The sequence below is a fragment of the Enterobacter sp. B79-1 genome (assembly GCF_057444735.1).
Map to the genome: position 1 here is coordinate 169762 of NZ_JBYAZJ010000005.1, position 57671 is coordinate 227432.

The 57671-nt window shown below is 55.7% G+C and carries 43 protein-coding genes and 3 tRNA genes (2 of these 46 only partly in view); 16 read left to right on the forward strand and 30 right to left on the reverse strand.

Annotated elements, in window-relative coordinates; genetic code table 11:
* A protein-coding gene (locus AC2T6E_RS15620) for an aminopeptidase (RefSeq protein WP_108416375.1) crosses the window boundary here: on the forward strand, nucleotides 1-104 show its end. 940 nt of this gene lie to the left of the window's left edge; 104 of the gene's 1044 nt are visible here — the last part of the coding sequence; the start codon falls outside the window, past its left edge; the stop codon is at nucleotides 102-104.
* Nucleotides 105-201: 97 nt separating this feature from the next.
* Here AC2T6E_RS15620 and cysH read toward each other — a convergent pair whose 3' ends face one another.
* From cysH to cysJ, 3 genes are all read right to left on the reverse strand, one after another.
* A complete protein-coding gene (cysH, locus tag AC2T6E_RS15625) occupies nucleotides 202-936 on the reverse strand; it encodes a phosphoadenosine phosphosulfate reductase (protein ID WP_010434558.1) in 735 nt (244 codons plus the stop codon).
* 99 nt (nucleotides 937-1035) lie between these two features.
* Nucleotides 1036-2748 (reverse strand): assimilatory sulfite reductase (NADPH) hemoprotein subunit, encoded by a 1713-nt coding sequence (gene cysI, locus AC2T6E_RS15630; RefSeq protein WP_486692430.1) that lies wholly within the window; start codon nucleotides 2746-2748, stop codon nucleotides 1036-1038.
* Nucleotides 2748-4553: an NADPH-dependent assimilatory sulfite reductase flavoprotein subunit gene (gene cysJ / locus AC2T6E_RS15635; protein ID WP_458667969.1), complete on the reverse strand. Its 1806-nt coding sequence runs from the start codon at nucleotides 4551-4553 to the stop codon at nucleotides 2748-2750. Before cysJ ends, cysI begins: the two co-directional genes overlap by 1 nt.
* Nucleotides 4554-4859: 306 nt before the next feature.
* Between cysJ and queD the strand changes: the two genes are divergently transcribed.
* Nucleotides 4860-5222 (forward strand): 6-carboxytetrahydropterin synthase QueD, encoded by a 363-nt coding sequence (gene queD, locus AC2T6E_RS15640; RefSeq protein WP_010434567.1) that lies wholly within the window; start codon nucleotides 4860-4862, stop codon nucleotides 5220-5222.
* 86 nt (nucleotides 5223-5308) lie between these two features.
* Here queD and queE read toward each other — a convergent pair whose 3' ends face one another.
* Genes queE through AC2T6E_RS15655 form a run of 3 tightly spaced genes read right to left on the reverse strand, consistent with a single transcriptional unit; the run spans nucleotide 5309 to nucleotide 8301 of the window.
* Nucleotides 5309-5980, reverse strand: coding sequence for a 7-carboxy-7-deazaguanine synthase QueE (gene queE, locus AC2T6E_RS15645; protein ID WP_023333236.1), 672 nt, complete (start codon nucleotides 5978-5980; stop codon nucleotides 5309-5311).
* Between the two features lie 54 nt (nucleotides 5981-6034).
* Complete coding sequence (locus AC2T6E_RS15650) at nucleotides 6035-6742, reverse strand: N-acetylmannosamine-6-phosphate 2-epimerase (RefSeq protein WP_458667970.1); 708 nt, start codon at nucleotides 6740-6742, stop codon at nucleotides 6035-6037.
* The gene (locus AC2T6E_RS15655) at nucleotides 6742-8301 is read right to left on the reverse strand and encodes a PTS transporter subunit EIIC (protein WP_486692434.1); all 1560 of its coding nucleotides are present in this window, start codon (nucleotides 8299-8301) and stop codon (nucleotides 6742-6744) included. The genes AC2T6E_RS15650 and AC2T6E_RS15655 overlap by 1 nt, the downstream gene beginning before the upstream one ends.
* Nucleotides 8302-8466: 165 nt before the next feature.
* Between AC2T6E_RS15655 and AC2T6E_RS15660 the strand changes: the two genes are divergently transcribed.
* Nucleotides 8467-9291: a MurR/RpiR family transcriptional regulator gene (locus AC2T6E_RS15660; protein WP_032640776.1), complete on the forward strand. Its 825-nt coding sequence runs from the start codon at nucleotides 8467-8469 to the stop codon at nucleotides 9289-9291.
* Between the two features lie 348 nt (nucleotides 9292-9639).
* Nucleotides 9640-10749: an SDR family oxidoreductase gene (locus AC2T6E_RS15665; RefSeq protein ID WP_316467906.1), complete on the forward strand. Its 1110-nt coding sequence runs from the start codon at nucleotides 9640-9642 to the stop codon at nucleotides 10747-10749.
* 53 nt (nucleotides 10750-10802) lie between these two features.
* Here AC2T6E_RS15665 and eno read toward each other — a convergent pair whose 3' ends face one another.
* The 5 genes from eno to rlmD form a co-directional block, all read right to left on the reverse strand.
* On the reverse strand, nucleotides 10803-12101 hold the full coding sequence (gene eno, locus AC2T6E_RS15670) for a phosphopyruvate hydratase (protein WP_010434599.1): 1299 nt from the start codon (nucleotides 12099-12101) through the stop codon (nucleotides 10803-10805).
* 82 nt (nucleotides 12102-12183) lie between these two features.
* The gene (pyrG, locus tag AC2T6E_RS15675; RefSeq protein ID WP_010434601.1) at nucleotides 12184-13821 is read right to left on the reverse strand and encodes a glutamine hydrolyzing CTP synthase; all 1638 of its coding nucleotides are present in this window, start codon (nucleotides 13819-13821) and stop codon (nucleotides 12184-12186) included.
* A gap of 223 nt (nucleotides 13822-14044) precedes the next feature.
* A complete protein-coding gene (mazG, locus tag AC2T6E_RS15680) occupies nucleotides 14045-14836 on the reverse strand; it encodes a nucleoside triphosphate pyrophosphohydrolase (protein WP_212474250.1) in 792 nt (263 codons plus the stop codon).
* Between the two features lie 69 nt (nucleotides 14837-14905).
* Nucleotides 14906-17137, reverse strand: coding sequence for a GTP diphosphokinase (gene relA, locus AC2T6E_RS15685; RefSeq protein ID WP_109082232.1), 2232 nt, complete (start codon nucleotides 17135-17137; stop codon nucleotides 14906-14908).
* 51 nt (nucleotides 17138-17188) lie between these two features.
* Complete coding sequence (gene rlmD, locus AC2T6E_RS15690; protein WP_458667973.1) at nucleotides 17189-18487, reverse strand: 23S rRNA (uracil(1939)-C(5))-methyltransferase RlmD; 1299 nt, start codon at nucleotides 18485-18487, stop codon at nucleotides 17189-17191.
* A 59-nt stretch (nucleotides 18488-18546) separates the two neighbouring features.
* Here rlmD and barA point away from each other — a divergent pair, with 59 nt between their 5' ends.
* On the forward strand, nucleotides 18547-21306 hold the full coding sequence (gene barA / locus AC2T6E_RS15695; RefSeq protein WP_120159372.1) for a two-component sensor histidine kinase BarA: 2760 nt from the start codon (nucleotides 18547-18549) through the stop codon (nucleotides 21304-21306).
* A gap of 94 nt (nucleotides 21307-21400) precedes the next feature.
* Here barA and AC2T6E_RS15700 read toward each other — a convergent pair whose 3' ends face one another.
* The 8 genes from AC2T6E_RS15700 to syd form a co-directional block, all read right to left on the reverse strand.
* Nucleotides 21401-22540 carry a glycerate kinase gene (locus AC2T6E_RS15700; RefSeq protein ID WP_214594566.1) on the reverse strand — a complete coding sequence of 380 codons (1140 nt, stop codon included), beginning with the start codon at nucleotides 22538-22540 and terminating at the stop codon, nucleotides 21401-21403.
* 77 nt (nucleotides 22541-22617) lie between these two features.
* On the reverse strand, nucleotides 22618-23955 hold the full coding sequence (gene gudD / locus AC2T6E_RS15705) for a glucarate dehydratase (RefSeq protein WP_182401351.1): 1338 nt from the start codon (nucleotides 23953-23955) through the stop codon (nucleotides 22618-22620).
* Nucleotides 23956-23970: 15 nt separating this feature from the next.
* Nucleotides 23971-25311, reverse strand: coding sequence for an enolase C-terminal domain-like protein (locus tag AC2T6E_RS15710; RefSeq protein WP_182401778.1), 1341 nt, complete (start codon nucleotides 25309-25311; stop codon nucleotides 23971-23973).
* On the reverse strand, nucleotides 25311-26666 hold the full coding sequence (gene gudP, locus AC2T6E_RS15715; RefSeq protein ID WP_089601178.1) for a galactarate/glucarate/glycerate transporter GudP: 1356 nt from the start codon (nucleotides 26664-26666) through the stop codon (nucleotides 25311-25313). Before gudP ends, AC2T6E_RS15710 begins: the two co-directional genes overlap by 1 nt.
* A 327-nt stretch (nucleotides 26667-26993) precedes the next feature.
* A complete protein-coding gene (locus AC2T6E_RS15720; RefSeq protein WP_042713494.1) occupies nucleotides 26994-27443 on the reverse strand; it encodes a flavodoxin in 450 nt (149 codons plus the stop codon).
* 15 nt (nucleotides 27444-27458) lie between these two features.
* Complete coding sequence (gene truC, locus AC2T6E_RS15725) at nucleotides 27459-28244, reverse strand: tRNA pseudouridine(65) synthase TruC (RefSeq protein WP_120159376.1); 786 nt, start codon at nucleotides 28242-28244, stop codon at nucleotides 27459-27461.
* Nucleotides 28241-28570, reverse strand: a complete 330-nt coding sequence (locus tag AC2T6E_RS15730; RefSeq protein ID WP_148400645.1) for a YqcC family protein — start codon at nucleotides 28568-28570, stop codon at nucleotides 28241-28243. The genes truC and AC2T6E_RS15730 overlap by 4 nt, the downstream gene beginning before the upstream one ends.
* Nucleotides 28571-29201: 631 nt before the next feature.
* Nucleotides 29202-29747: a SecY-interacting protein gene (gene syd / locus AC2T6E_RS15735; RefSeq protein ID WP_100166312.1), complete on the reverse strand. Its 546-nt coding sequence runs from the start codon at nucleotides 29745-29747 to the stop codon at nucleotides 29202-29204.
* 69 nt (nucleotides 29748-29816) lie between these two features.
* Here syd and queF point away from each other — a divergent pair, with 69 nt between their 5' ends.
* The 5 genes from queF (at nucleotide 29817) to xni (ending at nucleotide 36242) form a co-directional block, all read left to right on the forward strand.
* The gene (gene queF / locus AC2T6E_RS15740; protein ID WP_108416361.1) at nucleotides 29817-30659 is read left to right on the forward strand and encodes an NADPH-dependent 7-cyano-7-deazaguanine reductase QueF; all 843 of its coding nucleotides are present in this window, start codon (nucleotides 29817-29819) and stop codon (nucleotides 30657-30659) included.
* A gap of 116 nt (nucleotides 30660-30775) precedes the next feature.
* Nucleotides 30776-32140 carry a nucleotide 5'-monophosphate nucleosidase PpnN gene (gene ppnN / locus AC2T6E_RS15745; RefSeq protein WP_100166313.1) on the forward strand — a complete coding sequence of 455 codons (1365 nt, stop codon included), beginning with the start codon at nucleotides 30776-30778 and terminating at the stop codon, nucleotides 32138-32140.
* 513 nt (nucleotides 32141-32653) lie between these two features.
* A complete protein-coding gene (locus AC2T6E_RS15750; protein WP_010435092.1) occupies nucleotides 32654-33943 on the forward strand; it encodes an HAAAP family serine/threonine permease in 1290 nt (429 codons plus the stop codon).
* A 63-nt stretch (nucleotides 33944-34006) separates the two neighbouring features.
* On the forward strand, nucleotides 34007-35374 hold the full coding sequence (locus AC2T6E_RS15755) for an L-serine ammonia-lyase (RefSeq protein ID WP_211449987.1): 1368 nt from the start codon (nucleotides 34007-34009) through the stop codon (nucleotides 35372-35374).
* Nucleotides 35375-35486: 112 nt separating this feature from the next.
* A complete protein-coding gene (xni, locus tag AC2T6E_RS15760) occupies nucleotides 35487-36242 on the forward strand; it encodes a flap endonuclease Xni (RefSeq protein ID WP_427353256.1) in 756 nt (251 codons plus the stop codon).
* A 62-nt stretch (nucleotides 36243-36304) separates the two neighbouring features.
* On the opposite strand, the gene rlmM is transcribed toward xni, so the two are convergent.
* The 4 genes from rlmM to AC2T6E_RS15780 all read right to left on the reverse strand — a co-directional run bounded on the left by rlmM (nucleotide 36305) and on the right by AC2T6E_RS15780 (nucleotide 39326).
* Nucleotides 36305-37405: a 23S rRNA (cytidine(2498)-2'-O)-methyltransferase RlmM gene (gene rlmM, locus AC2T6E_RS15765; RefSeq protein ID WP_010435097.1), complete on the reverse strand. Its 1101-nt coding sequence runs from the start codon at nucleotides 37403-37405 to the stop codon at nucleotides 36305-36307.
* Nucleotides 37398-37793 carry a DUF423 domain-containing protein gene (locus tag AC2T6E_RS15770; RefSeq protein WP_010435099.1) on the reverse strand — a complete coding sequence of 132 codons (396 nt, stop codon included), beginning with the start codon at nucleotides 37791-37793 and terminating at the stop codon, nucleotides 37398-37400. Before AC2T6E_RS15770 ends, rlmM begins: the two co-directional genes overlap by 8 nt.
* Before the next feature lie 39 nt (nucleotides 37794-37832).
* On the reverse strand, nucleotides 37833-38750 hold the full coding sequence (gene gcvA, locus AC2T6E_RS15775) for a glycine cleavage system transcriptional regulator GcvA (RefSeq protein ID WP_010435102.1): 918 nt from the start codon (nucleotides 38748-38750) through the stop codon (nucleotides 37833-37835).
* A 348-nt stretch (nucleotides 38751-39098) separates the two neighbouring features.
* On the reverse strand, nucleotides 39099-39326 hold the full coding sequence (locus tag AC2T6E_RS15780) for a YgdI/YgdR family lipoprotein (protein ID WP_010435104.1): 228 nt from the start codon (nucleotides 39324-39326) through the stop codon (nucleotides 39099-39101).
* Between the two features lie 192 nt (nucleotides 39327-39518).
* Between AC2T6E_RS15780 and csdA the strand changes: the two genes are divergently transcribed.
* Both csdA and csdE read left to right on the forward strand, forming a co-directional pair.
* A complete protein-coding gene (gene csdA / locus AC2T6E_RS15785) occupies nucleotides 39519-40724 on the forward strand; it encodes a cysteine desulfurase CsdA (protein WP_262186665.1) in 1206 nt (401 codons plus the stop codon).
* Nucleotides 40724-41170 carry a cysteine desulfurase sulfur acceptor subunit CsdE gene (csdE, locus tag AC2T6E_RS15790; protein WP_100166317.1) on the forward strand — a complete coding sequence of 149 codons (447 nt, stop codon included), beginning with the start codon at nucleotides 40724-40726 and terminating at the stop codon, nucleotides 41168-41170. Before csdA ends, csdE begins: the two co-directional genes overlap by 1 nt.
* Here the strand turns inward: csdE and tcdA are convergent.
* Nucleotides 41161-41967 (reverse strand): tRNA cyclic N6-threonylcarbamoyladenosine(37) synthase TcdA, encoded by an 807-nt coding sequence (gene tcdA, locus AC2T6E_RS15795; RefSeq protein WP_006811804.1) that lies wholly within the window; start codon nucleotides 41965-41967, stop codon nucleotides 41161-41163. The two genes, csdE and tcdA, sit on opposite strands and share 10 nt — an antisense overlap.
* A 75-nt stretch (nucleotides 41968-42042) precedes the next feature.
* Nucleotides 42043-43140, reverse strand: a complete 1098-nt coding sequence (gene mltA / locus AC2T6E_RS15800) for a murein transglycosylase A (RefSeq protein WP_108416355.1) — start codon at nucleotides 43138-43140, stop codon at nucleotides 42043-42045.
* A gap of 208 nt (nucleotides 43141-43348) precedes the next feature.
* Here mltA and AC2T6E_RS15805 point away from each other — a divergent pair.
* The 3 genes from AC2T6E_RS15805 (at nucleotide 43349) to AC2T6E_RS15815 (ending at nucleotide 43667) form a co-directional block, all read left to right on the forward strand.
* A tRNA-Met gene (locus AC2T6E_RS15805) sits at nucleotides 43349-43425 on the forward strand.
* A gap of 44 nt (nucleotides 43426-43469) precedes the next feature.
* Nucleotides 43470-43546, forward strand: a tRNA-Met gene (locus tag AC2T6E_RS15810).
* A gap of 44 nt (nucleotides 43547-43590) precedes the next feature.
* A tRNA-Met gene (locus AC2T6E_RS15815) sits at nucleotides 43591-43667 on the forward strand.
* Nucleotides 43668-43755: 88 nt separating this feature from the next.
* On the opposite strand, the gene amiC is transcribed toward AC2T6E_RS15815, so the two are convergent.
* The gene (gene amiC, locus AC2T6E_RS15820; RefSeq protein WP_089601161.1) at nucleotides 43756-45009 is read right to left on the reverse strand and encodes an N-acetylmuramoyl-L-alanine amidase AmiC; all 1254 of its coding nucleotides are present in this window, start codon (nucleotides 45007-45009) and stop codon (nucleotides 43756-43758) included.
* Nucleotides 45010-45236: 227 nt separating this feature from the next.
* Between amiC and argA the strand changes: the two genes are divergently transcribed.
* Nucleotides 45237-46568 (forward strand): amino-acid N-acetyltransferase, encoded by a 1332-nt coding sequence (gene argA / locus AC2T6E_RS15825; protein ID WP_010435120.1) that lies wholly within the window; start codon nucleotides 45237-45239, stop codon nucleotides 46566-46568.
* Nucleotides 46569-46603: 35 nt separating this feature from the next.
* On the opposite strand, the gene recD is transcribed toward argA, so the two are convergent.
* The 4 genes from recD to recC form a co-directional block, all read right to left on the reverse strand.
* Entirely contained in the window at nucleotides 46604-48424 is a 1821-nt protein-coding gene (gene recD / locus AC2T6E_RS15830; RefSeq protein WP_454539400.1) for an exodeoxyribonuclease V subunit alpha, read from the reverse strand.
* Nucleotides 48421-51963 (reverse strand): exodeoxyribonuclease V subunit beta, encoded by a 3543-nt coding sequence (recB, locus tag AC2T6E_RS15835; protein WP_454539401.1) that lies wholly within the window; start codon nucleotides 51961-51963, stop codon nucleotides 48421-48423. The genes recD and recB overlap by 4 nt, the downstream gene beginning before the upstream one ends.
* On the reverse strand, nucleotides 51960-54827 hold the full coding sequence (gene ptrA, locus AC2T6E_RS15840) for a pitrilysin (protein ID WP_454539402.1): 2868 nt from the start codon (nucleotides 54825-54827) through the stop codon (nucleotides 51960-51962). The genes recB and ptrA overlap by 4 nt, the downstream gene beginning before the upstream one ends.
* Nucleotides 54828-54967: 140 nt before the next feature.
* On the reverse strand, nucleotides 54968-57671 hold the 3' portion of the coding sequence (gene recC / locus AC2T6E_RS15845; protein ID WP_454539403.1) for an exodeoxyribonuclease V subunit gamma. The gene runs 671 nt beyond the window's last position; 2704 of the gene's 3375 nt are visible here — the last part of the coding sequence; its start codon lies off the right edge, out of view; the stop codon is at nucleotides 54968-54970.

A 57671-nucleotide genomic window follows, 5' to 3' on the forward strand; every position in this document is an offset into this window, starting at 1 on the left:
ACATTGACAGCGCGCTGCCTCAGCGAATTGAGCGTCGCAGCCGTGATGTGGTGAAGGTGATGCTGCCGCTGGTGAAGGAGCTGGCGAAAGCGGGGAAAGCCTGAGGTCCTTAAGCCCGGTGGCGGCTACGCCTTACCGGGCCTACGTATCGATCGAGCCTTTGTAGGCCCGGTAAGCGCAGCGCCACCGGGCGAAATGACATTATCCTTCGTGCAGCCCGCACTCGCGCTTCAGCCCAAAGAATCGCGTCTCTTCTTCCGCCATTCCCGGTTCCCATTTGCGCGTGGTGTGGGTGTCGCCCACCGACAAATAGCCCTGGTCCCACAGCGGATGGTATTTCAGCCCGTGTTTTTGCAGGTACTGGTATACGGTGCGGTTATCCCAGTCGATGATCGGCAGCACTTTGAACACGCCGCGTTGAACCGCCAGCACCGGTAGCGTAGCGCGGCTTCCCGACTGCTCGCGGCGCAGACCCGCAAACCAGGTCTGAGCCTTCAGCTCTTTCAGCGCGCGGTTCATCGGCTCGACTTTGTTGATCTCATTGTATTTCTCAATGCCCTCAACGCCCTGCTCCCACAGCTTGCCGTAGCGCGCCTCCTGCCAGGCCGCACTTTCCGTCGCGCGGTAGACTTTCAGGTTCAGCTTGAGCTTGTCCGTGAGCTCATCGATAAACTGGTAGGTTTCCGGGAACAGGTAGCCGGTATCGGTGAGGATCACCGGAATGTCCGGGCTGATCTGATTCACCAGATGCAGGCTGACCGCCGCCTGAATACCAAAGCTCGACGACAGCACATAGTCTCCCGGCAGGTTTTCCAGCGCCCACGCCACGCGCCCTTCGGCGTCCAGCTTTTCCAGTTGAGCATTGGTTTCTGCCAGCGCCAGAATGCGTTCGACTTTTGGCAGGTCATTAAGGGCGTTTAGATCGAGTACGGACATAAGAACCTCGTTTGCCTGTTTCGCCGGGCGGCACTGCGTTTGCCCGGCCTACAAAACCCGTAGGCCCGGTAAGCGAAGCGCCACCGGGCAAAGGATGGGTTACTCCCAGAAATCCCGTGCGGGATCGAGCACCGGGCGAATGATGCCCGCACGCACCGTAAAGTCGCCGAAGCCTTCACCCGCTTCGCGCTCTTTCGCCCAGCGCCCGACAAGCTCGTCAATGGAATCGAGAATTTCCGGTTCCGTAATATTTTCACGGTACATACGCGGAATGCGCGTCCCCATACGGTTGCCGCCAAGGTGCACGTTGTAACGACCCGGCGCTTTGCCCACCAGACCCAGCTCAGCCAGCATCGCGCGACCGCAGCCGTTCGGGCAGCCGGTGACGCGCATCACAATATGCTCGTCCGGAATACCGTGTTTTTCCAGAATCGCTTCTACCTTGTCAGTAAATGATGGCAGGAAACGTTCCGCTTCGGCCATCGCCAGCGGGCAGGTCGGGAACGACACGCAGGCCATCGAGTTTTCACGCTGCGGTTTAACCGCATTCATCAACCCATGATCGCGCGCCAGCTTCTCGATTTTAGCCTTCTGGCTCTCCGGCACGCCGGCAATGATGAGATTCTGGTTGGCGGTAATGCGGAACTCGCCTTTATGGATCTTAGCAATTTCCAGCAGACCGGTTTTCAGCGGGCGTCCCGGATAATCCAGAATACGACCGTTTTCAATAAACAGCGTCAGGTGCCATTTATTGTCGATACCTTTCACCCAGCCACTGCGATCGCCGCGACCGGTGAATTCGTAAGGGCGGATCGGCTCAAACTTGATGCCTGCGCGACGCTCCACTTCCTCTTTGAACGTCTCTACGCCCACGCGCTCCAGGGTGTATTTGGTTTTCGCGTTTTTACGGTCGGTACGGTTGCCCCAGTCGCGCTGGGTGGTGACCACAGCTTCCGCCACGGCCAGCGTGTGCTCCAGCGGCAGGAAGCCGAACTCGCTCGCGGTGCGGGCGTAGGTTTTCTTGTTACCGTGCTCAATGGACAGGCCGCCGCCCACCAGCAGGTTAAAGCCAATCAGCTTGCCGTTTTCGGCAATCGCCACGAAGTTCATGTCGTTGGCGTGCAGGTCGATGTCGTTCTGCGGCGGGATCACGACAGTAGTTTTAAACTTACGCGGCAGATAGGTCTGGCCAAGGATCGGCTCTTCGTCCGTGGTCGCGACTTTTTCCTGATCGAGCCAAATCTCTGCGTAGGCGCGCGTGCGCGGCAGCAGGTGCTCAGAGATCTTCTTCGCCCACTCATACGCTTCGGCGTGCAGCTCGGACTCATACGGGTTCGAGGTGCAAAGCACGTTACGGTTCATGTCGTTGGCGGTTGCCAGCGCGTCCAGCCCGACCGAGTGCAGCATCTGGTGCACCGGCTTCACGTTCTTCTTCAGAATGCCGTGGAACTGGAAGGTCTGACGATTGGTCAGGCGGATGCTGCCGTAAATCGTGTTTTCACCCGCGAACTTGTCGATGGCCTGCCACTGTTTGGTGGTGATCACACCGCCCGGCAAACGGCAGCGCAGCAGCATCGCGTGACGCGGCTCCAGCTTCTGTTCTGCACGCTCGGCGCGGATGTCGCGGTCGTCCTGCTGATACATACCGTGGAAGCGGATCAGCAGGAAGTTGTCGCCTTTGAAACCGCCGGTCAGACCGTCATTCAAATCTTCGGCAATGGTACCGCGCAGGTAGTTGCTCTCTACCTTCATGCGCTCGGCATCAGTCAGTTTGCCTTCGACCACCAGTGGGCCGGGATGTTTTTCGCTCATTAGTAGACATCTCGCTGATAACGGCGCTCTACGCGCAGCTCACTTAAAAATTCATCCGCCGTTTCGGCATCCATACCGCCGAATTCGGCAATCACTTCCAGCAGTGCCTGCTCAACGTCCTTCGCCATGCGATTGGCGTCGCCGCAGACATAAATGTGGGCACCGTCATTGATCCAGCGCCACAGCTCTGCGCCCTGTTCGCGCAGTTTGTCTTGTACGTATACTTTTTCTTTCTGGTCGCGGGACCAGGCCAGATCGATGCGGGTCAGTACGCCTTCTTTAACATAGCGCTGCCATTCGACCTGGTAGAGGAAATCTTCGGTAAAGTGCGGGTTGCCGAAGAACAGCCAGTTTTTACCCGGTGCTTCATCCGCCGCGCGCTGCTGCATAAAGGCGCGGAACGGCGCAATGCCGGTGCCAGGGCCAATCATGATAACCGGCGTTTCCGGGTTCGCAGGCAGGCGGAAGTTGTCGTTGTGCTCGATAAAGACGCGTACTTCGCCCTCTTCTTCCACGCGGTCCGCCAGGAAACTTGATGCCCCACCCGCGCGGGCGCGGCCTTCGATGTCGTAGCGCACCACGCCGACGGTAACATGCACTTCACTCTCCACTTCGGCCTGTGAAGAGGCGATGGAGTACAGGCGCGGCGTCAGCGGACGCAGCAGGCCGATCAGCGCATCGGCATCCAGCTGAGCCGGAGAGAAACGCACCATATCGACGATTGGCGTCGTCGCGGCGTAATGCTGCAGTTTCGCCTTATCGCCCACCAGCGGCAGCAAGGATTCGCTGCGCGTTAAGGTGGCATAATTTTCGACGATATTCGGGGTGTTCACCGTCAGCTCGAAATGCCACTGCAGCGCCTCTGAAAGCGGCTGGGTTTTGCCATCAACGGTGACAGGCTCGTCACCCTTCAGCCACAGCAGCTCAACCAGCTCTTTCACCAGCGCCGGATCGTTCTGATACCAGATACCCAGCGCATCGCCCGGCTGATAGCGCAGGCCAGAGTCACCGAGATCGATCTCAATATGGCGCACGTCTTTTTCCGAGTCGCGGCCGGTAATTTTCTGATTCACCGCCAGGCTCGCCGTCAGCGGTGCCTCTTTGGTGTACGGGCTGGTGTGAATGTCGTTGACGGCACCCGTCGCGGTGAAGGCGGCCTGCGCGGACGTCTCTTTCGGCACGCGCGCTTTCAGCACCTCAACGATGCGCGCACGCCATTCGGCGGCGGCGGTCTGGTACTCAACATCCGCGTCAACGCGGTCCAGCAGGCGCTCAGCACCCAGCTCCGCCAGCTTGCTGTCGAAGTCTTTACCGGACTGGCAGAAGAATTCATAGGAGGTATCGCCCAGGCCAAAGACGGCAAACGCCGTGCCGTCCAGCTTCGGCGCTTTTTTCGAGAACAGAAACTTGTGCAGCGCCACCGCTTCTTCAGCGGGTTCACCTTCACCCTGCGTTGAGGCCACAACCACCAGCAGTTTTTCTGACGCGATTTGTTTAAATTTATAATCCCCGGCGTTGACCAGGTTCACGTTCAGTTTAGCGGCGAGCAGGTCATCACGCAGCGCTTCGGCCACGCGGCGGGCGTTACCCGTTTGCGAGGCGGAAATGAGCGTAATGGCAGGAATTTCAACGGCCGTTGCCGGTGCACCCACCACAGCGCCAGGCTGCTGATTGAGCATTCCCCAGAAATAACCGGAGACCCAGGCAAGCTGAGTGGGAGAAAAATCAGAGGTGGCAGCCTGAAGGCGCGCCAGTTGCTCCGGGTTCAGGGGAAGCAAATTTGAAGGTGGGGCCTGTGTTGTCATGCGTCGTTATGTTCCAGTAGCCAAGCGGACTTTAAGCGAATAAATCCAAACTGAAGATAAGGTTAACGGCGAGGATAATAACAATTAAAGAAGGGATGGAAATAATAAATAACCAAATGGACTAACCTGTTTTACTTATCGTTCTTAACAGTAAAAGCGATTAATTAACTTATTGAAATATAATACGAAAATTAACAAAAAAAGGGCATGTCGCGGCTCAGTACCTATTGAGCCGTTTTAGTTAATGCTAAAAATTGTGCTTTCCGGTACTATGCGGCGGTTTTTTCCGCATTACTGAGAGCGATCATGTCCACCACACTGTTTAAAGATTTCACCTTCGAAGCCGCCCACCACCTTCCGCATGTCCCTGAAGGGCATAAATGTGGCCGTTTGCACGGGCACTCGTTTATGGTGCGTCTTGAGATCACCGGTGAAGTCGATCCGCATACCGGTTGGATCATGGATTTTGCCGAGCTGAAGGCCGCGTTTAAGCCGACCTACGATCGTCTGGATCACTACTATCTGAATGATATTCCTGGCCTTGAAAACCCGACCAGCGAAGTGCTGGCAAAATGGATTTGGGATCAGATGAAGCCGCTGGTGCCGCTGCTGAGCGCGGTGATGATCAAAGAGACCTGCACGGCAGGCTGCGTGTATCGCGGGGAGTGATGCTTGCCGGGTGGCGCTAACGCTTACCCGGCCAGTAAAAGCCTCGAACCGTAGGCCCGGTTAGCGCTAGCGCCACCGGGCTTTTTTTATGCAATATTCAGGTATTTGTGCGTCTGCATCGACAGGCGCCAGTTACGCGCAATACAGGTTTCAATGCACAGGCGCGTCGCGTCGTCTTTCTGGCTGATCGGCTGTAGCGCAATGACGCGCTGCTTTTCATCCGTCAGCGTGGCCAGCAGTTCATCCAGCGCTTCGATATCACGTACGCGCCCTACCGGGTGCTTAATCTCATCCGCGCGTTCCAGCGCCTGAGACAGCACGTCATATCCGCCGCGCATATTCACTTTTGGCGATACCGTCACCCAAGTGGTGTGTGAGCAGCGCACTTCATGGGTGCCGCTGGTTTCAATCTGGCAGCTGTAGCCGTTCTTTTCGAGCAGCTCGGTCAGCGGCGTCAGATCGTGGATGCAGGGTTCACCGCCGGTGATCACCACGTGGCGCGCCGTCCAGCCCTGACGACCAATAATGGCCAGCAGATCTTCAGAACTGCCCGCGCCCCACTTATCGCTCTCTTTGGTTTTCGCCAGAATGCTAAACAGCGACACTTCCCGATCTGCGAGCTTATCCCACGTATGTTTGGTATCACACCAGGCACAGCCAACCGGGCATCCCTGTAAACGAATGAAAATAGCGGGAACGCCGGTAAAGTAACCCTCGCCTTGCAGGGTCTGGAACATCTCGTTAATCGGGTACTGCATAGTCATCTCAGTAAAGGGGATAAACGATAAGTATCGCAGATCCACGCCGGATGGTCATGCTCCATCGGTGCTTTGCGCGCCAATCGCCGCCATAAAACGCTCGGTAATTTGCTGTGGACGGGTGATCGCGCCGCCGACAACGACCGTATGCGCACCCAGCGCCAGGCATCTGGCCGCGCGTTCAGGCGTATCCACGTTGCCTTCGGCAACCACGGGAACCGTCACGGCAGCCAGCACGGCCTTCAGGAACGCGCAGTCATTCTCCGGAAGCGAATGGCCCGCCGTTTCCGCCGTATAGCCGTAAAGCGTCGTGCCGACACAGTCAAAGCCAAGCGCCTGCGCCGTCACGGCTTCATCCACGGTGGAGATATCCGCCATCAGCAGGACCGAGGGATAGCGCGATCGGATGCGCGTGACCAGCGTTTCCAGAGACTCCCCACCAGGACGCTCCCGCGCCGTCGCATCAAGCGCAATGATTTCCGGCGAGACGGCCATGAGCTCATCTACCTCTTTCATCGTGGCGGTGATAAACACCTCGCTTTCCGGGTAATCCCGTTTGATGATGCCGATGACCGGCAAAGAGACCTGCTGCTTAATGGCCTCGATATCCACCACGCTGTTGGCACGAATGGCGGTAGCCCCGCCCTGTGCCGCCGCCAGCGCCATTCGCGACATAATAAACGGGCTATGCAGCGGTTCGTTTTCCAGCGCCTGACAGGAGACGACCAGTTTTCCCTTCAGGTTATCCAGTACAGTTTTCATTACGATAAGATCTCTTCCACTTCGTTTTTGATAATCGTGACGTGCGGGCCATAAATGACCTGAACACCGTTACCGCGCACGATAACGCCGCGCGCGCCGGTGGCTTTCAGCGCCGCGTCATTCACTTTGCTGCCGTCCTTCACCGTGACGCGAAGACGCGTGGCGCAGCAGTCCACCTCTTCCAGATTCTCTTTTCCGCCTAATCCGGCGATCACCGCAACGGCGCGCTCGCTCTGTGAGAAGGCCACTTCATTGGCCACCGCCTCCTTTTCCCGACCCGGCGTGGCAAAATCAAAGCGGTTAATCAGGTAGCGGAAGGTGAAGTAGTAAAGGAAGAACCACGGCACGCCGACCAGCGGAACGAACATCCAGTTAGTTTTGGCCTCGCCCTGCAAAATGCCGAACAGCACGAAGTCGATAAACCCGCCGGAGAAGGTTTGCCCGATGGTGATATGCAGCATGTGTGCGAGCATGAACGCCAGCCCGTCAAACAGCGCATGAATGACGTAAAGCACCGGCGCAATAAACAGGAACGAGAACTCGATGGGCTCTGTAATCCCGGTCAGGAACGAGGTTAACGCCGCAGAGAGCAGCAGCCCGGCAACGCGCTTTTTGTTCTCCGGTTTTGCCGTGTGGTACATCGCCAGACACGCGCCGAGCAGGCCAAACATCATCGTAATAAAGCGCCCGGACATGAAGCGCGACGTGCCCTCATAGAAATGCTGCGTGTTCGGGTCGGCCAACTGGGCGAAGAAGATCCGCTGTGTGCCCTCAACGAGGTGACCGTTAACAATCTCACTGCCGCCGAGCGCGGTGGCCCAGAACGGCAGGTAGAAGATGTGGTGCAAACCAAACGGGCCCAGCATGCGTAAGATGAAGCCGTACAGCAGGGTGCCCAGATAACCGGTGGCATCCACCAGCCCGCCGAGACCAAAAATCAGCTTCTGGAAATGCGGCCAGATCACGGTCATGAGCGCGCCGACGAGTATCGCCGCCAGCGAGCTGATAATGGGGACAAAGCGCGAGCCGCCAAAGAACCCGAGGAACTGCGGAAGCGCAATTTTATTAAACCGATGATGGAGCGTGCAGGTCACCAGCCCAATCACCACGCCGCCAAACACCCCGGTTTCCAGCGTCTGAATCCCCAGCGTCATGCCCTGCCCGACAGCGCCCGGGTTCTCGTGCGCCAGTTTGCCGGTGAGGATCAGCAGCGCGTTGATGGTGGCATTCATCACCAGAAACGCGAGCAGCGCCGCCAGCCCGGCCGTGCCCTTATCGCTTTTCGCCAACCCGACGGCCACCCCAACCGCAAACAGCACCGAGAGGTTCGCAAACACAATTGAACCGGCGCTGCTCATGATGGTGAAAATGGCCTGCAGCCAGCCCACATCTAAAAACGGATAAGCCGTCAGCGTATTGGGATTCGATAACGCGCCGCCTATCCCCAGCAGCAGACCCGCCGCGGGCAACACGGCAATGGGCAACATAAAGGATTTACCAAAGCGCTGCGCTTTTTCAAACCATCCCCCCGAAGAAGCGCCACTGAACATTTGCATCATTTTTTCATCTCCCCACTAAGTGATGAAAATTTTTACCATACAACTATTATTAAGTGAAAATTATCATCAAAAACCAGGAAGCCGATCATACTTTTTCAAAATGACTGGCATCTTTCCCCTCCTTTCCGCCACACTAGTCGCAGCGAAACACATTAAGGACGTGGCATGTCGGACCATGAAAATCTGCTGCTGAAGCTCCGCCAGGAGGCTTCCGGGTACAGCCCAACGCAACAAAAACTCGGCGAGTTTGTCCTCAGCGATCCTGGCCGGGTGCTCTACCTGACGATCACTGAACTGGCGCGCGAGAGCCATACCAGCGAGGCCAGCGTCACGCGTCTTTGCCGGACGCTGGGCTGCAAGGGCTATAACGAATTTAAAATGGCGCTTGCGCTGGATATTCAGCAGGGCCAGCCCGCACGTCAGGCGGGGGATGAGATTGATAACGTCGTGAATGAGTCGGTGCAGGCTTTGCAGGATACCGCCCGACTCCTCGACCGCGCGCTGCTTGAAAAAGCGGCGCTGGCGTTGCACCAGGCGCAATCCGTACAGATTTACGGCGTCGCGGCCAGCGCGATCCTCGGGGAGTACCTGCATTACAAGCTGCTGCGGCTGGGCAAACCCGCACAGCTGTTTAGCGATATGCACCGCGCGGCCATGAATGCGACAACGCTTTCGAAAGAGACGCTGGTTGTGGCCATCTCCAGCTCGGGTTCAACGCGGGATTTACTCCACGTGGTGAAGCTTGCCCGCAAGCGCGGCGTTAAGGTGCTGGCACTCAGCAATACGCCCCGCAGCCCGCTGGCGTCCCTGAGCGATATGCAGCTGGTGGCCGCCAAACCAGAGGGTCCCCTTAGCGCAGGCGCGCTCAATGCTAAGGTTGGGGTCATGCTGCTGGTCGAGCTGCTGACCACGTCCATGATTGCGCTGGACGGCCGTTACGGTGACGTTAGCCAGCAAACGGCCAGCGCCACGCTTCCCCTTTTGCTCTGAAAAACATTCGCAGGCTAAATAAATCGGCCTGCGAATAATTTTAGTTAAGTGGTGTTTAAATCATTTATTTGGTAAATACTTGGTGTAACAAATTATTATATTTATTACATTTTGAATTAAGTTCATCATTTGACGGCGCCTCTACAAAAATCATAAAATTCAATGAGTTGAAATTTATATTTTTATATAATGAATCTTTACCCTTCTACTAATGTCGAATATCTCCACCCGATTTCCTTTCCTTAAAATAAGCTTAAGACGCCACTGATTTCGGCGTTTTATTATTTAAATGCCGTTTACTTTTGCGCGCCTACAATCCGCCTCATCAATCATAATGAGACGGTATTAATGAAGATGCTATTGATTACAGGCGTGACCGGATTTCTGGGCGGTGCAGTTCTTGAAAAAATCCTGACCAACGATCAATCCGTAGAACTGCTTTTGCTTGCGCGCGCCGGCGATCCGCAGAGCGGGCTGGAGCGCGTGCAGGAAAACATGCGCAAGTTCAACGTGCCTGAGGACAAACTGGCCTCCCTGAGCGTGGATAATATCCTGACTGGCGACCTCAGCCAGCCAGAGGCCTTTCTGAACGATCCCCGTCTGGATCGCGTCACGCATGTCGTTAACTGTGCGGCTGTCGCCTCATTTGGTAATAACCCACTGATCTGGAAGGTCAACGTTGAAGGTACGCTCGCGCTGGCGCGCCGTATGAAGCAGGTCGCAGGACTACAGCGTTTCCTCCACGTCGGCACCGCAATGTCATGCACGCCGGAGCAGGATTCACTGGTCGCCGAAAGCGCTGAATTCAGAGAGAATGCTGAACACCTGGTGGAATACACGTTTTCGAAGTCAACCATCGAACAGCTGATGCGCCAGGAGTGTCCGAACCTGCCGCTGCTCATCGCCCGTCCGTCCATCGTTGTCGGCCATACCCGTCACGGCTGCACGCCGTCGAGCAGCATTTTCTGGGTCTTTAGCATGGGCCTGATGCTGCAGAAGTTTATGTGCTCAATGGAAGACCGGATCGACGTTGTTCCAGTGGATTATTGTGCCGATGCGCTGTTAATGCTGCTCAACAGCAACGCTCGTCCGGGGGAAGTGGTACACATTTCTGCGGGAGAAGAGAACAGCGTTCGCTTTGCGGATATCGATCGGGCAATGGCGCTGGCGCTGGAGAAAGCCCCCGTCGGTGATAAATATGCGCAGGTCAGCTACGAAACGCTGGTCAGAATGCGCCGCGAGTTGAAACATATTTTTGGCCCGTGCAACGAACGTCTGATGCTGAAAGCCATGCGTTTATACGGTGCGTTTGCCACGCTTAACGTGCGCTTCAGCAACGATAAGCTGCTGAGCATGGGGATGCCGAAGCCACCCCGGTTTACGGATTACATCGCCCGCTGCGTGCAAACCACCCAGGGGTTGACCATTCCGGAGCAAATGGCGGTTGATTTTAAATAGCCAAAAAAAATGCCAGTCATTCGACTGGCATTTTCATTTTAGGGCTTAAGCAATTATGCCTGGCCTTTGATCTCTTTCAGACCGTTGTATGGTGCTTTTTCGCCCAGCGCTTCTTCGATACGAATCAGCTGGTTGTATTTAGCAACACGGTCAGAACGGCTCATAGAACCGGTTTTGATCTGGCCTGCAGCGGTACCCACAGCCAGGTCAGCAATGGTAGCGTCTTCGGTTTCGCCAGAACGGTGAGAGATAACAGCGGTGTAGCCAGCGTCTTTCGCCATTTTGATCGCAGCCAGAGTTTCGGTCAGAGAACCGATCTGGTTGAATTTGATCAGGATGGAGTTAACGATGCCTTTCTCGATGCCTTCTTTCAGGATCTTGGTGTTGGTTACGAACAGATCGTCACCAACCAGCTGGATTTTGTCGCCCAGTACTTTGGTCTGGTATGCGAAGCCAGCCCAGTCAGACTCGTCCAGACCGTCTTCGATAGACACGATTGGGTACTGTTTGGTCAGGTCTTCCAGGAAGTGAGTGAACTCTTCGGAGGTGAATGCTTTGTTGCCTTCGCCAGCCAGAACGTATTTACCGTCTTTGTAGAATTCAGATGCTGCACAGTCCATCGCCAGGGTGATGTCTTTGCCCAGCTCGTAGCCTGCTGCTTTAACTGCTTCAGCGATTACCGCCAGAGCTTCTGCGTTAGAACCCAGGTTTGGCGCATAGCCACCTTCGTCACCAACAGCAGTGTTCATACCTTTAGCTTTCAGAACTTTAGCCAGGTTGTGGAACACTTCAGAACCCATACGTACTGCTTCTTTCAGGGATTTCGCGCCAACTGGCTGAATCATGAATTCCTGAATATCAACGTTGTTGTCTGCGTGCTCACCACCGTTGATGATGTTCATCATTGGTACAGGCATGGAGTATTTGCCTGGGGTGCCGTTCAGTTCAGCGATGTGCTCGAACAGTGGCTGGCCTTTCGCTGCTGCTGCTGCTTTGGCGTTCGCCAGGGAAACAGCCAGGATTGCGTTCGCACCGAAGTTAGATTTGTTTTCAGTACCGTCCAGATCGATCATGATCTTGTCGATGCCAGCCTGGTCTTTGGCGTCTTTGCCAAGGATTGCCTGAGCAATAGGACCGTTTACAGCGCCAACCGCTTTCAGTACGCCTTTGCCCAGGAAGCGGGATTTGTCGCCATCGCGCAGTTCAAGCGCTTCGCGGGAACCAGTAGAAGCACCTGATGGAGCAGCAGCCATACCAACGAAACCACCTTCCAGGTGAACTTCGGCTTCAACGGTCGGGTTACCACGGGAGTCGATGATTTCACGACCGATGACTTTAACGATTTTGGACATTAGATTTTCCTCAGTACAAGTTAAACTAAAACTCCAGACAAACAACGCGTACCAGAGGTACGCGTTGCCGTTCTAACTTTTTTTACTTCGCCTGACGCTTCTGGTAGTCGCTGGCGGCCTTCACAAAGCCTGCAAACAGCGGATGCCCGTCGCGCGGCGTAGAAGTAAATTCCGGGTGGAATTGGCAGGCAACGAACCATGGATGGTTAGGCACCTCGATGATCTCGACTAACTGATCATCCCCGGAACGGCCCGCAACACGCAGACCCGCAGCTTCAATCGGTTTCAACAACATGTTGTTGACTTCATAGCGGTGACGATGGCGCTCGGTGATGGTTGGCTCGCCATAAAGCTTGCGAACCACGCTATCGTCGGACAGCTGGCAGGCCTGTGCGCCAAGACGCATAGTGCCACCCAGATCGCTCTTCTCGGTACGGACTTCGACGTTACCTTCTTCGTCGCGCCATTCAGTGATAAGCGCCACTACAGGGTACTTACAGTCTGGCACAAATTCCGTAGAGTTCGCGTTTTCCATTCCCGCTACGTTGCGCGCAAATTCGATCAGCGCAACCTGCATACCCAGGCAGATGCCGAGGTATGGAATATTGTTTTCACGCGCATAGCGTGCGGTGGCGATCTTGCCTTCTACACCACGGTAGCCGAAGCCGCCAGGGATGAGAATCGCATCCAGATCTTTCAGAATTTCGACGCCACGCGTTTCAACATCCTGCGAATCAATCAGCTTGATGTTCACGGAGACGCGGTTCTTCAGACCACCGTGCTTCAGCGCTTCGATGACTGACTTATAGGCGTCCGGCAGTTCAATGTACTTGCCGACCATACCGATAGTCACTTCACCAGCCGGATTGGCTTCTTCGTAAATAACCTGTTCCCATTCAGACAGGTTAGCTTCCGGACAGTTCAAGCTGAATCGTTTACAAATATAATCGTCCAGGCCCTGTGATTTCAACAGGCCCGGGATTTTATAAATGGAATCGACGTCTTTCATTGAAATAACAGCTTTTTCAGGCACGTTACAGAACAATGCAATTTTCGCACGTTCGTTCGCTGGAACCGCGCGATCGGAGCGGCAAACCAGGATGTCTGGCTGAATACCGATGGAGAGCAGTTCTTTTACTGAGTGCTGAGTCGGCTTGGTTTTCACTTCACCTGCGGCGGCCATGTACGGCACCAGGGTCAGGTGCATGAACAGCGCGTGCTCACGACCAATATCGACAGCCAGCTGACGAATCGCTTCAAGGAATGGCAGGGATTCGATATCACCTACGGTTCCGCCGATTTCGACCAGCACCACGTCGTGGCCTTCGCCGCCCGCAACGATGCGTTCTTTGATTGCGTTAGTGATGTGTGGGATAACCTGAACGGTTGCACCCAGATAGTCACCGCGGCGCTCTTTACGCAGAACGTCTGAGTAGATGCGGCCAGTCGTGAAGTTGTTACGACGGGTCATTTTGGTACGGATGAAACGCTCGTAGTGGCCAAGATCCAGATCGGTTTCAGCGCCGTCTTCAGTAACGAACACTTCCCCGTGTTGGATTGGGCTCATGGTGCCCGGATCGACGTTGATGTACGGATCCAGTTTCATCATGGTCACATTGAGGCCACGGGCTTCAAGAATGGCTGCGAGGGAGGCTGCGGCAATGCCTTTACCCAGAGAGGATACGACCCCGCCGGTCACAAAAATATAGTTCGTTGTCATGCTGAACCTGAGAAGTTAGGGTGAAACGATGGAATAACCAGGACGGGAAAGTAGTATACCCGAACACGGCGAGCGCCACAAACTTTCATTCTCCGTCTCCATTCCAGGCCATGACAAACATAAGGAGTGAGAAAATAGCCCCTTTTGGGTAAATGTTTTTGACGCAAATCAAGCGCTTGTCATTTAAAAAATCACACAAATTGCGCTTGATCGCAAAATCTCGTTAGAGATCATGTTCCTGGCGTTTTACTTCCTGCCAGACTTCTTCCATGGCTTCGAGGTCGATTCCGGTCATTTCCAGGCCGCGTGAGGCCACAATCCGCTCAACTTCGCGAAAGCGTCGCTCGAACTTAATGTTGGCTTTTTGCAGGGCCGTTTCCGCTTTTACACCCAAATGGCGCGAAAGATTGACGGTCGCGAAAAGCAGGTCGCCCATCTCCTCTTCCAGCTTTGCTTCATCCACAACCGCCTGCTGCGCTTCATGCATCACTTCGTCGATCTCTTCATGCACTTTATCCAGCACCGGCCCCAGGGAGTCCCAGTCAAAACCCACGGCGGAGCAGCGTTTCTGGATTTTATGCGCGCGCATCAGCGCGGGCAGACTTAGCGGAATATCATCCAGCGCCGAGAGCTGGGATTTTTCGGCCCGTTCGGCGCTTTTTATCTGCTCCCAGCGAGCCAGCACTTCCGCGCTGTTGCCTGCGGTGGCATCGCCAAAAATATGCGGATGGCGGCGCTCCAGCTTGTCGCTGATGGCAGCGCAGATGTCGTCAAAGTTAAAGCGACCTTCTTCTTGCGCCATCTGCGCATAGAACACCACCTGGAACAGCAGATCGCCCAGCTCGCCGCGCAGGTCGTCAAAATCCTCGCGTGAAATGGCGTCCAGCACTTCATAGGTTTCTTCGAGGGTGTACGGGGCGATGGTGGCGAAAGTCTGCTCCTTGTCCCACGGGCAACCGTTCTCCGGGTCACGCAGGCGTTTCATGATGCCGAGCAGGCGGTCGATTTGAGTCATGGTTTTGTCCTGAGAAAAAAATGCCGGGTGGCGGCTTACGCCTTACCCGGCCTACAAAAGAGAGAAATCTTATCCGCCGTGCAGACGACGCGCGTCAATCACATCCGGTACCTGGTTCAGTTTGCCGAGCACGCGGCCCAGCACCTGCAGGTTGTAGATTTCGATGGTCATATCGATGGTGGCAAGCTGCTCGCGGGTATCGCTGCGGCTGGCAACGCCCAGCACGTTAACCTTCTCGTTGGCGAGAATGGTCGTGATGTCGCGCAGCAGGCCGCTGCGGTCATTGGCGGTGACGCGCACCACCAGCGAGTAGCCTGCGGAGTAGCTTTCGCCCCAGACCGCTTCCACGATGCGCTCCGGCGCATGTGACTGCAGCTCTGCAAGCTGGTCACAGTCTGAACGGTGGATCGAAATCCCGCGCCCCTGAGTGATAAAGCCAACGATATCGTCACCTGGAATAGGCTGGCAGCAGCGGGCAATGTGGTGCATCAGATTGCCCACGCCTTCCACGACCACCCGGCCGTTATCTTTGCTGCGCTGCTGCGGCGCATGGGTTTTCTGCTGCAGCTGCTTCAGCGCTGCCGCATCCTGCTCCGCCGCACTTGGCTTGTTGAACTGCGCCTGCAGGAAGTTCACCATCTGATTCAGACGGATATCTCCGCCGCCAATGGCCGCTAACAGTTCGTCAAGCTCGTTGAAGTTGTAGCGTGGCAGCAGGAATTTCTCCGCCTCTTTCAGGCTGATCCCCACATGCTCCAGTTCGTCATCGAGGATCTGGCGACCGGCAAGGATGTTTTTATCGCGATCCTGCTTGCGGAACCAGGCGTGGATCTTGGAGCGCCCGCGGCTGGTGGTGACGTAGCCCAGGTTCGGGTTCAGCCAGTCGCGGCTCGGGTTGGGCTGCTTCTGGGTGATGATCTCAATCTGGTCCCCCATCTGCAGCTGATAGGTGAATGGCACGATTCGTCCGCCGATTTTCGCCCCGATGCAGCGGTGCCCCACATCGCTATGGATGTGGTAGGCGAAGTCGAGCGGCGTGGAGCCTGCGGGCAGGTCGACAACGTCCCCTTTCGGGGTAAAGACGTAGACCCGGTCGTCGAAGACCTGGCTGCGCACTTCATCGAGCATTTCGCCGGAGTCGGCCATCTCTTCCTGCCACGCAATCAGCTTACGCAACCAGGCGATGCGGTCTTCGTGGCCAGAACGCGCGCCGCCGGACGTACCCTCTTTGTATTTCCAGTGCGCGGCCACGCCCAGCTCGGCGTCCTCGTGCATCTGTTTAGTGCGGATCTGGATCTCAACCGTTTTGCCGCCGGGGCCAAGCACCACGGTATGAATAGACTGGTAGCCGTTCGGTTTCGGGTTCGCCACATAGTCGTCGAACTCGTCCGGCAGGTGGCGGAAGTGAGTATGTACTATCCCCAGCGCGGCGTAGCAGTCCTGCAGACGCTCCGCCACAATACGCACGGCGCGCACGTCAAACAGCTCGTCAAAGGCGAGGTGTTTCTTCTGCATTTTGCGCCAGATGCTGTAGATGTGCTTAGGTCGACCGTAGACTTCGGCGCGCACATTCTCTTCTTTCATTGACTGACGCAGCCCGCTGACAAACTCGTCGATGTAGTGTTCACGATCGATACGGCGTTCATGCAGAAGTTTGGCAATGCGCTTGTATTCCGCCGGGTGCAGATAGCGGAAGCAGTAATCTTCCAGCTCCCATTTCAGCTGACCGATACCTAAGCGGTTCGCCAGCGGCGCATAGATATTCGTACACTCTTTGGCGGCAAGGACGCGCTCGTCTTCCGGCGCATCCTTCACTTCGCGCAGGTGCGCAATACGTTCGGCAAGCTTGATGACCACGCAGCGGAAGTCATCCACCATGGCCAGCAGCATTCGCCGGACGTTATCAACCTGTTCTGAGGAGACGGAATCGGTATGGGCAGCTTTAAGCTGGCGGATGGCCGCCATATCGCGCACGCCGTGGATCAGCGCGACGACGGAGGTTCCGACGCTGTCACGCAGCACGTCTTCGCTGACCACGTCAGCATCGGCGAGCGGGAACAGAAGCGCGGCCTGCAGCGTTTCGATATCCATGTTCAGCATGGAGAGAATTTCGACCATTTCGATGCCGCGCCACAACAGCAGCTCGGCGTCAGGATGTCCCTGCGTGGTGCGCAGACAATAGGCCCAGGTTTCGGTTAAGCGTTCACACGACTGCTGGCTGGAAATCCCCAGACTTGCGATCCATTTTTGAGGGTCAAACTCACCAGCTTTATTAAGATGTGCACTTCTTACCGCAACCATCGTCCTCTCCTTTAGGGACCAGGGCCTGTCGAAGTCGACAAGCCAAACAAATTAGATGTGCTCAAACAACGCCATCGATTCCAGATGTCCAGTGTGCGGGAACATGTCCAGCATTGCCAGACGCTGAATCTGGTAACCCGCACTGATTAATGCCTCGCTGTCCCGGGCAAGCGTCGCCGGGTTACAGGAAACATAGACCACACGCTTCGGCGCGAGTTTAATAATATGTGCCATTACGCCCGGAGCACCGGCACGTGCCGGGTCGAGCAAAATTTTATCAAAGCCCTGCTTCGCCCACGGCTGTTGAGTCACATCTTCCTCAAGGTTTTGATGAAAAAATGTCACATTTTGCAAGCCATTTTGTAGGGCGTTTTCCTGTCCTTTGGCGACCAGCGCCTCAACGCCTTCCACACCCACCACGTTTGCCGCTTTCTGCGCCAGAGGCAGCGTGAAATTACCCATACCGCAGAAGAGATCGAGCACCCGGTCGGTCGGCTGGATATCCAGCCAGTCCAGCGCTTTTTCAATCATCTGCTGATTCACGCCGTCATTGACCTGGATAAAATCCCGCGGGCTGAACGTTAAGCGTAGCCCGTTTGACGCATACCAGGGAGCCTCTCCTGTAACCTGCTCAAGTATCTCGCTTTGTGGTGCCAGGAAAAGCGCAAGCTTGTGGGAATGCGAAAAGCGTTCCAGTTTTTCGCGATCTTTTTCGGACAGCGTCGCAGTATGGCGCAGCACCATCAGCGGGCCGTTGTTAGCCAGAACCAGTTCCACATGTCCGAGATGGCGAACCCCTTCGAGCCCGGACAGACACTGGTGCACATCAGGGAGCAATGCCTCAAGTTGGGGCACCAAAACAGGGCACTGCTTTATATCCACGATATCGCTGGCGCTGGCTTTACGAAATCCCATCTCCAGCCGCTCGGTTTTTGGCTGATAACTGAGGCTCAGGCGCGCGCGCCGACGGTAGCCCCAGGGCTGCCCGGCGATAATCTCGTTAACCTCGTGCTTAAGCTGACGCGCCAGCGCGCTGCTTTTACTTTTTTGCTGTAAAACTACGCTGGCATGCTGTTGCTGGCAGCCCCCGCAGACGCCAAAATGGGGGCAGCGAGGCACTTCGCGTTCCGGGCTATCGCTCAGTCGGCGCTTTACCTGGCCGCGCGCGTACTGGCGTTTCTCTTCCGTCAGCGTAATTTCTGCTCGTTCTGATGGCAGCAAACCTGTTATAAACAGTGTCTTACCGTTGTGCCGCGCCACCCCCTGACCAAAAGGATCGAGGTCCGTGGCTTCAACAGTTATGATCTGACGCGTCGTCACGCGTCGCTTTGCAGAGTAGAATTGCGCCATCGCTGAGATTTTTCTCACATATAAACATAATTGTCCTAATTGTCCCATAACGGAACGCCATGACCAACTACAGCCTGCGTGCACGCATGATGATTTTGATCCTCGCCCCCACCGTATTGATCGGTTTGCTGCTGAGTATCTTCTTTGTGGTGCATCGCTATAACGATTTGCAGCGACAGCTGGAAGACGCCGGAGCCAGCATTATCGAACCGCTGGCGGTCTCCAGCGAGTACGGGATGAACCTGCAAAACCGGGAATCCATTGGTCAGTTAATTAGCGTCCTGCATCGTCGTCACTCGGACATCGTGCGGGCTATCTCCGTTTATGATGAAAACAACCGTCTGTTTGTTACCTCGAATTTTCACCTTGACCCGACGTCCCTGAAAATTCCTGACGGCACGCCGTTCCCGCGCCATCTCACCGTATTGCGGCGAGGGGATATTATGATCCTGCGCACGCCAATCATCTCCGAAAGCTATTCTCCTGATGAATCCGCTCAGTCTGAAGCCAAATCCAGCAACAACATGCTGGGATATGTGGCGCTGGAGTTGGATCTCAAGTCAGTCCGGCTGCAGCAGTACAAAGAAATATTTATCTCCGGCGTGATGATGCTCTTCTGTATCGGCATTGCGCTGATTTTCGGCTGGCGACTGATGCGTGATGTGACGGGGCCGATTCGAAACATGGTCAACACCGTTGACCGTATCCGTCGCGGCCAGCTCGACAGCCGCGTAGAAGGGTTTATGTTGGGCGAGCTGGATATGCTGAAAAACGGCATCAACTCAATGGCGATGTCGCTGGCGGCGTATCATGAAGAGATGCAGCACAACGTTGACCAGGCCACTTCCGACCTGCGCGAAACGTTGGAGCAAATGGAGATTCAGAACGTGGAGCTGGATCTGGCGAAAAAACGCGCCCAGGAAGCCGCGCGCATTAAATCCGAATTCCTTGCCAATATGTCACACGAGCTGAGAACCCCGCTGAACGGCGTGATCGGCTTTACCCGTCTGACGCTGAAAAGCGAGCTTAACCCCACCCAGCGCGACCACCTGCATACTATCGAACGTTCGGCCAACAACCTGCTGGCGATCATTAACGACGTGCTGGACTTCTCGAAGCTGGAGGCGGGCAAGCTGATCCTCGAGAGTATTCCGTTCCCGCTGCGCGGCACGCTGGATGAAGTAGTGACGCTGCTTGCGCATTCGTCACACGATAAGGGGCTGGAGTTGACGCTCAATATCAAAAACGACGTGCCGGATAACGTCATTGGTGACCCGCTGCGTCTGCAGCAGGTCATCACCAATCTGGTGGGTAACGCGATCAAGTTTACCGAGAGCGGCAATATCGACATTCTTGTCGAAAAACGGGCGCTCAGTAATAACAAGGTACAGATTGAGGTGCAGATCCGCGATACCGGTATCGGCATACCGGAGCGCGATCAGTCGCGTCTGTTCCAGGCATTCCGTCAGGCGGACGCCAGTATTTCCCGCCGCCACGGGGGAACCGGCCTGGGGCTGGTGATCACCCAAAAACTGGTAAAAGAGATGGGCGGCGATATCTCCTTCCACAGCCAGCCTAACCGGGGTTCGACCTTCTGGTTCCATATCAATCTCGATCTCAACCCGAACGTCATGACCGATGGGCCAGCGACCGACTGCCTGAAAGGGATGCGTCTGGCCTACGTTGAGCCAAATGCCGCAGCGGCACAGTGCACGCTGGACGTGTTAAGCACCACGCCGCTGGAGGTTGTCTACAGTCCGACCTTCTCTGCGCTTGCCGTTGAGCACTATGATATCCTGCTGATGGGGATCCCGGTCACTTTTACGGGCGAACTGACCATGCAGCAGGAGCGCCTGGCGAAAGCGGCATCAATGACCGATTACCTGCTGCTGGCCCTGCCTTGCCATGCACAAATTAACGCCGAAGAGCTGAAAAACGACGGGGCCGCCGCCTGCCTGCTCAAACCGCTCACGGCCACACGCCTGCTGCCTGCACTCACCGAATACTGTCGTCTGAGCCAGCACGCGCTGCCGCTCGTCAGCGACGAACAAAAGCTGCCGATGAGCGTGATGGCGGTGGACGATAACCCGGCAAACCTGAAGCTGATTGGCGTGCTGCTGGAGGATCAGGTTCAGCACGTGGAACTGTGTACCAGCGGTGCGCAGGCAGTGGAACAGGCTAAACAGATGCAGTTCGATTTGATTCTGATGGATATTCAGATGCCGGGTATGGACGGTATTCGCGCCTGCGAGCTTATCCGCCAGCTCCCGCATCAGCAGCAAACGCCGGTGATTGCGGTGACCGCGCACGCCATGGCCGGACAGAAAGAAAAATTGCTGAGCGCCGGGATGAATGATTATCTGGCCAAGCCTATCGACGAAGAGAAACTGCATAGCCTGCTGGTGCGCTACAAACCGGGGCATATTGGCGGGACGTACACGGTTGCAACAGAATCGCCGGAGATTAGCGTCAATCAGAATGCCACCTTCGACTGGTCGCTGGCGCTGCGCCAGGCGGCAGGGAAAACCGATTTAGCCCGCGACATGTTGCAGATGCTGGTCGACTTCCTGCCGGAAATCCGTAATAAAGTTGAAGAACAGCTGGTGGGAGAAAACCCTGAAGAACTGCTGGAAGCCATCCACAAGCTGCACGGCAGCTGCGGCTACAGCGGAGTGCCGCGGTTGAAGAACCTTTGTCAGTTGCTGGAGCAACAGTTACGCGCCGGTACGCCAGAATCCGAGCTTGAACCCGAGTTTCTGGAGCTGCTGGATGAAATGGATAACGTGACGCGGGAAGCGATGAAGGTGTTGGGGAGCTGATAGAAAAGCCCGGTGGCGCTACGCTTACCGGGCCTACAATTGCGGGTGCGGCCTGATGCCCTCACCCCGCCCTCTCCCACAGGGAGAGGGAGAACTACATTCCCTGCCCCACTTTCAGCGCCGCCGCGATATTCCTTGCGGCCATCCTGACATTCTCGCTGGCATTTTCCAGCGCATCCTCCAGTGAACAGATGGTGTAAATCACGCTAAACACGGCGTCGATACCGTGCTCATGCACCACACCGACATCCGCCGTCAGGCTGCCCGCAATCCCGATAACCGGTTTGTTAAAGCGTTTTGCGACTTTCGCCACGCCTACGGGCACTTTACCGTGGATTGTCTGACTGTCGATGCGGCCTTCGCCGGTGATCACTAAGTCGGCATCGGCAACCTGAGCCGCGAGATGCAAGGCATCGGTGACGATCTCAATCCCCTGACGCAGCTGAGCGCCGCAAAAGGCGTATAGCGCGGCCCCCATCCCGCCCGCCGCACCGCCGCCGGACAGGTTCAGAACGTCGATATCCAGATCGCGGGCGATAACCTGCGCATAATGGGCAAGCGCGTTGTCCAGAGTGACAATCATCTCTGGCGTCGCCCCTTTCTGCGGGCCAAACACCGCAGTGGCTCCCTCCTCCCCCGTTAACGGGTTGGTGACATCGCAGGCAACCTCAATCCGGCACGCTTTCAGCCGTTTATCGAGACCGGTAAGGTCAATATGGGCCAGCGTGGCAAGTTCGCCGCCCCCGAGTCCGACAGGCTTCTGAGCGGCATCCAGCAATTTCGCGCCCAGCGCCTGGACCATGCCCGCGCCGCCGTCGTTGGTGGCACTGCCGCCAATGCCGATAATGATATGCTTAACGCCCGCGTCCAGCGCGTGACGGATGAGCTCGCCGGTTCCCCACGAGGTCGTTTTCAGCGGGTTGCGCTGCGAAGGTGGCACAAGCTCCAGACCGCTCGCCGCCGCCATTTCAATAAACGCGCTTTGATCGTCACCGGATAACCCGTAGAACCCTTCGACAGGCTCCCCCAGCGGACCTGTCACCGGGACATGAATGATTCGCCCCTGAGTGGCCGCAACCATCGCCTCAACGGTGCCTTCGCCCCCATCGGCAACCGGTAATTTTACGTAGTCAGCCGAGGGAAAAATCTCGCGAAAGCCGCGTTCTATCGCTGTCGCTACCTCAAGAGCACTCAAACTTTCCTTATACGAGTCCGGTGCGATAACAATTTTCATAAGCCATCCTTACGCATAGTCATTACGTTAAGCATACACCACGTAAACGACCGCTCATGGGAGCGGTCCCAATGCGTTTATCGTACCATGCACGGACGTTTATTGTCGAATGTCCAGTCCGGGATCAAATACTGCATGGCTATCGCATCGTCGCGCGCGCCCAGACCGTGTTTCAGGTACAGTTCGTGGGCTTTCATCACCTGGTCCATATCCAGCTCAACGCCCAGACCCGGCGTGGTTGGCACCTGCACCATGCCGCCTTTGATTTCAAACGGCTGCTTAGTAAGCCGCTGATTGCCCTCCTGCCAGATCCAGTGGGTATCTATGGCGGTGATCGCGCCCGGCGCGGCAGCGGCAACGTGAGTGAACATTGCCAGCGACACGTCGAAGTGATTGTTGGAGTGCGAGCCCCAGGTCAGGCCGAACTCGTGGCACATCTGCGCCACGCGAACTGAACCCTGCATCGTCCAGAAGTGCGGGTCCGCCAGCGGAATATCGACGGACTGAAGGGATAAGGTATGCCCCATCTGGCGCCAGTCGGTGGCGATCATATTGGTTGCCGTTGGTAAACCGGTGGCGCGGCGAAACTCGGCCATCACCTCGCGCCCGGAGAAGCCCTGCTCGGCCCCACACGGATCTTCCGCGTAGGCCAGCACGCCTTTAAGCTGCTTACCGATTTTAATCGCTTCATCAAGCGACCATGCGCCGTTCGGATCCAGCGTGACGCGCGCCTGCGGGAAACGTTTTGCCAGCGCGGTAATGGCCTCCGCCTCTTCTTCCCCTGCCAGTACGCCGCCCTTCAGTTTGAAGTCGTTGAAGCCATATTTTTCGTAAGCGGCTTCGGCCAAACGCACCACCGCGTCAGGCGTCATCGCTTCATCGTGGCGAACGCGGTACCAGTCGCAGTGCTCATCCGGCTGGCTCTGGTACGGCAGCGGCGTCAGCTTACGGTTGCCGACAAAGAACAGATAGCCCAGCATTTCCACTTCGGTGCGCTGCTGACCCTCGCCCAGCAGGGACGCAACGTTCACGCCAAGATGCTGACCAAGCAGATCCAACATTGCCGCCTCAATACCGGTGACCACGTGGATAGTCGTACGCAGGTCGAAGGTTTGCAGCCCGCGCCCGTCCGCATCGCGGTCCGCAAAGGTGCTACGCACGCTATTGAGAACATTTTTGTATTCGCCGAGGGTTTTCCCCACCACCAGCGGAATGGCGTCTTCCAGCGTTTTGCGGATCTTTTCCCCGCCCGGAATTTCGCCCACGCCCGTATGGCCGGAATTGTCTTTGATAATCACGATATTGCGGGTAAAGAACGGCGCATGCGCGCCGCTCAAATTCATCAGCATGCTGTCATGGCCCGCAACCGGAACGATCTGCATGGAAGTGACTACAGGGGTAGAAAATGTGCTCATGGTTCAATCCTTTTATCAGTGACGTCCAAAAACAGGGCGCTTACGGTCAAATGTCCAGCCGGGGATCAGGTACTGCATCGGGCCCGCGTCGTTACGCGCGCCGCCTGGCAACCTCTTATACGCCTCGTGCGCTTTGTGGATCTGATCCCAGTCAAGCTCCACGCCCAGCCCTGGCGCATCCGGTACGGCAATGCTGCCGTTTTTGATCTCCAGCGGATTTTTCGTCAGTCGGGCTTCCCCCTCCTGCCAAATCCAGTGGGTGTCGATGGCGGTCGGGTTACCCGGTGCCGCCGCGCCAACGTGGGTAAACATCGCCAGCGAAATGTCGAAATGGTTGTTGGAGTGACAGCCCCAGGTCAGCCCCCAGTCGTCGCACAGCTGCGCCACGCGCACCGCACCGGACAGCGTCCAGAAGTGCGGGTCAGCCAGCGGAATATCCACCGAATTGAGCATGACCGCATGGCCCATTTCACGCCAGTTGGTGGCGATCATGTTAGTGGCGACCGGCAGCCCGGTGGCGCGTCGGAACTCGGCCATCACTTCACGACCAGAGAAACCCTGTTCGGCACCGCACGGATCTTCCGCGTAGGTCAGTACATCGCCCAGACCTTTACACAGCGAGATGGCTTCATCCAGTAACCATGCTCCGTTCGGGTCAACGGTGATCCGCGCATCGGGGAAACGCTTTTTCAGCGCGCGGGCAGTTTCAATTTCCTGCTCGCCGGGCAGCACGCCGCCTTTCAGTTTGAAATCCTTAAAGCCGTAGCGGTCCTGTGCGGCTTCCGCCAGACGCACCACCGCCTCGCCGGTGAGCGCCTCCTGATGGCGCAGGTGATACCACTCATGGTTGCCCGGCGAACGGTCCAGATAAGGCAGATCGGTTTTATTACGGTCACCTACGTAGAACAGGTAACCCAGCACCGTTACCGCATCGCGCTGTTTGCCTGGGCCCAGCAGTTCGCAGACCGGGACATTCAGCGCCTTACCGAGCAAATCGAGCAGAGCGGCTTCCAGCGCGGCAACCGCGTTGACGCGCAGTTCAAACGTCCAGGCACCTTTTCCGAAGGTATCAAAGTCAGCAGACTGGTTACCCTTATGTACCCGCTGAACCACTTTGTTCAGACGGGCAACTTCCTGGCCCACCACCTGTGGAATGGCATCAACCAACGTCTGGTAAATCACCTCTCCGCCCGGCGCTTCGCCAACGCCGGTATTCCCCGCGCTGTCGGTCAGTACCACGATATTGCGGGTAAACCAGGCGTTATGCGCGCCGCCAATATTGAGCAGCATGCTGTCCTGTCCGGCCACCGGGATGACCTTCATCTCAGTGACGACAGGGCTTGATTGCGTTGTCATCATCCACGCTCCCCTACAGGTTTAAGTTCGACGCGTTTGATATCGCCGACCAGCACCAGGTAACTCAGCACCGCCACCAGCGCATGCACCCCTACGTAAATCAGCGCACCGTTAAAGGAGCCGGTGGTGCCGACGATGTAGCCGATAGCGATTGGCGTAACAATCCCCGAAATATTGCCGAACATGTTGAACAGACCGCCGCTCAGGCCGCTGATCTCCTTCGGTGCCGTATCCGCCATCACCGCCCAGCCCAGCGCACCAATGCCTTTGCCGAAGAAGGCCATCGCCATAAAGCCGATAATCATCCACTCAGCGCTCACGTAGTTACAGAACACCATGGTCATGGAGAGCAGCATCCCGAGCACGATAGGCGTTTTACGCGCGATATTGAGAGAGCCGGTGCGGCGCATCAGCCAGTCGGAAATCACCCCGCCGAGCACGCCGCCCACGAAGCCGCAGATGGCCGGGATCGAGGCAACAAACCCCGCCTTCAGAATCGACATGCCGCGCGCCTGCACCAGATAAACCGGGAACCAGGTGATGAAGAAGTAGGTTAAGGCGTTGATGCAGTACTGGCCCAGATAGATACCGATCATCATGCGCGAGCCGACGAGCTGTTTGATCTGCGCCCATTTCTGGCTGAACGGGACTTTTGCTTTTGCGGATTTCTGATCCATGTTGATCAGCGCTCCGCCTTCCGCGATGTACTCCAGCTCCTTCTTGTTCACCCCCGGGTGTTGATTGGGTTCATGGATCACTTTCAGCCAGATAAAGCTGATGACGATCCCAAGCCCACCCATGAAGAAGAAGACGTGTGACCAGCCTACCTCATGCGTCAGCCAGCCCATGATTGGCGCGAAGATCACCGTGGCGAAGTATTGTGCGGAGTTGAAAATCGCGACCGCGGTTCCCCTCTCCTGTGCCGGGAACCAGGCTGCGACAATGCGGCTGTTCCCCGGGAAGGAAGGCGCTTCCGCTAAGCCAACCAGGAAGCGCAGCGTGAAGAGCGCCACGATAATGCCGAAGCCGCTGAAGATATCGACGAACCCCTGCAGCAGGGTAAACATCGACCAGATAAAGATGGACCAGAAATAGACCCGTTTTGAGCCAAAGCGGTCAAGCAGCCAGCCGCCAGGAATTTGGCCGATGACATAGGCCCATGAAAACGCCGAGAAAACGTAACCCATGCCGACCGGATCAAGTCCGATATCTTTTGCCATCTCAGAACCAGCAATCGACAGCGTGGCGCGGTCACCGTAGTTGAAGGATGTGACGATAAACAGCATCACCACTATCCAGTAGCGAGCGTTAGTGCGCTTCTCTGCGCTGCTCGCCGCCTGGCTTAATGAACTCATAGTTGCACTCCTGAATCATAGCTTTCGCCTGGTTCATTCTGTACAGCACCTGTAGGGTAATCAGAATGAGAGATAAGTGTTCGGCAGTTTTGGTACGGCTGAAGGCCGTTTTATGGTGAAGCGCTGCCTTATTGGGTAACTGACGGGAAAAGTATATGAAGGAGTGGCGCTCTTCCTCACCGTGCATCGACACAACATTGAAGGGGGAGTGAGACGTGGTTTGGGGCATAAGCCCAAAGCAGTGGAAGATGGTTCACGGAATTGAGGTTTTCGTGCGGCTTTGTTGCCGGGTGGCGGCTTCGCCTGCCCCGGCCTACAAACGAAAAACTAGTTAAGCAGCGTTGCCCAGTGCTCAACCCACGGGTTTGATTCGCTTTCTGGCTCCGGGTGTTCGCCTGCGTCAATCAGCAGCATCTCGCCGACGCGCTGGGCGCTCTGCTCCTGCAAAAGGGCATCGAACTGTTTACCGCCGCCGCAGAAGTTGGCGTAAGAGCTGTCGCCCAAGGCAATGATGCCGTAGTGCACGTTCGGCTGATAGCCAAGCCGGTCTTTAATGCCCTGGAACAGCGGCACGATGCTGTCCGGCAGATCGCCCTGCCCGGTCGTGGAGGTCACCACCAGAATGTATTTATCTTGATACTTTTCCCAGTCTGCCAGTTCCGGGTCTTCATAGACCGTGGCTTTATGGCCCTGGCTGGCGAGTATTGCCTCAGCTTCTTCCGCTACCAGCAGCGAGTTGCCGTACATTGTGCCGACAAAAATGCCTACTTCAGCCATGCTTTGCTCCCTTAATTATTGCGCTTGCTGTTCATCCTGAACGTTGCCTGATACAAACTCAACCCTTTCATTTTCGGGGAGTTGCCCCAGCCAGCCAAATTGTGACAGCGCCTGCATCCAGACGTCGTCCAGCCCCGCGCGGATAGTCAGCGGTTCGCCGGTGAACGGGTGCGTCAGGCTCAGCTCGCTGGCGTGCAGCATCAGGCGATGACAGTCAAAATGCTCGGCCGCGCTGCGGTTCTGGCGCAAATCACCGTGCTTGCTGTCGCCAATAATCGGGTGGCGCAGATGCGCAAGGTGGCGGCGAAGCTGGTGCTTGCGCCCGGTTTTAGGCAAAAGCTCAACCAGGCTGTAGCGTGTGGTCGGAAACTTACTGGTCGCCACCGGCATTTCGGTCGTCGCCATGCCGCGATAATCCGTCACCGCTGGCTGCGGGCCTTTATCATCACGGGCAAATTTATCGGCGATTTTATCCAGTTCCTCCACCAGCGGATAATCGAGCGTGGCGGCTTCCGTCAGCCAGCCGCGCACAATCGCGTGGTAGCGCTTTTGCATCTGATGCTGTTCAAACTGCTGCGAAAGCAGACGTCCCGCCTCGCTGGAAAGCCCCATCAGCAGTACGCCGGAGGTTGGACGGTCCAGACGATGGGCGGTAAATACATGCTGACCAATCTGGTCGCGAACGGTCTGCATCACCACCACTTTTTCATCGCGATCGAGCCAGCTGCGGTGCACCAGCCAGCCTGACGGCTTGTTGACTGCCACCAGCCACTCATCCTGATAGAGGATCTCAAGCGTCATGCATCGTCACCGGCAAAGAGCGCATCCAGGCGTTCTAATTCAACCAGCATAACCTCGCGGGCGGGATGGGTCGCTTCCAGCGCCATTTCATAATAGGGAGAGACGGCAAATGCCTGCGGCAGCGGATGGCCACCGTCCAGCAGAGCGTGCATGCGCGGAATCAATACCCATTGCAGCCACTCAACGGGAGCCAGCTTATCCAGGCAGAATGGCTGGGTACTTGCGAATGCTTCTGGCTGCGGCGCGATCTCCTGCCACAGCTGATGTTGGCGCAAGAGTGCTTCGATGGCGTGCAACTGGGCACGAACGCTATCGTGTTGCGTCATAGTCACCTCAACTGAAAAACTGAACGGCGCGCAGCATAGCATTGCAGAACGCAGAAATAAAAAAAGGGAGCACTGTAAAAACAGTGCTCCCGGTTCGTTCCGCAGCATTCCAGCTACAATTCGTGCTCCCTGCTCATCCGTGACAACTTTTCCTGAAGCCCGAAGGCCCGGTCATCCGTCTACCTTTCGCATCCTGCTCACATCATCCTGACGTGATTGTTTCATCCTGAAACTCCTGGCCGTCCAGACCCACCGACCATCCTGACCGGCTCTCGTTCTCCTTCCTGGAGGTGTCCTTTACGCATCCTGCGCGATCCACTTTGCTTCATCCTGAAGCCTTCCTGCAGCGCCATCCTGACGAGTCCTGAGTAAGAAACGCCATCATCCTGATGTTCGTTTCTCGTGTCGGCTTCCTGTCGACGGAGATAGAATCCGCTATTCCGCTTCGTCTTACAACCCACCCCGTGAGCGCTGTAAGACGTCAGAAATCCCTAAAAACGATGCAATGAACAAGTAATCCATTGAAAAACAGCGTAATATTAATCTTAATTAAATGAGGTAATACTGAATGATCCAGCGATCTCTCACAAACCTTGTAAGAGATCTCTCACACGCGCCGTAGCATCATGGATTACAGAAGTGGCTCAAGTTGGGTGAGGAAATCCGCAAGAGAGGGGGCGAGAGTCTCGCGATTGCGGGTACCGATAGTCTCTTTAACCACTTCACCGGACAGGTTGCAGACGGAGATAACATCCAGTTCGCTGTCCAGCGTGGCAATAAAGAGCGTCGGAGAAAGCTTAAGGCGCTTTTGCGTGACCAGGTGACCAATCAGGTTTTCCTGTACACGCTGCAGATCGTCTTCGCTCCAGGTCTGCAACAGCGTCAGCGTAATATCAGCAAAGCGCGCAGGCATATCCCCTGCAAACTGCGCGGTATAAAACGCGTGAACCGCTGGTTGTACCACAATGTCCATTGCCCGTTCAACCGCATTTACATTTTGCTCGCCTGCAAAGGGTTTCGGCTGCCAGATAACGTAATCGTCGAGCGAAGAGATAATGCACGGCGAGGGTACGCCATATAAATCAGCGCTTTGCGGCCACGTCCCCTGTTTTTCATGCCATGCATCGCAATAGCGGGTCGTGAAGGTCGTCAGGGCATTTGCAGTTTCGATATCCACCGATTTCTCTCTTCTTGTAAGACAGGATAAACTCAGGCCATAAGTGTACCTGTAAAGTGGCTATGAAACATGTCTTACGAAAATCATCAGGCGTTAACCGGCTTAACGCTGGGTAAATCGACCGATTACCGCGACACCTACGATGCAAGCCTGCTGCAGGGCGTCCCCCGCAGCCTGAACCGCGACCCGCTTGGGTTACACGCGGACGCGCTGCCGTTTGTCGGCGGCGACATCTGGACGCTGTACGAACTCTCCTGGCTTAACGCGCGCGGGCTGCCGCAGGTGGCCGTCGGCCATGTGGAGCTGGATTACGCCAGCGTTAACCTTGTCGAGTCGAAAAGCTTCAAGCTTTATCTCAACAGTTTTAACCAGACAACATTCAACAGTTGGGAAGACGTCCAGGCTACGCTGGAGCGGGATTTACGCGCCTGTGCGCAAGGAAACGTTGCCGTATCGCTGTATCGCCTGAATGAGCTGGAAGGGCAGCCTATCGCCCACTTTAACGGTGCCTGCATTGACGATCAGGACATTGACGTTGAAAGCTATGAGTTCAGTACCGACTACCTCGAAAACGCGGCAAGCGGAAAGGTGGTTGAAGAGACGCTGGTGAGCCATCTGCTGAAGTCCAACTGTCTGATCACCCACCAGCCAGACTGGGGCTCGGTGCAGATCCAGTATCGCGGGCCGAAAATCGACCGGGAAAAATTGCTGCGCTACCTGGTGTCGTTCCGCCATCACAACGAATTCCACGAGCAGTGCGTGGAGCGCATCTTTAACGACATTATGCGTTTCTGCCAGCCAGAAAAGCTGAGCGTTTATGCGCGCTACACCCGCCGTGGTGGACTGGACATCAACCCGTGGCGTACCAATACCGATTTTGTGCCTGCAACGGGCCGTCTGGTGCGTCAATAATATAAATATTTTCACAATATGCGCGGTATCTTCCGCGCTTTAGGTTGTGAAACGTCACGCGCCAGGGCTATTGTAATCAACAGGGAAAGACGATAATCGTCCCGTAAGGAGCTCACTTGATTACACATATTAGCCCGCTTGGCTCAATGGATATGTTGTCGCAGCTGGAAGTGGACATGCTTAAACGCACGGCCAGTAGCGATCTCTATCAACTGTTTCGTAACTGTTCACTTGCCGTACTGAACTCCGGAAGCCTGACCGACAACAGTAAAGAGCTGCTGTCTCGCTTCGAAAGCTTTGATATCAACGTGCTGCGCCGCGAGCGTGGCGTGAAGCTTGAAGTCATCAACCCCCCGGAAGACGCCTTTGTCGACGGGCGCATTATTCGCTCTCTGCAGGCCAACCTGTTTGCCGTGCTGCGCGACATTCTGTTCGTTAACGGGCAGATCCACAACGCTGGCCGTTTCCAGCATCTCGACCTGGAAAGCTCGGTCCATATCACCAACCTGGTGTTCTCGATTCTGCGTAACGCCCGAGCCCTGCACGTGGGCGAAGCACCGAACATGGTCGTCTGCTGGGGCGGTCACTCCATTAACGAGACCGAATACCTGTATGCGCGTCGGGTGGGCACCCAGCTTGGGCTGCGCGAACTGAATATCTGTACCGGCTGTGGTCCGGGCGCGATGGAAGCGCCAATGAAAGGTGCCGCAGTGGGACACGCGCAGCAGCGCTATAAAGAAGGACGTTTTATCGGTATGACCGAGCCGTCCATCATCGCGGCTGAGCCGCCTAACCCGCTGGTTAACGAACTGATTATCATGCCGGATATAGAGAAACGTCTTGAGGCGTTTGTCCGTATCGCTCACGGCATTATCATCTTCCCGGGCGGCGTGGGCACGGCGGAAGAGCTGCTTTATCTGCTGGGTATTCTGATGAACCCGGCCAACAAAGATCAGGTTCTGCCGCTGATCCTGACCGGGCCGAAAGAGAGCGCAGACTACTTCCGCGTACTGGACGAATTTATCGTGCATACGTTGGGTGAAGCCGCGCGTCGTCACTATCGCATCATCATTGACGATGCCGCAGAAGTGGCTCGCCAGATGAAGAAAGCAATGCCACTGGTGAAAGAGAACCGTCGTGATACCGGGGATGCTTACAGCTTTAACTGGTCAATCCGCATCGCGCCGGATCTGCAGATCCCGTTTGAACCTTCGCATGAAAATATGGCGAACCTGAAGCTCTATCCCGATCAGCCAGTGGAAGTGCTGGCCGCCGATCTGCGCCGCGCCTTCTCCGGCATTGTGGCGGGTAACGTGAAAGAGGTGGGGATCCGCGCCATTGAAGAATTTGGGCCGTATAAGATCCACGGTGACCCGGAGATGATGCGTCGCATGGATGACATGCTGCAGGGCTTTGTCGCACAGCACCGCATGAAGCTGCCGGGCTCGGCCTATATTCCTTGCTACGAAATCATCAAATAAGATTTCAACCTGCGCTTTTAAAGCCGGATCCTGTCCATCAGGGTCCGGCTTTTTTATTACTGATGCAATTCATAGACATCATTTATGTTATTTATATCTTTCCCCCATACGCAAACGATTACCTCGTTTTCGTAACCGTAAAATATCAGCCTTAATCAAAATTACCTGCCAGAAAATCCTAAAAACCCATTTCTTTACAGCGTAACCCTCCTAACTCGCGGGCCAGCCTTTCAAGCTACATGTCGTTAATGGTAGCCTTCGCGCCCGTAAATTCTCTTTGACGTTTTTTTGACAGATAAATGGTCTAAACATGCCCACATAGAGAGTGGATTATTGCAATTGGGATCAGGATCACTGAAGGATTCATAACGAAAATGTATCTTTCCGCCCGCCAATAGTTACGGGTGAAAATTATTAAAAAACCGTCACTGAACGAATTTCATATTACCGTCAGGCACTTTTTCATCGGATTTGACTAAAAACCTGACAATTTGCTTCCTCCAGGAGATACAGATGGAAACCACTCAAACCAGCACCGTTGCTTCGATTGATTCCCGAAGTGGTTGGCGCAAAACGGATACCATGTGGATGCTTGGCCTTTACGGCACAGCAATCGGCGCTGGTGTACTGTTCCTTCCTATCAACGCAGGCGTCGGCGGTCTGATCCCGCTGATCATCATGGCTATCATCGCTTTCCCGATGACCTTCTTTGCACACCGCGGTCTGACCCGTTTCGTGCTGTCCGGTAAAAACCCGGGCGAAGACATCACTGAAGTGGTTGAAGAGCACTTTGGCGTCGGCGCAGGTAAACTGATTACCCTGCTCTACTTCTTCGCGATTTACCCAATTCTGCTGGTTTACAGCGTGGCGATCACTAACACCGTTGAAAGCTTCATGACGCACCAGCTGCAGATGACGCCGCCACCGCGCGCCATTCTGTCTCTGATCCTGATCGTCGGCATGATGACCATCGTGCGCTTCGGTGAGCAGATGATTGTGAAAGCAATGAGCGTACTGGTCTTCCCGTTCGTTATTGCTCTGATGGTACTGGCCTGCTACCTGATCCCGCAGTGGAACGGTGCCGCGCTGGAAACCCTGTCCCTGAGCAGCGCATCCGCAACCGGTAACGGCCTGCTGATGACCCTGTGGCTGGCCATTCCGGTCATGGTGTTCTCCTTCAACCACTCGCCAATCATCTCCTCCTTCGCAGTAGCGAAGCGCGAAGAGTACGGCAATGGCGCAGAGAAGAAGTGCTCCAGCATCCTGGCTCGCGCTCACGTGATGATGGTACTGACCGTGATGTTCTTCGTCTTCAGCTGCGTACTGAGTCTCTCCCCGGTGGATCTGGCGGCAGCGAAAGAGCAGAACATCTCTATTCTGTCTTACCTGGCGAACCACTTTAACGCACCGGTCATTGCCTGGATGGCGCCAATCATCGCGATTATCGCTATCACCAAATCCTTCCTGGGCCACTACCTGGGCGCGCGTGAAGGCTTCAACGGTATGGTGATTAAATCTCTGCGCGGTAAAGGCAAGAGCATTGAAATCAACAAGCTGAACAAAATCACTGCACTGTTCATGCTGCTCACCACCTGGGCGGTAGCGACCCTGAACCCAAGCATCCTGGGCATGATTGAAACCCTGGGCGGCCCGGTCATCGCGATGATTCTGTTCCTTATGCCGATGTACGCGATTCAGAAAGTCCCTGCGATGCGTAAATACAGCGGCCATATCAGCAACGTATTCGTTGTGATTATGGGCCTGATTGCCATCTCCGCCATTTTCTACTCGCTGTTCAGCTAATATCTCCAGCGCCGTCCTCGGGCGGCGCACTCCTCCCCTCTGACTGATAGCAATGGACGCATCATGATTAGCGTATTCGATATTTTCAAAATCGGTATTGGTCCTTCCAGCTCTCACACCGTCGGACCAATGAAAGCCGGTAAACAATTCACGGATGACTTGATTGCACGCGGCATCTTGCACGACATCACCCGCGTGGTCGTCGATGTATACGGTTCCCTTTCCCTGACCGGTAAAGGCCACCATACCGATATCGCCATTATCATGGGCCTGGCGGGTAACCTGCCGGATACCGTTGATATTGACGCGATCCCTGGCTTCATCCAGGACGTGAACACCCACGGTCGCCTGCTGCTGGCAAACGGCGAGCATGAGGTTGAATTCCCGGTTGACCACTGCATGAATTTCCATGCGGACAACCTGTCGCTGCACGAAAACGGCATGCGCATTACCGCGCTGGCAGGCGACAAAGCGGTATACAGCCAGACGTATTACTCTATCGGCGGCGGTTTTATTGTCGACGAAGACCACTTTGGTCAAACCAACACTTCCGCTGTTGCTGTGCCTTATCCGTATAAAAACGCGGCGGATTTGCAGCGTCACTGCCAGGAGACAGGCCTCTCCCTTTCCGGCCTGATGATGAAAAACGAACTGGCGCTGCACAGCAAAGAAGAGCTGGAACAGCACTTTGCAAACGTCTGGGACGTGATGCGCGGCGGTATCGAGCGCGGGATCACCACGGAAGGCGTCCTGCCGGGTAAACTGCGCGTACCGCGCCGTGCGGCAGCGCTGCGCCGTATGCTGGTGAGCACCGACAAAACCACGACTGACCCGATGGCGGTGGTGGACTGGATCAACATGTTCGCGCTGGCGGTAAACGAAGAGAACGCCGCGGGCGGCCGCGTTGTTACCGCACCAACCAACGGTGCGTGCGGTATCGTTCCGGCGGTGCTGGCGTACTACGACAAGTTTATCCGCGAAGTGAACGCAAACTCACTGGCGCGCTATATGCTGGTCACCAGCGCAATTGGCTCACTGTATAAAATGAACGCCTCCATTTCCGGTGCGGAAGTGGGCTGTCAGGGCGAAGTCGGCGTAGCCTGCTCCATGGCGGCGGCGGGTCTGGCTGAGCTGCTGGGCGCAAGCCCGGCGCAGGTGTGCATTGCGGCTGAAATCGGCATGGAGCATAACCTGGGGCTGACCTGCGACCCGGTCGCCGGACAGGTGCAGGTACCGTGCATCGAACGTAACGCGATTGCCTCCGTGAAGGCGGTGAACGCGGCACGTATGGCGCTGCGCCGCACCAGCGAACCGCGCGTCTGTCTCGATAAAGTTATCGAAACCATGTACGAAACGGGTAAAGATATGAACGCCAAATACCGCGAGACCTCACGCGGTGGCCTGGCGATGAAGATCGTGACCTGCGATTAAGCCTCTCAGGAAGCCTCGTTTTGCGAGGCTTCTTCCTGTTTTCCCCACCATTCATAGTTTCATGCTGCTGACAGTGTTACCCTTCACGCATTAGATAGAAGGGAGATTATCTGTGGCCGTTCATTTACTTATCGTCGATGCACTCAACCTGATTCGCCGTATCCATGCGGTACAGGGCACGCCCTGTAAGGACACTTGCCTGCACGCGCTGGAACAGCTTATCCGCCACAGTGAACCCACCCACGCGGTCGCGGTAATTGATGACGAAGCCCGCAACACGGGCTGGCGACACCAGCGTCTGCCCGACTACAAAGCCGGACGCGCGCCGATGCCGGACGATCTTCATGCAGAGTTACCCATGATACGCGCGGCATTTGAACAGCGCGGCGTCCCCTGCTGGGGCGCACACGGAAATGAAGCCGACGATCTCGCGGCCACTCTGGCCGTAAAGGTGGCGAGCGCCGGGCATCAGGCCACTATCGTTTCAACTGACAAAGGCTACTGTCAGCTGCTCTCGCCGACTGTCCGCATTCGCGACTATTTTCAAAAACGCTGGCTGGACGCGCCGTTTATTGCCAGCGAGTTTGGCGTATCGCCCGAGCAACTGCCGGATTACTGGGGCCTGGCAGGCATCAGCAGTTCTAAAGTTCCGGGTGTGGCCGGTATTGGACCAAAGAGCGCCGCGCAGCTGCTGACGGATTTTCAAAGTCTGGAAGGGATTTACGCCCGTCTGGATGAGGTACCGGAAAAGTGGCGCAAGAAGCTGGAGGCGCATAAAGAGATGGCGTTTATCTGCCGGGAAATCGCAACGCTACAGACGGATTTACAGCTGGACGGGAATTTACAGCAGTTGCGGTTAGAACGTTAAAAGCACTACACGGTTTTGTAGGCCCGGTAAGCGCAGCGCCACCGGGCAAAACAAAGCACGCACTATCGCTCGTCGCGACGTCCGCCGACCGCAGCCCACCAGCGACGAATATGCACCGTCACCTCTTCACGGTCGTGATACAGCTGACGCGCCTGAATCTCCACGTTAATACCGTGTTCATCCATCTGCTCCTGAATGTACGCCAGATTCTGAGAGACTTCCTCGTAGCGCTTTTTCATCGGCAGCTTAAGGTTGAAGATTGTCTCACGACACCAGCCGTTCACCAGCCAGGAGGCCATCAGCGCGGCCACTTTCGCCGGTTTCTCAACCATATCACACACCATCCAGGAGATGTTGTTGCGGGTTGGACGGTAGCGGAAACCGTCTTCACGCAGCCAGGTGACCTGTCCGGTATCCATCAGGCTTTGCGCCATTGGGCCGTTATCGACAGACGAAACCCACATATTGCGTTTCACCAGCTGATAGGTCCAGCCGCCCGGGCACGCGCCAAGGTCGACGGCGTACATGCCGTTTGCCAGACGCTCATCCCACTCATCCGCCGGGATAAAGACGTGGAAAGCCTCTTCCAGCTTGAGCGTGGAACGGCTCGGCGCATCGGACGGGAAGCGCAAACGCGGGATGCCCATAAAGAAGGGCGAGTTGTTGGTGGTATAGGAATAGCCGGTATAGCAGCAGCCAGGGGCGATAAAGAAGATATGCACCACCGGACGCTTCGGCGTTTCGTAGTTCGTCAGCACGCCCGCGTCACGCAGCGCCGCACGCAGCGGCACGGTAAATTTGCGGCAGAACTTCATCAGCTCTTTGCTTTCGTTGGTATCGGCAACCTCAACGCGCAGATCGCCCCCCTTCTCCACCACGCCCTGCAGCATGCCGACAATCGGCGTGATGCGGTCTTCCGGCGGCAGATCTTTCAGCAGCTCGCCCGCGACAAACATCTGACGCGCGAAGATCAGCGAGCTAAACGGCAGCTCACGTGCCAGCTTGTCGGCGTCTTCAGGCTGATAACATTCGAATATCACATAACCCGCGTTCTCTTTTACGCGAGCAAAACCGAAGACTTCGCGCTTCGCGGCTTTATCCGTAATTTCCGCGGCGCACTCTTTCTCAAACCCCGGGCGACAATATAAAACAACCTTATTCATGAACAACGCCCTTGCGTTTCAGACGGATAGCTCCGATAAACATTAATACCCATCCCGCCAGGAAGCTGACGCCGCCGACAGGAGTAACAAACGCCCACAGGCGCAAATGAGAGAGCGCAAGGCAGTACAGGCTACCGCTGAACAGCACGGTACCCAGCGCCATAAACACGCTACTCCAGTAAAACCAGATGCTGATGCGGCGCTGCATTGCCACCGCAAGCCCAAAGATTGCCAGGGTGTGAAACGCCTGATATTCAAGGCCGGTCTGGATCCAGCCCATCTCTACCACCCCTAAAGTTTTGCTTAACACATGCGCGCCAAAAGCACCCAGTGCCACAAAAATAAAGCCACTCACCGCGGCAAAAATCAGCATGAATCGGCTGGTCATGTTTCTGTCCTAAAGTGATGCGTGCACAGCACACAAAAGTTATTGTTCATACCTGAAGCGGAATTTTTCTTGCTCGTTTGCCGCTTTAGACAGGATCCACTGTCGGAAGGCGGCTATTTTACCCAGTTCTGCCTGACTGTCATGACAAACCAGATAAAACGCATTCTTGCTGACCAGAACATCATTAAACGGGCAGACCAGACGGCCAGCCTCAATTTCGGACTGTGCCATCACGTTATTCGCCAACGCGACGCCCTGCCCGTGAATAGCAGCCTGTAACACCATCGCGCTGTGGCTAAAAATGGGTCCCTGCTGCACATTTATATGGTTAAGACCTAATTGGCGGGTATAAGTTTGCCAGTCACGGCGAGAAGCATCATGCAAAAGCGTATGTTGCGCCAAATCAGCGGGCGTTTTCAGCGCCTTGTCGCCTGTCAGCAGCAGCGGCGAACAAACAGGCAGCAGATATTCTGCGTATAATTTTTCAACACGCAAGCCCGGCCAGTTGCCGCGGCCATAAAAAATAGCGACATCCACATCGTCAGCCAGTTTGTCTTCCTGACGATCCACGGCCTGGATTCGAACGTCGATTCCCGGATAAGCTGAGTTAAAGCTTGAGAGTCTTGGCACCAGCCACTGAATGGCAAAACTGGGCAATAAACTTACCGTCAGCGCGCCTTTGGCACTTCTGGCCTGCAGTTTCCGCGTGGCTTCCGTCAGTTGGGAAAAAATCTCTTTAATATCCTGAAAATAGCTCTGGCCTTCTTCAGTCAGAAGCAAGGAGCGGTTGCGTCGACGGAACAGCTTAAGCCCCAGAAAATCCTCCAGGGACTTGATTTGATGACTTACTGCGGCCTGAGTCACAAAAAGCTCATCTGCTGCGCGGGTGAAACTCAGGTGACGTGCTGCTGCATCAAAAACACGTAATGCATTAAGAGGTGGCAATCGCTTCGACATGGTTATCTGGCTTAGATGTTAACGAGATTTAACATATAGGAAACAACGTTTAACCTATTAGTTTTTTTTATCTGAGCCATTATAATTTGTCCGTTGAGGAACTACCAGCAAATACCTATAGTGGCGGCACTTCCTGAGCCGGAACGAAAAGTTTTTTGGAATGCGTGTTCTGAAGGGCTTTTGGCTTACGGTTGTGATGTTGTGTTGTTGTGTTTGCAATTGGTCTGCGATTCAGACCACGGTAGCAACGCTACCAATTTTTCACTTCCTGTACATTTACCCTGTCTGTCCATAGTGATTAATGTAGCACCGCCAACTTGCGGTGCTTTTTTTTCGCTTATCTCGCTGTTAATGCTCGATTTCTTTCATCTCTTTCACATCACTGCGATTGATTTGCTGTTTGTTCCCGTTTGCATCTTTGTACGAAATCATCCCAGTATCATTATCGGTAGACGGTTTCCCTTCCGAAACGATAGATCGACCATCGTTGGTATGCATCACGTAGTTATTACCGGAACAGGCGCTCAGGGCAAAAGTAAACACACAGGCTGAGATGATTGCGGCTGTCTTTTTCATGATTATTCTCCTTTAGCAATTAATGCTATTCAAACCTCGATTTATAACAGGCTAAAACATCCACCTAACACTATTTAGCATAACCTGCTTTTCCGAGGTCGCCAGGATATGCAGACAAATCTTATAGATACCAACCTCCTTGCCCTGCCGATGAAATTGCGCGACGATCTCTTTATCGACATGAGGAATTCCATGAACGCTTTCAGTCCTGCGCACTTTCGCGCACAGTTTCCGGCGCTGGCCGATGCCGGTATTTACCTTGATAGCGCTGCCACGGCCCTGAAGCCTCAGGCGGTCATTGAAGCAACGCAGCAATTCTACAGCCTGAGTGCAGGCAATGTGCATCGCAGCCAGTACGCTGAAGCGCAGCGTCTTACTGCGCGCTATGAGGCCGCCCGCGATCGGGTCGCACGGCTGATTAATGCCGAAAGCGGGAAAAATATTGTCTGGACGCGCGGCACCACCGAGGCCATCAATATGGTGGCCCAGTGCTACGCACGTCCGCGGCTTCAACCGGGCGATGAAATCATCGTCAGCGAGGCTGAACATCATGCCAACCTGGTGCCGTGGCTGATGGTGGCAGAGCAAACGGGCGCGCGCATTGTGAAGCTCCCGCTGGGTGCCGATTTACTGCCGGACGTGGCGCGTTTACCAGAGCTTACCACCCCCCGCAGCCGGATTCTGGCGCTGGGGCAGATGTCTAACGTTACCGGTGGCTGTCCAGATCTGGCTAATGCCATTGCGTTCGCTCATGCCAGCAATATGGTGGTGATGGTCGACGGTGCGCAGGGCGTGGTGCATTTTCCGGCGGATGTGCAAACACTGGATATTGATTTCTATGCCTTTTCAGGACACAAGTTGTACGGGCCAACCGGCATCGGGGCCTTGTACGGCAAGCCTGAACTGCTGGCGCAGATGACGCCGTGGCTCGGCGGCGGAAAGATGATCGCCGAAGTCACCTTCGACGGCTTTAAAACCCAGGAGGTGCCTTACCGTCTGGAAGCCGGTACGCCGAACGTGGCGGGCGTGATTGGCTTAAGCGCGGCGCTTGAGTGGCTGGAAGAAACGGACGTGGCTCAGGCTGAAAACTGGAGCCGGGGTCTGGCTACGCTTGCAGAAGAAGAGCTTAAAAAACGCCCCGGCTTCCGCTCGTTCCGCGTGCAGGATTCCAGCCTGCTCGCCTTTGATTTTGCAGGCGTGCATCACAGTGATATGGTCACGCTGATGTCGGAATATGGCATCGCCCTGCGCGCCGGACAGCACTGCGCCCAGCCGCTGCTGACGGCGCTTGGCGTTAGCGGTACGCTACGTGCTTCCTTCGCGCCTTACAACACACAAAGCGATGTTGACGCGCTGGTTGCCGCCGTTGACCGCGCCCTTGAATTACTGGTGGATTAATGACTAGCGCTGCTTTAGCCGGGCATCCGTTCGGCACGGTCATCACAGAAGAGACCTTAAAACAGACCTTCGCCCCGCTTACACAGTGGGAAGATAAATATCGTCAGTTGATCCTGCTGGGTAAACAGCTCCCTGCGCTTTCAGACGATCTCAAAGCGCAGGCGAAAGAGATTGCAGGCTGTGAAAACCGCGTCTGGCTGGGTTATAGCCTCTCCGGCGAGAAACTGCACTTCTTTGGCGACAGCGAAGGCCGTATCGTCAGAGGGCTGCTGGCGGTGCTGTTAACCGCAGTGGAAGGGAAAAACGCGGCGGAATTGCTGGCACATTCGCCGCTGGCGTTGTTTGATGAGCTTGGGCTGCGCGCGCAGCTCAGCGCCTCGCGCGGTCAGGGGTTGATCGCGCTCAGCGACGCGGTACAGGACGCAGCGCGTCAGGCTCAGGCCTGACGTTCCGCCTTCGCCATCATCTTCTTCAGGGCGTGAGAGACCGCCACAAAGCCAAAGGAGGCGGTCACCATGGTGGCCGCACCAAAGCCGGAGGCGCAATCCATTCGTTTTGGCCCTTCCGCCGTACTCTTCATCGCACAGACAGACCCATCTGCCTGGGGATAAACCAGCGCTTCAGTTGAGAACACACAGTCAACACCCAGCTTGCCTTTACTGTTCTTCACCACGTTGAAGTCGCTTTTCAGGCGTTCGCGAAGCTTGGCGGCCAGCGGATCCTGGATCGTTTTCGCCAGATCGGCCACCTGAATCTGCGTCGGATCGATTTGACCGCCCGCCCCGCCCGTCGTGACCAGCGGCACCTTGTAGCGACGGCAGTATGCGATCAGCGCCGCTTTTGGCCGCACGCTGTCGATAGCGTCAATCACATAGCTGTAGCCTTTGCTCATGTACTCCGCGACGTTATCTGCCGTCACAAAGTCGTCGATCACCGTCACGCGGCACTCGGGGTTGATGAGACGAATACGCTCCGCCATCACCTCAGACTTCGCCAGGCCGACGTTATCACGCAGGGCGTGAATTTGACGGTTGGTGTTGGTCACGCAAACGTCATCCATGTCAATCAGCGTGATTGCGCCAATACCGGTTCTTGCCAGTGCTTCTGCCGCCCACGACCCTACACCACCAATGCCCACGACGCAGACATGCGCATCCGCAAACAGCTGGAGGGCTTTTTCACCATATAAACGTGCCGTACCGCCAAAACGCTGGCGCCAGGCGTCGCTGATTACCACAGACATAAAACCTCAGATGGAAAAAGGGTGAGGTTTTCCTCACCCTGAACAGTAATCCGTATTGCGCTCAGAATACCACAATCAGCCGCTGAATACGTTTCCGGCACCCGGTGCCGCCTTCAGCACCCAAACGCGTCCGTAGTGGTTATACCAGCCCGCACGATGGCCTGCGTCAGGGCCAATACCCTGATAGATGTCGAAGTGCTGGCCTTTGATTGCGCCGCCGACGTCCAGCGCCACCATCAGGCGTAACTCATACTTGCCGTTAAATTTGCCGTTGTTGTCCAGCAGAGGAACCTCAGCAAGCAGCGTGGTGCCCGCAGGAATAATCGACCGATCCGAGGCGACCGATGCGCGACCAATCAACGGTACCGCACTCGCCCCTTTCACCGGCGCGAAGTTTTGCGGTTTAAAGAAGACGAACGACGGGTTCTGCTCCAGCAGCTCACGCACTTCGGCTTCGCTGTGTTTTTCGCCCCACTCGCGGATCGCCTGCATCGACATATCTTCTTTCTTTACTTCGCCACGGTCGATCAGCACCTTGCCGATGCTGCGATAGGCATGACCGTTTTTACCGGAATAGCTGAAGAAGTTAAGCGGCGAACCATCACCGAAATCAATGTACCCGCTGCCCTGAACATCCATGATGAAGTTATCCATCAGCGAGTTGCTGTAGGCCAGGATGTAATTTTCGCTCAGCGCACCGGCGTAGATCTCCGCACGAGACGGCAAGCGGCCGCGTTTTGGCGGCATACGGTAGATAGGATACTGGAACTCGCCCTGGCGGGTGTGTCTCGCCTGAATCACTGGCGTGTAATACCCGGTGAACTGAACGTTGCCGTAATTATCCGCCCCTTCCATCTGCCAGGCATCAATACCAAACTGGCGCATATTGCGCGTATCACCGCCCGCACGCAGCCAGTCCTGCACCGCGCTATAGACATTATTCTGTGAGCCATACAGACGCGGTGACGCATTGCGGATCTGGTAGACCTGCTCGGAGAAATCTCCGGCATTGATCGGTGCGCCGACCGCATCAGGCTGATTAACTAAAGAGAAAGGCTGGGATAACTTCCCGTCTTTATACTGTTGACCGCGATCGGTCGGTTTGGAAGAACAGGCCGCAAGAATCGCTACCATTGCGCCCGTCATCAGATACTTCGCCCAACGTCCTTTCATTATATCTCGTCTTTAAGTTGCCCTTATCCGCGTGATGAAGATAACAAACCGCCAGGGCTAATGAAATGCAATCACATGCCCTTTGGCAAATTTTGCGCAAAAAATAGTCCAAACCAAGCCATGTCGTTCAATTTGCATACAAAATCATGATTTATGTGAAAAAGGGGTTGCATCACAAACCTATCCGAGTATAGTGCGCATCCACGGACGCGGGGTGGAGCAGCCTGGTAGCTCGTCGGGCTCATAACCCGAAGGTCGTCGGTTCAAATCCGGCCCCCGCAACCAATTAAAATTTGATGAAGTATCTTCTACGACTGTAGAAAGACGGACGCGGGGTGGAGCAGCCTGGTAGCTCGTCGGGCTCATAACCCGAAGGTCGTCGGTTCAAATCCGGCCCCCGCAACCAATCAAATTTGAAGAAGTAAGTTTCTACGACTGTAGAAAGACGGACGCGGGGTGGAGCAGCCTGGTAGCTCGTCGGGCTCATAACCCGAAGGTCGTCGGTTCAAATCCGGCCCCCGCAACCAATACTTCTAAAAACAATAAACACCCTTAAGGGTGTTTTTTTGTATCTGCAGTTTGTGAAACTGCCGGGCGATAACCCGGCGTACAGCACTAACCACGTCGCGCCAGCGTCGCCCCGTCTGAGAAATACGCCCGTATCCCTGCCAGAATCGACTCCGCCACTTCCTGCTGGAACTTAGCGGTCTTCAGCTTGCGCTCCTCTTCCACGTTACTGATAAACGCGGTTTCGACCAGGATGGACGGAATATCCGGCGCTTTCAGTACCGCAAACCCGGCCTGCTCGACGCTGTTTTTATGCAGCTTATTGATATTACCCAGCTTGCCCAGCACCGCTTTGCCAAATTTCAGGCTGTCGGTGATGGTTAATGATTGCACCATATCGAACATGGTGTGATCGACGTAGCGGTCGCCGCTCTTGCCCACGCCACCAATTAAGTCCGAGGCGTTCTGCGTATCCGCCAGGTATCTTGCCGCAGTACTGGTCGCCCCTTTGGTCGAGAGTGCAAAAACCGATGAACCACTCGGTTGGCGACTGGTAAAGGCATCCGCATGGATGGAGACGAACAGATCCGCGCGCTGCTTCTGCGCTTTTGCCACGCGAACTTTTAGCGGAATAAAGACATCCTCATTACGCGTCATGTAGGCGCGCATATTGCCTTCTTTATCAATCAATGCCTTCAGGCGACGGGCGATCTGCAGCACCACATCTTTTTCACGGGTGTGATATTTCCCGACGGCACCGGAGTCTTCCCCGCCGTGGCCGGGATCGAGCATGATCACAATAGGACGATCGCGCCCTGCTTTACCCGGCTGTGGGCCGCTTTGCGCAGGCGGAACCTGACGTTCGAGATCGCCTTTGTTGTAATCCTCCAGAAGCGCCAGAAGCGGATCCTGGATGTCCGTTGCGTTGGCGGGATAAAGATCCATCACCAGACGCTCTTTAAACGTTGCTACCGGCGCAAGCGCAAACAGCTGCGGTTTCACGTTCTGCTTCAGTTCAAAGACCATACGAACCGTCTGCGGATCAAACTGGCCAACGCGCGCTGACTTGATAAAAGGATCGTCACCGCGGATCTGCGCCGCCATCCCCTTAAGCACGGAATTGAGATTTACACCTTCGAGATCCACGACCACACGTTCAGGATTGCTGAGGGCAAATTGCTTATATTTCAGCACGCGATTGGATTCGACCGTCACGCGCGTATAGGTCGACGACGGCCAGACGCGCACCGCCACCACCTGGCTTGTGGCAGCAAGACCGACCTGACTGACGCTAAGCAACCACATTGCCCCGGCCCCTTTTAACAAACGGCGGCGGCTTATTGCTGAATTGGATCCCGACATGCTTCTCCCGAGCAAGAAAACGAACTGATATACAAAATGTCCAGATTGACCGAAAACTTTAACGAATGACGCATAAACTGTCATCTATAAAAGGGTAAACAATCATACGTTAACGCACGGATTACTTATTCTTTTCTGTGTGTCGCGGAAAATTTAGGCTTGCACACGCGGTCATAATCGAATAAAAATACAGAAATTACGAATAAACATTCATTAAGGGTTGTGCCATGGTGAAGGAACGTAGAACCGAACTGGTCCAGGGATTCCGCCATTCTGTTCCCTATATCAACGCCCATCGGGGGAAAACGTTCGTCATCATGCTCGGCGGCGAAGCCATTGAGCATGAGAATTTTTCCAGTATTGTCAATGATATAGGTCTTCTGCACAGCCTCGGCATCCGCCTGGTTGTTGTGTATGGCGCACGCCCGCAGATCGATGCCAATCTGGCCTCTCATCAGCATGAGCCTATTTATCACAAACATACCCGCGTGACGGATGCGAAAACGCTTGAACTGGTGAAACAGGCTGCAGGTCTGCTGCAGCTGGACATCACCGCCCGCCTGTCGATGAGCCTGAACAATACGCCGCTGCAGGGCGCGCATATTAACGTCGTGAGCGGCAACTTCATCATCGCTCAGCCGCTTGGCGTGGACGACGGCGTGGACTATTGCCACAGCGGTCGTATTCGTCGTATCGATGAAGAGGCTATTCACCGCCAGCTGGACAGCGGTGCCATCGTGCTGATGGGTCCGGTCGCGGTTTCTGTAACGGGCGAAAGTTTTAACCTGACGTCTGAAGAGATAGCCACCCAGCTTGCTATCAAGCTGAAAGCGGAAAAAATGATTGGGTTTTGTTCCTCACAGGGTGTCGAAAACGATGAAGGGATGATTGTGCCTGAACTATTTCCCAACGAAGCGCAGGCGCGCGTTGAAGCGCTCGAAGAAGCGGGAGATTACCACTCCGGCACCGTGCGCTTTCTGCGCGGAGCAGTGAAAGCCTGCCGCAGCGGCGTGCGCCGTAGCCACCTGATCAGCTATCAGGAAGACGGTGCGCTGCTGCAAGAACTGTTCTCCCGCGACGGTATTGGTACGCAGATTGTGATGGAGAGCGCCGAGCAGATCCGCCGCGCGACCATCAACGACATTGGCGGCATTCTGGAACTGATCCGTCCGCTGGAACAGCAGGGAATTCTGGTTCGCCGTTCACGCGAGCAGCTGGAGATGGAGATCGACAAATTCACCATCATCCAGCGCGATAACCTGACCATCGCCTGTGCCGCGCTCTATCCGTTCCCGGAGGAGAAGATCGGCGAAATGGCCTGCGTTGCCGTGCATCCTGACTACCGCAGCTCTTCCCGCGGCGAGATGCTGCTGGAGCGTGTGGCAGCTCAGGCGCGGCAGATTGGGCTCAGCAAGCTGTTTGTTCTGACGACCCGCAGCATTCACTGGTTCCAGGAACGCGGCTTTACGCCAGTCGACATTGATTCACTGCCGGAAAGCAAGAAAGAGATGTACAACTATCAGCGTCGTTCAAAAGTGCTGATGGCTGACCTGGGATAATACAGCGCCCTCACCGTCCGGTGGGGGCGTTTTACTTAGAGGGACTCGAATATCGCACTTAAGCCGCTTCGACGTTCCGTTCGCGCGGCAATGGCCTGTACCAGAACGCGTTCATCGGTATAGAGCGACAGCCGCTGGCGCGCGCGGGTAATGGCGGTGTAAATCAGCTCTCGGGTGATGACGGGTGACAGCTGCGTAGGCAGGATCAGCGCCGCATGATTAAACTCAGAGCCCTGGGATTTGTGTACCGTCATCGCCCACGCCGTATCATGCTCGGGCAGACGACTTGGCTGTACGGACTTCACGCTTCCCTCCGGCATCATAAACCAGACGCGCAGCCCCTGACCGCGATCGAGCGCAATTCCGATATCCCCGTTAAACAAGCCCAGCGCGCTGTCATTGCGGGAGATCATTACCGGTCGCCCCTCATACCAGCGCGAATGCGGCAAACGGTTGATTTTACGCTTCTGCGCCAGCAGCTGTTCCAGCCTGTCGTTTAGCCCACTGACGCCAAACGGCCCCTCCCTCAGCGCACACAGGAGCTGATATTCACCGAACGCAGCAATGACCTGCTCCGGCGTATTCTGCTGTTGTACACAGGTCAGGAAGTGCTGATATCCCTCCAGCGCGTCATCCAGCATCGCCTGATACTCTTCACTGCTTTGCAGCGATTTTTTCTCGATGTCGGTAAAGGTGCCGTCAAACACCCCGCGCGTGCTGTGCCGATCGCCGCGGTTTACCGCAGCAGCCAACTGGCCGATGCCGGAGTCGCTGCCGAAACGGTAACTTTTTTGCAGCAGGCACAGGCTGTCGCGCAGCGCCCCCGCTACCGGGGAGTTATCGGGCTCGAGCGCGCAGCCGGTCAGGCGTGCCAGCTCCTGAGCACGCGCAGCGGTATAGCCAAAACTGGCGTAGGTGCAAATATCCCCCAGCACCGCTCCGGCTTCCACAGAGGCAAGCTGGTCGCGATCGCCAAGGAAAATAACCCGCGCGTGAGGCGGCAGCGCATCAATCAGCCGCGACATCATCGTAAGGTCGATCATTGAGGCTTCATCCACCACCAGCACGTCCAGATGCAGCGGGTTGCCGGCATGATATCGCAGCCGCTGGCTGCCCGGCTGTGCGCCAAGCAGACGGTGTAAGGTGCTGGCCTCATTGGGGAAAAATGCAAGCTGCGCCTCGGTTAGCGGCAGTTTTTGCAGCGCCCCACCCAACGACTCCGTGAGTCGCGCCGCGGCTTTACCGGTAGGTGCGGCCAGCCGGATACGGCATTTCTGCTCGCCAGATAGCTGAATCAGCGCCGCGAGAAGTTTTGCTACCGTGGTGGTTTTCCCGGTGCCCGGGCCGCCAGAAATCACCGAAATCCGCCGCGTTAAGGCCACGGCCGCCGCCACTTTTTGCCAGTCGATGGCCTCGCCCGAGCTAAACAGGCCATCCAGCGTTTGTCGAAGCTGCGCTTCATCACACGGAAGCGGGGCATTCGTTTCGCTGAAAAAGCGTGCCACCGTCAGCTCGTTGCGCCACAGGCGGTTAAGGTATAAACGCTCGCCGGTCAGGATCATCGGCGTTTGCGTTTCGGCCCCGCTGACGGCGGGAGAGCGGAGTAATACAGCCTGCCAGTCCACCGATTCCCCCAGCAGAACGAAACAGGACTGCAATGCCGCAGGCATTTGTTCATCTGGCACCAGACGCGAAAGCGGCAGGCAAACGTGCCCTTCTCCCGCGTCTTTGCTGAGGAGAGCAGCAGCGAGCATCACCTCCAGCTCCTCGCCCGCCACCATCATGGCGAACTGAACGTCAAGGGGGCGCAGCACGCGTTGTTCCACGGCTTCCAGCAATAGTTCCTGCATCGTCATGCCATCTCCTCCGTGGTTGTGGCAAACAACTCATCCATCTTTTCTATCAATGCCGCGTCCGGGCGTGTGCTGAAAATGCCGGAGTTGGGATCCGTAGCGTCCACCCCGCGAAGGAAGAGATAAATAACACCGCCGAAATGATCTTCATAACGGTAATCGGCAATGCGGTGGCGCAGATAGCGATGCAGAGCCAGCGTATAAAGCTGATACTGCAAATCGTAGCGATGCTGCTGCATGGCTGATGCCATCGCGTCTTGCGTGTAGGCGTCGCTGCTGTCCCCCAGCCAGTTCGATTTGTAATCCAGCAGGTAGTAACGCCCTTCGTGGCGGAAAACCAGGTCGATAAAACCTTTTAACATCCCCTGAACCTGGCGGAAGTTCAAGGGCGGGCAGCCAGCGGAAAGCGGATCGTACTCACGGATCAACGCATCAAGCGCATCGGCTTTAAGCGGGCTGGCGATAGGGAGATAAAACTCCATTTCCACCTGTTTGTCTTTAGCGGTCAACTGGCTGAGCGAAATCCCCTGCTGCGTGAGCGGTGCCTGTAAAATCGCAGTGACCCAGTCGGTGAGGACGGGCTGCCATTTCTCGTCAAAGCCGCCGCTCTGGAGCATTTTCAGCACCCACTCCGTAGAAACCGGCTGGGTGAAATCCAGTTCTTCAAACAGGCTGTGTAAAAAAGTGCCGGGTGACGCGCCGCGTGGGAACTGATGCGGAGTCAGGGCAGGCTCAGGGAGTACGTCTCCCACTCCGGCGGCATCCACATCCAGCTTCGGCATCAGATCCTGCGCAATGCTCTGCCCATGCTGCTGTAAACCGGAGTAACTGGTTACGCGCCAGTCGTCAGCGAGAGTTCGCTGGATTTGCCGGGCATTCAGATCGGCAACAGGCTGCTCCGGCATCTGCCAGCGGCTGTTATCCGGCGATGAGGGAATATGCAGAGCAATATGGTCACCACACAGTGCCTCGATGCACTGGCGCAGCCCTTCTGCATCTTTTGGCTCTCCGAGCTGAATAAGACGTCCCAGCGCGCTTAAATGGAAATCGGTCTCTCCTGACTTCTCACCGCGGCGACGAAACAGCGGCGCAATACCCAGACTGCAGTGCCAGACCGAGCGGGTCAGCGCCACGTAGAGCAGGCGTAAATCCTCTGCCAGACGTTCAGCCTCCGCCAGCTCAACGCTGGATTCCGCTTTACTGAGATCGAGCACGGCTTCAAATGATTCACGGTCGTGGTAAAAGGCCTGGTCCTGCACGCGATAGTTGGCGATAAACGGGAGCCAGACCAGCGGATACTCAAGACCTTTCGACTTGTGAATGGTGACGATCTGCACCAGATGCTTATCGCTTTCGAGGCGCATCTGCTGACTGGATGAATTGCTGTTCGGATCGGCAATCTGCTGTGACAGCCAGCGCACCAGCGCATGCTCGCTTTCGAGCTGCGTTCCCGCTTCCTGCAACAGCTCGCTGATATGCAGAATATCGGTCAGGCGGCGCTCGCCGCCTGCCGTGGCGAGCATATTCTCCGCAATCTGACGCTTCGCCATCAGCTCGCGCAGCATGGCCATTACGCCGCGTTTTTGCCAGCGTTCCCGATAGTGGGCAAACTCTTCTACGACGTTATCCCATGCTTCCTCGTCGTTGTTTAGCGCGTCAATATCTCGGGCATTCAACCCCATCATTGCGCTGGCCAGGGCGCTGCGAAGCGTGCTTTCACGCTCGGGAGCCAACACGGCCTGCAGCAGCCATAGCATCTCCTGAGCTTCCAGAGTTTCAAAGACGCTGTCGCGATTCGAGAGATAGACGGACGGGATGTTGAGCAAGGTCAGCGCATCGCGGACCAGCGCCGCCTCCTGGCGACTGCGCACCAGCACCGTAATATCGGATGCCTTGACGGGGTTCGCCTGCTCCCCTCGCCATAACACGGCTTCGCCACGCGCTCCGGCACTCAGCCAGTCGCGGATCTGTGCGGCGCAGTGCTGCGCCATCGCACTTTGATAATCCCCAACGCCACAGCCTTCACCGTCGAGTAGCCAAAGGTTCATGGCTGGCTGAGTCACGCCATTGAACTCAAAGCGCAACGAGGCATTTTTTTCGGCAAACTTGACCGGCAGGAAAGGAATTTCACGGAACATAAACGCCGCGTCCATCTGCTTAAAGAGCGTGTTGACGCTTTCCACCATACCCGGAGCGGATCGCCAGTTAGTCTCTAAGGTGTAATGGGCTGCAACTTCGCTACGGGCCTTCATGTAGGTAAAAATGTCGGCGCCACGGAAGGCGTAAATCGCCTGCTTCGGGTCACCGATCAACAGCAGCGCAGTGTCGGGCTGCTGACGCCAGATACGGCGGAAAATACGGTACTGCTGGGGGTCCGTATCCTGAAACTCATCGATCATCGCCACCGGAAAACGCGTGCGGATTGCCGCAGCGAGCGCTTCGCCATTTTCACTGCACAGCGCGGCGTCCAGACGGCTTAGCATATCGTCAAAGCCCAGCTCGCCCCGACGGCGTTTTTCACGCGCCACGGCTTCACGGATTTCCGTCATGGCGCGGGTAATCATTAAGTCGTTAAGCGTTAACGGCTCAGCCAGTAGACTCTCGATGGCAACAAAAAGCGGATGCTCTGGCACGATGCCATCGGCTTTCGTCCGCTCGGTCAAAAAACGCTGGGAGAACTTTTCCAGAGCATCCGGAAGCTGATAGCCTCGCGTCTCTTCCTGTGCCCAGGCGCTGATCTTGTCGATCCATTTGCCCTGATTGCCGCGGTTAAATTTTTTCCTGTCGATACCGGAGTTTTCAAGTATCGAGGCAATTTCACCGACGCAGGCATTCCACTTTTGCTTCAAGGTCGCAATTTGCGTGACGATCTTTTCATGGCGTGATGCGAGCGTTTCGTCCGCTGGCGGCGGTGATTTGATGACGGGCGCTTCCCCCTGCAGATAGCGATCGATAGCGCGCAAAAGCTCTTCAGGGCCTTTCCACAACGCATGCACCGCTTCGGCGATGTCACGCTGCAGGGGGTAGCAGTGGCGACGCCAGAAATCTGCGCAGGCCTGATAGCGAAGCTCAGACTCGTCTTCAATGAGCTGCTGTTCAAACAGCATGCCGGACTCAAAGGCATTCAGGCTCAGCATGCGCTGACAAAAGCCGTGGATGGTGAAAACGGACGCTTCATCCATTTGCCGTTCCGCCAGCAGCAGCCACTGCGCAGCCTGCTGCTTATCGGCAATTTCTTCCAGAAGGCTGGCGTAAAGCGGGTTATCGGTGCTCTGTCGCAGGCAAGCGATGCGCAGCTCGTGAATATTGGCACGGATACGGCCACGCAGCTCGGCGGTAGCTGCTTCGGTGAAGGTCACCACCAGCAGCTCCTCCACGCTTAACGGACGCGGAAAAGCGGCAGTACCGCCAAGCCCTAACAGCAGACGCAGATAGAGCGCGGCGATAGTGTAGGTTTTTCCCGTTCCCGCTGAGGCTTCAATCAATCGTTCACCCTGTAGAGGTAAACGTAAGGGATCAAGGGACTCAGCGGTATCGGTCATTCTTTCTTACTCCAGGGCATTGATTGCTGCAGCGCAGTGACGCTCTTCCAGATTTTCCAGCCTTTCGGGTTTACGTAATCCGTTTTGCCATTTTGGCTACCGGAAACCTGAGACAGAATGGCGATCCCCTGCGGTTTAATCACCGCCTGATGGAAGAAGTCGGCAACCTTCTGAGGCGTCAGCTGTTTTATTTCGGCCACTACTTTATCACGCGAATCAAACTTCAGATTACCCCGATCAAAATCTTTGCTCAGTTGAGAAGCTTCCTCACCCAGCGTTTGCGGTGCCTGCATCACCTGCGCGATGACCGCCTGCTGGATCTGGGCAAACTCGTCTGGCTTCATGGCGCGCAGTTTTGCTTCCGCCTGCGGGAAGAAAGCCTGATAGCGCTGCCAGAGGTAGGCAGGCTGTTTATCACTGCTTTGCAGCAGGAAGCCAAGACCCCACTGGCGGCCCACGTTCATGGAAAAGGCGAAGACCGCATAGCCAAGCTGCTCTTCAGTACGCAACTGGTTGTAGAACCATGGCTGGATGATTTGTCCGAGAACAGCACTCTGCGCAGAACTGGCAAACTCATCATACCCGGTCGGAACAAACACGGCGGCCAGCGCGGAATCGGTGCTGCTACCCGCTTTTTCGAAAATCACATTTTGCTTTTTCTCAACCAGCACGTCCTGATTGCGACACCACTCGTCACCTTTTGAACCCAGCTGTGTACGGACATTTTGCGCCAGGGTTTTAGCCTGATCTTCGCTCATGTTCCCCACGATCAGGAACTCCGGGCGCGTATTGACCTTCAGCCCGTCACGGTAAGCCAGCACGTCTTTTAAGGTGATCGAAGGCAACAGCGCACGGCGCTCTTCACGCTGGAAGTAAGGGATCTGCGACAGCATTTGCGCAGGCATGATCGCCATATCGTAGGCTTTGCCCTTCTCCGCGGAATCCATCATCTGTGCATACCACGATTTGGCCTGCTCAAACTGCTCCTCCGTCGGCGTGTAGCTGAAATACCCTTCCAGCAGTGCCTGGAACAGCTGAGGCAAACGCTGGGTATAGCCGTTTGCATTGAGCATCAAACCGTTGTTGGCGTTGGTGGAGAAACTGATGCCGCCCACGGCCGCCTGGTTGCTAAGCTGATCGAGCGCAATCCCGGCGAGATAGTCATTGAGCGCGAACATCACCTGATTTTTAGCGCTATTCATCGCTTTCGGGTTACGCAGCACCACGCTGACATCGGCTTTTGGCTCGCTTGCGAAATAGCGGCTGGGGGTATACACCACGCGCAGCGTCGGCTCATCAATGATAAGCGCCGGATGTGGGTAATCTTTAGTCGTTTTGATCAGCGAGAAGTCATCCGGAATATAAGGGTTCAGCTCCGGCAGCTTTAACGCAATCTCTCCGGCCTTCTTCTGCCAGTCGGCGAAGGTCTGCGCGCTTATTTTATCCACCTGATAGGGGGCATCGACAAAATACGCCGTCTTGTTATGCGGTTCGTTCGGGCTGATGTACCAGATGCGGGCATTCTCCGGCGTCATCATCGCCAGGCGGGCTTTTACCGCCTCGGCGTCATACCGGTCGGCAATATTGACCGCATCAAGAGTGTGTTCCACCGGCACGCGGATCATGGTGTCCGCCAGCCACTCAACGTAATCCATGTCGCGGGTAATGGACGGGTAACGGAAATCGAGATCCAGCACGTGGGCGAGTTCATCAAAGTAGCGCTTATCGACGCCTTTCTCGCGCAGTAAAGAGAGGTAGCTGAAAATCGCTGCTACCACTTCATCGCGGTTTGCCAGCCCTTTGTCGGTCAGGGTGGCAGAGATCGCCAGCACGCCGCTATTGCCGTTCACAACCGGATCGGAATCGGCGCGAATACCTTCCACCAGCCCCTGTTTTTGCAGCCAGTCAGAAAGCGTACCCGGGCTACGGTTACCTATGAGGTAGGTCACGAGCTCATCGGTTTTACTGCGAAACTGTGCGGTGTTGTTATCGATGCGGAATTCCACACGCAGCACTTTGCGCGGCAGCGCCGGCACGTAGTGGATAACGATCCCTTTTTGCGCGTCCGTGACCACCGGGACGTCTATCTGCGGCCGGTCGATATTTTTATTCGGCACCCGGCCAAATGTTTTAGCCGCCATGCCTGCCAGTTCTGGCAACGGTTTATTGCTGTAGATGACCGCTTTCATCAGGTTGGCGGAGTAGTATTTATCGCGGAACGCGTGCAGAGCATCAAGCACCGGGCTGTTCGGTTTGTCGCTTAACGTCTCCAGGTTACCGCCGGAGAAACGCGAACCCGGGTGCGCAGGGTTGATGGTTTCAGCGCTGACCTGGGCCATGCGCATACCGTCTCGCGTGCGGGCCATGGTCAGCTCGGCATTCACCGCATTGCGTTCACGGTCGGCATACTTTTTATCCAGCAAGGGGGCGGCGATGGAATCAGCAAGGCGATCGACTGCGCCTTCCAGCGCATCATTTTCGACTTCAAGATAAAAAGCCGTGCGGTACGGCGCCGTGCTGGCATTGTGGCTGCCGCCATGCATTTTCAGAAATTCGGACAGGCTATCTGGCTGCGGGTATTTTTTTGACCCCATCAGGGTCATATGTTCCAGATAGTGTGCAAGCCCAGGATGAGCGTCAGGATCTTCCAGCGATCCAACTGGCACCACTAATGCCGAAAGGGATTTCACCGCCTGCGGATCGGAAACCAGCAGTACGGTCATGCCGTTATCAAGACGAATAGCCTGATATTGGCGGGTATCTTTTTCGCTTTTACGAATAGTTTCCTGAACGGGTTGCCAACCGGAATCTGCCTGAGTGATGGGTACCCAGAGGGCGAAAAACAAAACAAACGCTTTAAACAAGGTGCTACCTCTTTATCACGGCTACATCATTAATACATTGCGTGCTGGGCACGCCAACATCTTTTTATTGGGTACATCAGTCCGTGATAAGAAGTGCATCATAAATGAACACCTCATACTGCGCAATTTTTATACAGCAATCAGGACTGGTTAAATTTGAACAACGGTAACAGGTAGCGCTGTGCCTCTACAGTGATCATGTCGAAGTATTCTGGCTCAAGCGTTCGCCACAAACGTTGATACCAGACATCTTCCCCTTCGCCACGCACCATCATGTTACCTTCGTAGGCCTGCACAAACTTATTCCGCGCTTTCTGCAGTGAAGCATCATCCGTTAACATGGCATCATTCTGCGCGTCATAACAGGCTTTTATCCACGCGCCACCGCTTTCCGGCAACAGGAGCAGAGGTTTATTCATTCCCCGGCGGTAACCGTCGATGTAAAGCGACAAATAACACAAAGCCTGCTCAGCCTCCATCGGCGGAAAACGCCATTCGCCCTCTTTGCGCACGAAAATTCGGCTTTCACCCGTATTGCCGCCAGCACTGTAGACAAGATGTTCGAGCCAGAGTTGCAAACCCTGTGAAACGCTGAGCATCGAGGGCCGCCAGCGCAGCAGTCCGTCCGGCTGAACCTGCGTCAACCAGCCGGTCAAGTGGACACCGTTACAGTCAAGGTCGATTTCGATGTTTTTACCGGGTTGTCTGCACTCAATGACACGTTCAGCAAGTGCCTTCATTTCCTGACACTGCGCCTCCCAGACAATCTCCCCGAACGCACCGTAAGGCAACTGGCCCGCGGCACGGTAGCGGCGAAATAGAGTGGCAGCATCTTCCTGTTCTACCAGGGCATTCAGGAGCTGGAGGTTCAGCTTGTAGCGCTCCAACCCATCCAGAATAAAGGGTTCGGCATCAGGAATTTCACTCTCTTCAGAACGGAAGTTGACCTGCAAACGCTGCTGAAAGAACGCGCGCACCGGGTGTGCCCAAAAACGCTGAAGCTGTTCGAAGGTCAACGTTTCCAGGGGGAGTTCATCCAGTTCCTGAATGAAATCGGTATGCGCCATCCCTTCTTTCTTCGCAGCCGGGAGCCACTCGCGCGCATAACTCTGGTGTTCATTGGCGACATAGTTCACCGGATCGAAAGGCATACGGCTATGACAGCAGGTGATGTGGGCCTTCACCCGCTGCTCGCTCTCATCACAATTACGCGCTTCGTCTCCCGGCAAATAGTGGCTCTGCCCGATATAGTCCACCAGCTCCTGCACAAGAACCGACGGGAAACGTTCACTGTTGTCCTGGATCGACCGGCCGATGTAGCTGATATACAGTTTGCTCTGCGCTGAAATAAGCGCTTCCAGGAACAGATAACGGTCGTCATCACGGCGGCTGCGGTCGCCCCGCTTCGGTTTTGGACTCATCAAGTCAAAGCCTAACGGCGGTAGTGCCCGAGGATAAATGCCGTCATTCATCCCGAGCAGACACACCACTTTGAACGGGATGGATCGCATCGGCATCAGGGTACAAATATTGACCGGCCCTGCCAGGAAACGCTGGCTAATACGCTCCTGATCGAGACGCAGGGTCAACTCATCACGCAGAAGCGACAAAGGCACCGCCTCCTGATAGTGCGAATTCACGCCCTCATCCACGATGGCCTGCCACTGCTTTTCAATGAGCGCCATCGCCGCTTCTGTTTCACTGTCCGGCAGGAAGAAATCCGTGAGCATTTCCCGGCACACCGGCAGCCAGGCGTCCAGCGGGCGCGGCTGCATCAGCTCCCGTCGCCAGCGGTTGAGCTGCATCAGCAGCGAGGCTAAATGCCCGACCAACTCCGCGATTAACCCGGTGGACTCGTCGTATGGCAGAACGTCATTCCATTCACCCTGGCTGCTCTCCATTGCGTACCCGAGCAGCATTCGCGTCAGGCCAAACTGCCAGGTGTGCTGCCCCGTTGGTGGGAGTTCAAACTCCTGCACGTTGTCGTCATCAATCCCCCAGCGAACGCCGGATTCGTTAACCCACTGGCGAAGATAGCGTAGCCCCTCTTCATTGATGTTGAAACGGGCAGCCAGAACAGGGACATCAAGCAGCGCCAGCACATCTTCAGAGATAAACCGGCTGTCCGGCAGCGACAGCAGGGAGACAAATGCCTGCAAAGCCGGATGGGACTGACGTGCACGACGGTCAGAAATGGCGTAAGGAAGGTATCGCTCCCCCGTCGCGCTGCCAAAAACGGCCTGAATAAAGGGGCTATAGCTGTCGATGTCTGCCACCATCACCACAATGTCGCGCGGCGTGAGCTCAGGATCGTCCTGTAGCATTGCCAGCAAGCGATCGTGCAGGATTTCCACCTCACGCTGTGGGCTATGGCAAACGTGAAGAGTGATACTGCGATCGTCAGGATCCAGCTTCCGTTTCCTGTCGCTGCGTTCGAACTCTTCCTCCGTCACGCCCATAACGGCCCGGTTTTCCAGATCCAGAATATCTAACTGAATGTTGTGCAGCAGGCTGTCAGATTCGATTTCGACAAAGGCGTCCACGTCCCCCTCGCCAGATGACGTAATGTCAGAGAGCATGTGAATGTAGTCACGTCCCAGCTTGCCCCATGAGGCAAGCAACGGATTCGGCAGGTTCTGAATGCCCTCTTCATCGAAAAGCTGCGCGGCTGTCGAGCTATCCTTGAACAAGGGCACGGAGCGGTCTTCAAAGAGGCGTCGACGCTGCCGCGTGACCAGCCGTGAAAGCCAGCGCGCATCCTGGATATCACCCCAGTAGTGGCGGCAGGGATTCGTGAACAAAATATGGATATCAATGTGTTTACCCAGCGCTTTTAGCGCATCC

What these genes read in the sequence shown, in the direction of transcription:
- cysH (WP_010434558.1), bottom strand. Translation starts at nt 936, where the DNA reads ATGTCCGTACTCGATCTAAACGCCCTTAATGACCTGCCAAAAGTCGAA.
- cysI (WP_486692430.1), bottom strand. Translation starts at nt 2,748, where the DNA reads ATGAGCGAAAAACATCCCGGCCCACTGGTGGTCGAAGGCAAACTGACT.
- cysJ (WP_458667969.1), bottom strand. Translation starts at nt 4,553, where the DNA reads ATGACAACACAGGCCCCACCTTCAAATTTGCTTCCCCTGAACCCGGAG.
- queD (WP_010434567.1), top strand. Translation starts at nt 4,860, where the DNA reads ATGTCCACCACACTGTTTAAAGATTTCACCTTCGAAGCCGCCCACCAC.
- queE (WP_023333236.1), bottom strand. Translation starts at nt 5,980, where the DNA reads ATGCAGTACCCGATTAACGAGATGTTCCAGACCCTGCAAGGCGAGGGT.
- AC2T6E_RS15650 (WP_458667970.1), bottom strand. Translation starts at nt 6,742, where the DNA reads ATGAAAACTGTACTGGATAACCTGAAGGGAAAACTGGTCGTCTCCTGT.
- AC2T6E_RS15655 (WP_486692434.1), bottom strand. Translation starts at nt 8,301, where the DNA reads ATGATGCAAATGTTCAGTGGCGCTTCTTCGGGGGGATGGTTTGAAAAA.
- AC2T6E_RS15660 (WP_032640776.1), top strand. Translation starts at nt 8,467, where the DNA reads ATGTCGGACCATGAAAATCTGCTGCTGAAGCTCCGCCAGGAGGCTTCC.
- AC2T6E_RS15665 (WP_316467906.1), top strand. Translation starts at nt 9,640, where the DNA reads ATGAAGATGCTATTGATTACAGGCGTGACCGGATTTCTGGGCGGTGCA.
- eno (WP_010434599.1), bottom strand. Translation starts at nt 12,101, where the DNA reads ATGTCCAAAATCGTTAAAGTCATCGGTCGTGAAATCATCGACTCCCGT.
- pyrG (WP_010434601.1), bottom strand. Translation starts at nt 13,821, where the DNA reads ATGACAACGAACTATATTTTTGTGACCGGCGGGGTCGTATCCTCTCTG.
- mazG (WP_212474250.1), bottom strand. Translation starts at nt 14,836, where the DNA reads ATGACTCAAATCGACCGCCTGCTCGGCATCATGAAACGCCTGCGTGAC.
- relA (WP_109082232.1), bottom strand. Translation starts at nt 17,137, where the DNA reads ATGGTTGCGGTAAGAAGTGCACATCTTAATAAAGCTGGTGAGTTTGAC.
- rlmD (WP_458667973.1), bottom strand. Translation starts at nt 18,487, where the DNA reads ATGGCGCAATTCTACTCTGCAAAGCGACGCGTGACGACGCGTCAGATC.
- barA (WP_120159372.1), top strand. Translation starts at nt 18,547, where the DNA reads ATGACCAACTACAGCCTGCGTGCACGCATGATGATTTTGATCCTCGCC.
- AC2T6E_RS15700 (WP_214594566.1), bottom strand. Translation starts at nt 22,540, where the DNA reads ATGAAAATTGTTATCGCACCGGACTCGTATAAGGAAAGTTTGAGTGCT.
- gudD (WP_182401351.1), bottom strand. Translation starts at nt 23,955, where the DNA reads ATGAGCACATTTTCTACCCCTGTAGTCACTTCCATGCAGATCGTTCCG.
- AC2T6E_RS15710 (WP_182401778.1), bottom strand. Translation starts at nt 25,311, where the DNA reads ATGACAACGCAATCAAGCCCTGTCGTCACTGAGATGAAGGTCATCCCG.
- gudP (WP_089601178.1), bottom strand. Translation starts at nt 26,666, where the DNA reads ATGAGTTCATTAAGCCAGGCGGCGAGCAGCGCAGAGAAGCGCACTAAC.
- AC2T6E_RS15720 (WP_042713494.1), bottom strand. Translation starts at nt 27,443, where the DNA reads ATGGCTGAAGTAGGCATTTTTGTCGGCACAATGTACGGCAACTCGCTG.
- truC (WP_120159376.1), bottom strand. Translation starts at nt 28,244, where the DNA reads ATGACGCTTGAGATCCTCTATCAGGATGAGTGGCTGGTGGCAGTCAAC.
- AC2T6E_RS15730 (WP_148400645.1), bottom strand. Translation starts at nt 28,570, where the DNA reads ATGACGCAACACGATAGCGTTCGTGCCCAGTTGCACGCCATCGAAGCA.
- queF (WP_108416361.1), top strand. Translation starts at nt 29,817, where the DNA reads ATGTCTTACGAAAATCATCAGGCGTTAACCGGCTTAACGCTGGGTAAA.
- AC2T6E_RS15750 (WP_010435092.1), top strand. Translation starts at nt 32,654, where the DNA reads ATGGAAACCACTCAAACCAGCACCGTTGCTTCGATTGATTCCCGAAGT.
- AC2T6E_RS15755 (WP_211449987.1), top strand. Translation starts at nt 34,007, where the DNA reads ATGATTAGCGTATTCGATATTTTCAAAATCGGTATTGGTCCTTCCAGC.
- rlmM (WP_010435097.1), bottom strand. Translation starts at nt 37,405, where the DNA reads ATGAATAAGGTTGTTTTATATTGTCGCCCGGGGTTTGAGAAAGAGTGC.
- AC2T6E_RS15770 (WP_010435099.1), bottom strand. Translation starts at nt 37,793, where the DNA reads ATGACCAGCCGATTCATGCTGATTTTTGCCGCGGTGAGTGGCTTTATT.
- gcvA (WP_010435102.1), bottom strand. Translation starts at nt 38,750, where the DNA reads ATGTCGAAGCGATTGCCACCTCTTAATGCATTACGTGTTTTTGATGCA.
- AC2T6E_RS15780 (WP_010435104.1), bottom strand. Translation starts at nt 39,326, where the DNA reads ATGAAAAAGACAGCCGCAATCATCTCAGCCTGTGTGTTTACTTTTGCC.
- csdA (WP_262186665.1), top strand. Translation starts at nt 39,519, where the DNA reads ATGAACGCTTTCAGTCCTGCGCACTTTCGCGCACAGTTTCCGGCGCTG.
- csdE (WP_100166317.1), top strand. Translation starts at nt 40,724, where the DNA reads ATGACTAGCGCTGCTTTAGCCGGGCATCCGTTCGGCACGGTCATCACA.
- tcdA (WP_006811804.1), bottom strand. Translation starts at nt 41,967, where the DNA reads ATGTCTGTGGTAATCAGCGACGCCTGGCGCCAGCGTTTTGGCGGTACG.
- mltA (WP_108416355.1), bottom strand. Translation starts at nt 43,140, where the DNA reads ATGAAAGGACGTTGGGCGAAGTATCTGATGACGGGCGCAATGGTAGCG.
- amiC (WP_089601161.1), bottom strand. Translation starts at nt 45,009, where the DNA reads ATGTCGGGATCCAATTCAGCAATAAGCCGCCGCCGTTTGTTAAAAGGG.
- argA (WP_010435120.1), top strand. Translation starts at nt 45,237, where the DNA reads ATGGTGAAGGAACGTAGAACCGAACTGGTCCAGGGATTCCGCCATTCT.
- recD (WP_454539400.1), bottom strand. Translation starts at nt 48,424, where the DNA reads ATGACGATGCAGGAACTATTGCTGGAAGCCGTGGAACAACGCGTGCTG.
- recB (WP_454539401.1), bottom strand. Translation starts at nt 51,963, where the DNA reads ATGACCGATACCGCTGAGTCCCTTGATCCCTTACGTTTACCTCTACAG.